This is a genomic window from Luteibacter rhizovicinus, assembly GCF_004342265.1.
Classification (GTDB): Bacteria; Pseudomonadota; Gammaproteobacteria; order Xanthomonadales; family Rhodanobacteraceae; genus Luteibacter; species Luteibacter rhizovicinus_B.
Genome location: NZ_SMCS01000001.1, coordinates 922746 through 977671 on the forward strand (window position 1 = coordinate 922746; position 54926 = coordinate 977671).

A 54926-nucleotide genomic window follows, 5' to 3' on the forward strand; every position below is an offset into this window, starting at 1 on the left:
GCGTGCGCGACCTGTTGCACGAACAGGTCAATCTGCAACAGGCGAAAACCGGCGAATCGGCCGAACGTCGTCGGCAGGAGCTTACCGCGCTCGATGCGCGCTGGGATGCGCTGATCGCCTGCGAGCACGCGCATCGCAGCGAAGAGCCCACGATGTCTCCTCCGATGGCAAGGCAGAGCATCGCCTTGACGCTGCTCTAGACCGCCATGCTGCCGCCACTGGGTCTGGTCAGGAAAGGGTTGCATCGCACCACCGAGGCGCTTGCCGAGGAACTGGCGTTCGCACGACCGGGCGCCGCCACGCCCGACTGGAACGAACTGGAGTGGCAGCTCGCATCAGCGGCCGCCGCCGCGCACGGTATCTCGCCGCTTCTGTCGCAATGCTCTACCTGGCGGCATCCCGCGTGGACACGGTTCCTTGTCGCCCAGCGCGAGCATGTCGAGCATCGTCATCGACACATCGCGTCGCTGCTGGAACGTATCGACGCCAGCGCGCGTGTTGCCGGACTGCCCATCGTTCCCCTGAAGGGCTCCGCCTTGCATGCCATCGGCCTCTACGCAGCGGGCGACCGGCCCATGGCCGATATCGACCTGCTGGTCCGCGATGCGGATGTCGACGCGGCTATCGTGTTGCTGACCGATCTTGGCTACGTCGAGTCGTTCGTGCAGTGGAAGCATCGCGTCTTCAAGCCGGCGATGGGCGAACCGATCCTTGGGCTCGGCGAGCACCGCGACACACCGGTCAACATCGAACTGCATACGCGCATCCAGGAGCGTTTGCCGATCAGCACCGTGGACATCACCGAACGCATATATCCGGCCGATCCCCGTCCCGGCCTGAATCCGTATCCTTCGAACGGCGCATTGATGAGTCACCTGCTGCTCCATGCGGCCGGCAATCTCTGCGGACGCAGCGTGCGTCTTATCCATCTGAACGATATTTCCCTGCTGGCGACGCGAATGGTCGCGCGCGACTGGGAAGTGCTTTGGGCTGGCGGTTCGCCATGGTGGGCCCTGCCGCCGCTACGTCTGGTTTCGCGCTACTACCGGTGCGCCGTCCCCTTGTTCGTGCTGGCCCGGCTGCAACGCGACTGCCCTCTCCTGTTACGGATGATCTCGCGCGGTCGCACACTCACCCAGGCATCGTGTTCGGCGCTATGGCTGCACGCATTGCCGGGCATCGAATGGGCACAGTCGCTGCGCGAAGCCGGCCGCTGCCTGCACAACCGTTTCCGGCCATCGGAGGAAAACATCAAGGAGCGTGCCGACATGGTCCGCACGCAGCTGTGGCTCAAGGGACAGAGCTGGGTCACGCTGAGCCATGGCCGGCGCATCCTGACGCGGCTCACGCGTCCGGTGCCGCGGATGGATACGCTCTACGTGGTACGCGCCGCGCTTGAATACGGCGCATCGTCGACGTAGACGTTAGCGCCCGGCGAGAAGCATCGCGTACAACGTCTCGAACGATCCGGCGGTATGATCGGCGTCCTCGGCGATCGCCCGGCGCTGCGCTTCATCGGCAAGGCGCAGCCGCAGTCCTTCATCGTCGAGCACGCGCTGTATCGCCACCGCGAGTGCGGCCCAGTCGCCGACGGGCACGGCCAGCGCCGCCGCCGGCGACCATTCGACCAGATGTCCCACGGCCGTACCCACGGTCGGTACGCCCGCCACCGCCGCCTCCAGAAGGACGAGCGGTCCGGCTTCGTGCAACGACGACATCACCAGCAGATCGGCCGCGACCATGAGCGGACGCAGTTCCCGTTGCGTGCGGAAGCCCACGAAACGGACGTGCCGTTCCAGTCCGAGCCGATGAACCAGACCATCCATCTCTCCCTGCAACGTGTCCACACCGACGATGTCGATGGTGAAAGACAGTCCCGCGTTGGCTACGGCCGCCAGGGCACGCAACAGGGTCGTCTGGTCCTTGACCCGGTTGATGCTGGCGACATGGATCAGTCTCGCCGGTCCGGCATCGCGTCGGCGTGGCGCGAGCGGTGTCCACGCGCGTAGATCGACGCCAAGCGGCACGCGCCGCGCTTCGAGACCGAGCGCACGCAGCGAATCGACAATCGGCGAGCTGGCCGCCGTGATCGCGTTCGTAGCGCGCAACACGACGGCCTCGCGCAGCCGGCCTTTCCACTTCCGCCGTCCGCCGTAGCCGATGGCGTCGAGCGCGACCAGTTCGCCACCGGCGATGTGGACGAGACTGGGTCGCCGCAGCCATCTCGCCGCAACGACGGCGATCAGGCTGCAGTCGCCCGAAAAAATGGCGTGGATAAGATCGAACGGTGCGTGGCGATGCTCGGCCCGGATCGCCGCGATCGCACGCAGGCGAGGCCATCCCTCGCCGATGTTGTGGATCTGTGCGCCAAGCAGGTCCCAGCGCGCCGCCACGGCTTCCTGATGCAGGACGAAGACATGGACGTCATGCGCGCGCGCGAGTCGTTCGATCAGCGCCAGCAAGACCGGGATCACGCGGAATTCGCCCGTACGGTCGACACCGCCAGGCATCACCAGTGCGATCTTCATGTCGCGTTCCGCCGCCGGTCGTCGAGCAGTTGTGCGTATGCGTCCGCCCATTGGCGACCCACCGCCGCGAACGACAACGTGGCGTCGAAGTGGGTTCGCACGCGTGCTGGCGACGGCCGATCAATCGCCATGCGGACCAGTATTTCGGCCAGTTCCGCCGCATCGCCACGCGTCCAGTGCTCGCCGATGGCGTCGCCGGTCAGCGCGCGGAACGCGGGAATGTCCGTCACGACGGGTGCCACACCGCAGGCAAGCGCTTCCAGCAATGCGTAGCCGCAGCTTTCGGCGAGGCTTCCGGAGACGAACAGGTCCGCGGCCTGCATGCAGGTTTCGATACGTGCATGTGTCAGCGTGCCGAGGAGATGTACGCGCCCGGCGAGTCGCGGATCCTGCGCGACCCGTCGCTGCACTTCGTCCAGCAGCGGCGCATTGCCGAAGGCGAACCACAGTTGCACGTCAGGCAGGCTTGCCGCCGCCAGGGCGACGCCCTCGATCACGGTGAGCGGGTCTTTGCCGTCGCTCAGATGCCCGACCGAAAGAATGCAGGGATCGCCACGGAGACCCGTCGCGGCGCGCGCGCTGGCCCGGTTGCCAGGCACGAAACGGCTACTGGATTCCGGTATCGCGAACAGCCGGGTCCGCGTCCCGAACAGGCTGGCGGCGACGAATGGTTGCGCCAGCGCGGGTGCGGTGAAAGCGATACCCGATGCGGCGGCGTACCAGGGCCGCCACCGCGAGCGTCGCCACCACGGCGGCGGCCGGTCGGCGTGGTCCTGGATCAGGATCGGCACATCGGGCAGGCATCGCGCCAGTTCGAACGCGTCGCGAGCGAAGCCCAGACTGTGCAAATGCAGGACGTCCGGTGCGATGTCGCGCAGAAGATCAGCGAAATGGCGGGCACGCCTGACTGCGGAAGTCATGCCGCGGGTATCGGTGAAGCGATAGTCGACGCCGCGACGCGTCAGCCGCGCATCGCATGCCGCGGCCTGGATCACGGAGATCCGGGTACCGGCGCCCGCGGCCGCCTCGGGAATGTCCGCCAGCGACGGCCAGCGTTCGAACAGGTCCGCGGGCGAGCAATCCGCTGGCGCGGGCAACACATTGATCTGCGCGACATGCACGCCTAAAGACCCGACACCTGCGGCATCCGCAAGCGAACCAACCGGTTCGCGAGATTAAGCTCCCACGGGCGGTCGTACTTGCGCTGACGGTAGCGCCACGCGGCCATCGCACTCAGGCTGCGCTTGGCCCAGGTGGGTGAGCGCAGGTCCTGCACGGTGGGGAAACGGCAGCGCAGCACGGTCACGAAATCGTGGATGTGCCGGCGAAGCTCGTCGGTCAGCCACGGCGCATCGGCGTGGCAGGCGTAATCGACCCAGCGTTTTTCCATCCATTCTTCCGGCGTTTTCGGAAAGATCACGGGCTCGCCGTTGAGGTCGAGCAGTGCCATGCCGGGATGCTTGCCGCGGTCCTTTTCGTGCTTGCTGCTTTCCGGCAGCGGCGTGTAGATGTAAACGATGATCTCGGAAGCCGGATTGATCCGCTTCAGTTCGCGGATGAACTCGAAGGTGTGCTGGGTTTCCTCCTCCGTGTTCTCCGGCGGCGCGACCATGAACGACAGCTCGGGAATCACGCCGTGCCGCCGGCATAGCTCCGCGACTTCCAGCGTCTGGTCGGGCCGTGTGCCTTTGCGGATTTCCTTGAGCATCTGCCCGCTGGGCGATTCGGCACCGATGTACGCCATGCGCAGGCGGCTCTTGCGCACCAGTTTCCACGAGCTTTCCGACAGGTTGAGCAGCGCATCGGAGCGGGCGTAGCACCACCACGGCATCTCGAGTTTCGCCATCACTTCGAGCAGCGGGATCATGTCTTCTTCGCGGTCGAAGAAGTTGTGGTCGAAGAACTGGATCGAATCCGCGCCAAGCTCGTACTTGAGATAGCTCAGGTCGCGTTCCAGCCGCGCCGCGGCCGGCAATGCCGTCGTGCCACCGAACATCGCCGCCACACCGCAGAACGTGCAACGGAAGCGGCAGCCGATCGACGCCTGGTGCGCGGCCGTACGCCGGCCGAGAAAGGTGCGGGCCAGATAGCGTCGCGGATCGCCGAGCTTGTCGTAAGGCAGGACGATGCCGCTGTCGCCAAGCGAGAAGCGTCGGTTCGGGTTGTGCACCACCGCGCCATCGTGTTTCCACGACAGGCTGCCGATCTTCGCGAAGTCCGGCTCTGCCCTGCCCAGAGCGGCTATCAGTTCGGGCAGGCTTTCTTCGCCCTGCCCGCGGATCGCGTAGTCGACATAGGGCGCGGCCAGCGCGGTATCCGCATAGAGCGTCGGGAAATAGCCGCCCCAGATGATCGGGGTTTGCGGAAAACGCTCGCGGATCGCTTTCGAGACGGCGATGGACGGCTCGATCTGCGGACCGCCCATGACGCTGATGCCGACGGCATCGAAGTGCGTGCGCTCCATGGCGCGAAGTGTTTCGCCCACCACGTCGCGATCGACGTTGCCATCGATGATGTGGCTCTCGCCCGTCCGGTCGAGGGCCGCCGCCAGGTGCAGCAACGATAGAGGGAACCGTGCGCTGGACGGTGACGTAATGGTTGGATTGACCAGCAGCGTCCGCGGGGAGTGAGGCATGGGTCGGAATGGCATGTCGTGGAAACTCATGGGAGGCGCCTGAGCTGGAATACCAGCGCGACGGGAACCTCGAGCGCCGCACTATCGAAATGCGCGGCCGGCGGAATATCGGCCGGATTGAGCATCGGTTCCACGATGCGTTCGATCGCGAGCCTCAGCGCGGCACATGCCTCATGCCAGTGGCTGTAGAGATGCTGCGTATGCCGCACCGCGTAGCGTTGCCCGCCATGCCTGAAATCCCGCTGCCAGCCGAGCGCATGGCCGATGGGATGGACATCGCTGCATAACAGACGGCCACCGGGACGCGTGACGCGGCGCAGTTCGCCCAATGCCTGTTGCAGATGGTCGAGATGGCCAACGACCAGACCGCATACCGTGAGGTCCGCGAAGCCGTCCGGTATCGGTAACGAGGTAAGGCTGCCCTGCCGCAGCGCGACGTTGGCGACAGCGGAACGTGCGGCCAGCGCCTTGCGCGCTCGTTCGAGCATCGGCGGCGACAGATCCACGCCCGTCACGTGCGTCGCACCGCGATCCAGCGCGTGCAGCACGTAGCGTCCGCTGCCGCAGCCGGCATCGAGCACGCTACGGCCGTGCAGTTGTCTGGGCATCAGGCTGAGCATCGCGCGTTCCTCGGCGAGCATGACAGGGTTGTGCGCGTGCGGCGGGTAACTGTCCGCCCAGAGGGCATAGGCATCGACGGGTTCGAGCATCGGGACACTCAGCATGGGATACGCCTCGCTGCGGTCGTGGCATCGGTGACGAACGCCAGCCCCGGTTCGAGGGCGAGCAACGCGGGATCGGCCAGGGAACGGGCCAGCAGTTTCGGCTTGCCGTCGAGCATCACCGCCACGGCATCGACGCCGGTGGCCGCAAACCAGTCGGCGAAGTCGGGATCGGCGATGCGCGGCAGGCCGTCGCGCACGACGGCGCGAAGCTGGCTGCGTCGCAGCCCGACGAGACTGTCTGCCGGATCGCCGCCACGATCCTCCACGATCGCCATGTCCGCCGGGGCACCGACAGCCAGGCTGCCGTATCCGGCAAGACGCAGGATGCGCGCCGCTCGCGTGGTGACCAACGCCAGCAACGACGTCGCATCCAGCTCATCGCGAGCGGCGGCCATGCTCAGCTCGTCGAGCAGGTCGCGGGCACCGCTCAGACGCGAGTCGCTACCCATCGTCAGCCGGCCGGCTTCGCACAGACGGCGCGGATCGAGCGTTCGTCCGAGCAGTGCGCGATTGCTTTGCGGACACCAGACGACAGCCGCGCCGCAGGCGATCACGCGATCGATATCCGTTTCGCGCAAGCCGACGCCGTGGATGAGTACGGTGTTCGCGGCCAGACAACCCAGCGCGTCCAGTTGCGCGAGTTCCGCCTGCGCCGTTTCGTCGGTGCCTTCGGCGAGATGGATCAGCCAGGGTCGGCCGGCGGGCGTGGCGGCGAAACTCTGGCGTACCGGCGGACCGTAGTCGGGACCGGCCAGCGTGTAGCTCCAGCCATAGTCGCGCAGCAAGGCGACGGGAAAGTCGGCGTCGTCGAGTGCCGGGTGCCAGGGATCGTGATGCGCGACGCAGGTCGTGCCGGCGAGCAGGTTCTTCAGCGCGCCGTGGCGAAGGCGAAGGCTTTTCGGTACGTCCAGTGCGGCGACGACGATGGGATCCTGAAAGTGCGACTGGAAAGCCGAGATCCAGGCGTAGCTGTTCGGAAAAGGCGTGGCGTGACGTAGTGGCGGCACGCCGTTGACGTGCAGGTGGTCGTGCGCGTTGATCAGGCCCGGGAAGATCAGGTGATCCCGCAGATCGACCGGGTACGCATGTGCGCCCGGCGACGCATCGATGCGGCCGGCACGAACCGGAAGCGGCGCATGCGACACGCCATCGGGCACGAGGGAAACCGCGCCGACAAGATCGGTATCCGACGAAAAATGGTGTCGAAAGATTTCCATCCGACTCAACGCCGGTGCATCACGATTAGGAAATGGTCGCCCATGTCGCGCAGCAACGGCGCGGCACCGAGGCGATCGTCCAGGCGACCGAGCCGTTCGTACCAGTCCGGACGGCGGCGGTAGCGGTCGACCATGTACGGTGGCGGCATGAACAGGCTCAGCGCGCGATAGCCGCCCAGAGAGAACGTTCCGGCGAAGGCACGATAGAACTCGCGCGGCAGGTAGTAATACGTCCAGATCGTGTGCCGGTTCATGCCGACCGCCGTCGCACCGCGCGCGGCGCGCACGGCTGCACGACGGAAACGTCCACGCAATGCGTAGTGCCCTACTTCCCACGGACAGATCCGGCCCATCACCGAAAACACCAGCGTGCCGCCCGGCTTGAGCAGGCGCGCGCATTCGCTCGCGACGGCATGCAGGTCCGGCGCGCAGTTCAACGGACCGAAGTTCGAATAGATCGCGTCGAATTCGCCGTCGAGCCGGTCCATCCGCTGGATGCCCAGATGCGTGGTCGTCACCCGCGATTCGAGCGCCGCGGCGTCGGCGCGTTCGCGCGTTCGTTCGACCATCTGCGGCGACCAGTCGGTGGCAACGACGCGGAAACCACGCCGCGCGAACTCGATCGCGTCGATGCCCGTACCACAGCCGAGGTCGAGCAGACAGCCGCCCGCCGCGACCTTGGCGTGCACGGTGTCCCACAGGGTGACCCGCATGCGCTGGATCAGTTCGTTGTTGCCGCGGGGGCCGTCGTAATCCGCCGCGACACTGTCGAAGGCGTGCTGGGTCTCCAGCAGCTGCGCTTCGTCTAGCGTGTGTTGCCCACTCATGTCGATCTCCGTACCCAGACCGGTGAGTGCCTCGGGACACGCCTTTGGTTGAATCGGATCGCAAACGATCGGATGGTGAACGGAGGTGTCACCGGCGAGTCCGTCGCATGGCATCCCTTCCCACCGCCGCCAAACCGCCGAGGAACAGTCCGGTGAGGAGGCCGATGCCCCAGATCAGCACGGGATTGGGAAACGCTTTCCGCTCCGGCACATAGATCGGCCAGGGCATCGATGTTTCGAAGGTGTAGTTGGGAACGAGCCGGGCGACCAGTTCGCTACGCGCCTGCTGCAAGGCGCGGATGTCCTCGTTCTTCGATGCGAGCAGCACGCTTGCGAGACCCGTGCCTGTGCCGGCATCGCGCGACAGGCGGTCGCGATCGGCCTGCGCGGTCCGCAGGTCGGCCTCGATCTCGTCGAGACGCTGGTTCGCCAGCCGGAGCGGCACCTCGCCGATTTGCCGATGAATGGCTTCGAGCCGCGTGACCGTCGCGGTGACCAGGTCGGCTGCCTGCCGTGGCGAGTACGCCCGAACGCGCATCTTGATGAGGTTGGCATAAGGCTCGGGATCCAGCTTCATGCTCTTCCGGTACAAAGAAGCCTCGCGCGACTCGACGGTGAGTCCGATGCTCCTCACCACCTCGTCCTGAAACGCCACGGTCTCCAGGCGTTCGATCACCCGCAGCAACGACTCGACCTTTGGGTCCTGTCCGGCAGGTGCCGGCGCGATCTGCCCTATCTGTATCCACGCCGTCGCTTCCCACTGGTCGCGCGCGACGCGTGTATAGGCGAAGGTAAGCGCCAGAACAACGATCAGCACGGCCACGAACCAACGCCACTGGCGCAGCAGAACCCGCCACATGTCGATCAAGTAGATGTCATCCTGTTCCATGGTTGCTCACTGCTGAAGTGGAGGAAAAGTCGTGGGAACGGCGATCGGGCAACCACGCCGCGATCACCTGCATGACCAGGCACAGGCCGATGAATCCCGCGTTGGTCAATGTGTATGCCTGCGGTGCGAACGGCGACATCACGCAGACGTAGGCCACGCGTAGGAAGATCAGCAACGGGAAAAGGGACGCCGCCGGGCGGAGCCGTCGGGCACTCCACAGCAGCAACGCATACAGCACGCCGATCGCGAGTACGGCACCTGCAGGCCCCATCGCCATCGCAAACGGAAAGAACTCCGTGCCCACGTTGATGTTCGGCGCATCCAGCGGAATATCCGTTCCCGCGGTGGCCACCGATCCGCTCAGGGGAACCAGCTGGTTGATGAGGAAGTCGGCATTGGCGTAATGCTTGGCCACGATGGCGCCGAAGTTGTACGGACCGGCGCTGATGTACAGCAGCAGCCATTTGATGCCCTGCGGCATCGCGCGGTACATGTCGCCGAACGGCAACGCCACGGTTTCGATCGAACCGGACCGCAGCATGCCGAGGACCGAGAACCCGCCGCCGCCGGCAAGCGCAAGCACACCGATGGTCTTCCACGGCAAGGGCCGTGCCTCGTCGCGCCTGAAGATAATCACCAGACCCAGCGCCATCAGCGACGCGAAGAGCCGGTTGCGGTCGATTACCAGGATGGGAAAAACGATGCCCGCGACGATCAGTGCATTGCGCAACCAGCGTTGCCTGGCGCAGAGCAGGCCGATCGACGGTAGCGTCCAGCACATGTCGGAGATGTGCCTGACATGCTCGCGCCCCCCTTCCATCGTGGCGTACGACGCCGGATTGTCGATCAGCGGAATGGGAAACAGCGTCAGGTCGAGCAGGCAGAACACGATGACGACACCGGCGAACGCCAGCGCGACGAAGGCATCGCGGGTGCCCGCATAACGGCGCGAACGGAAGGCCGCCAGCGGCGGCAGGCGGACACCCGAGAACGCGTCGACGAACAGGATGGCGGCGGCGCTGAGGACGAGGATCAGGATGCCGTCCAGATACCCGGTCGGCAGATCGTAGGTAAGCAAGGTGAGCCCGCAGGCGAACAGGATCGGCAGGCAGAGGTAGACCGAGGGCCATCTCAGCAGCTGTTTCATGCGCGCTCCACATGGTGATTCGCGGAGGCGAAGCGGAACTTCGATGCGACGACGAGGCAGGCATAGGCCAGCAGGTGCAGTGCGACGCGCGCGTGCCTCTTCTGCAGGAAGGCGATCTTGGCCCCGATGTAATAGGACTCCGCCCGCAGCAAGCTCCGGCACGGTTCGTCGAACAGCTCGGTCCGGCGAATTGCGACCTGCCGGGCCTCGGAAAGGTTCGCGATACGTGTCGCCGTGTGCCGGGTCTTGCTCAGGTTGGTGTCGTGAAGCCGGTACGCGCAGACGCTGACATCGATGAAGCCGAGCGCATCGCGGGCCGCCAGGCGAAGGAACATGTCCCAGTCGTCGATACGCAGACCTTCGGTCCACCGGGACACGATTTCCAGCGCACTCTTCCGGAGCAAGGTCACCGGACCGCCGATCGCCCAGCGGGTGATCACGGCGCGCCGTATGCCGTCGTCGGACCGGTACAGTCGCTTGTCGGCGCCGTGCAGGTCGCGCATGCCGCTGTCATGCAGCTTGTTGCCCTCCCCGTCCACGACGATCGAGTCGCCGATTACCGCGCCCTTGCGCGGATTCGCCAGCAGATAGCGGACCTGCGCATCGAGGCCGCCGGGCAACAGATAATCGTCGCTCGAACCGAGCCGGAGCAGTTCGCCACGCGATCGGGCGACCAGTTCGTTCAGGGTCGCGGCGATGCCCTTGTTCTCGCACCGCACATATTCGATCGGCAGGTCGCCGGCATGCAGGGACACCCACTCGGCGATGCGTTCGCCCGTGCCGTCGGTCGAGCCGTCGTCGATGATGATGAGCTCCTTGGCCGGATAGGGATCTTCCAGCACGCTGTCGAGGAAACGCTCGACGAAGCGCTCGTGATTGAACGCGGGAACCAGTACGGACACCAGTGGCATCGCCACCGCGTTCTTCGTCGGATAGGCGGGCATCGTCAGAGTTCTCCCAGGTAGCGGCGAACGACCAGGACGTTGAAGACGAAATAGGCCACGTAGTTGATCGCGAACGCGTACATCGCGCCGATCAGCCCGATGTGCGCCGTGAGCACGTAGACCAGTACGAGATAGCTGGCGGCGAAGACGCATTCGGAGATCACGAACAAGCGCGTCATGGCTTTCGCCAGCATCACGTAGGACAGGATGAACGAGGCGATCTTCACGACGTCGCCGACGAGCTGCGGCCCGTACAGTGCGTTGGCCGAAGCGAAGTCCGCACTGAACAGCACCTCGGTCACCCATCCCCTCAGCGCGTAGACCGCCGCCGCGAGCACGACGACCACGGGAAGGATGTAGCGGTACGCGTTGCGCAGCTCGAAAACCAGTGACGTGCGCGCCTTGGTCGATGCCAGCTTGGGCAGGTAGTAAATGTTGATTGCGGTCGTGAGAAACAGCAGGTAGGCATCCGAGACGCGGCTCACCGCCTGCCAGTAACCCACTTGCTCCCAGCCGAACTGTTGCGCGAGGTGGTCGCGCACCGCGATGTTGACCAGCGGCGGCAGCAGCGCGGAACTGAGCGTCATCACGGAGAACGTAGCCAGCCGTACGACCATCTCGCGATCGAAACGCAGCCGCAGCATGCCGCGCTGAAAGTACGGGCTTCGCCACCACGCCGGCAACCCGACGACGAGCCACAACACCTGGCCCAGCACGAGCGCCAGCAAGGCACCGTAAAGATGCAGCCAGCGCGACAACCAGATCGCCAGCGCGATGCCGAACGCCGAGCCGAGCACCTGGATGAACGCGAGGCGGCGCACGTCCATGAAGCCGTTGATCACGGCGATGATGTAATTGAGCAGCGCAATCCCGAGCTGGGCCACCGCGAGTATGCGGATCAGGTTCTCGTAGCGGGGATCGTCGAGTAGCCACAATGCGAGGCGGTGACTGAACAGCAACGCGGCGCAGCCCATCAGGCAGGTAGCGCAGAGCGAATACCAGAGCGCTGCCGCGAGGAAGCGCGACAGCCGCGCGGGATCGTCGCGGAACTCGGCCACGTATTTCACGATGGCGGCACTGATGCCGCCGCCGGCCAGCACGGCCAGCAACGACATCAGGCCCATGAACTGGCCCAGCTTGCCGACGCCTTCGGGACCGGCGAACCAGGCAACCAGCTTGATGACGACCAGGCCCGCGACCAGTCGCGCACCGGTGCCGAGGGCCGAATAGAAGCTGGCGCGGACGATATTCATGCGGCACCGTCGAACGTCAGGCAGGCCGCGATCACCCGGTCGACCGAAGCGGCATCGAGTGTCGGACCCATCGGCAGGCTCAGTACGTCGCCGTGCAGACGCTCCGTTACCGGCAAGCGAACGTGTCCCAGTCCGGCATAAATCGGCTGCTTGTGCGGGGGGATGGGATAGTGGATCTGGGTCTGGACGCCGTTGGCGTGCAGATGCCGCTGCAACGCGTCGCGGAACGGACTGCGCACGACGAATAGGTGCCAGACGTGCCGCTCTTCGCTCGCCACCTCGGGCAACACGATATAGGGATGGCGGATGCCGTCCCGATAGCGGGCCGCGACATGGCGGCGCCAGACCGTATCGCGATCGAGGTACGCCAGCTTCACCCGAAGCAATGCGGCCTGCATCTCGTCGAGCCGCGAGTTGAGACCCGGATGCGGGTGGCGATACTTCTCGGACGATCCGTAGTTGCGCAGGGCCGCGACGCGCTCCGCCAGTTGCGGGTCGTCGGTAACGATCGCTCCGCCATCTCCCAGTGCACCCAGGTTCTTGGTGGGAAAAAAACTGAATGCCGCGGCGTGGCCGAACGCACCTGCTTTGCGACCGCCCTCCGACGCGCCGTGTGCCTGGGCCGCGTCTTCGATCAGCAGCAGCCCATGGCGGCGGGCAAGCACGTCCAGTGCGCGCATATCCGCCAGTTGGCCATACAGATGCACGGCCATGATCGCGCGCGTGCGCGGTCCGATGGCCGCTTCGACACGTGCCGGATCGAGATTGAAGGTAGTTGCGTCCGGTTCGACGGGCACCGGCACCAGCCTGTTCTCGCTGATGGCGAGGAAACTGGCGATAAAGGTATTGCCCGGGACGATGACTTCGTCGCCGTCGGTCAGCGCACCGAGCTGCTTGTAGCCGCGCAGGATCAGGGACAAGGCATCGAGGCCGTTGCCGACACCGATCGCGTGGCCGACACCGCAGTAAGCGGCGAATTCCCGCTCGAACGCCGCCAGCTCGTCGCCGAGCACGTACCACCCCGAGTCGATCACCCGTGCCGCCGCCGCTTTCAACTCATCGGCGTAGCGCGCGTTGACCGCGCCCAGGGGGAGGAACGGAACGTCCATCAGAGCGTCCATTCGTAGAAGTCGTGCACAACCGCTCGTGCGCCGAAGGATTCCTTCTGCGCAATCAGGCCGCCATTGAGTACCGCCCCACCCTGCTCCGTCGATACGCCGAAGGTGAAATGGGCGCGGTCCGCGTAGACACCGCCGATCAGTTCGCCCAGGAGAAGACTGAGCGCGCCCAGTCGCAACCCTTCCTCCGACGCTGCCATGTATTGCGTATGCACCACCCGGCCGAAGTCATAAACGACGACGCCAGCCAGCAAGACATCGTCGCGACGGGCTTCGTGCAACACGATGTGATGCGGGAACCGGGAATGCAGAAGAATCAGTTCGTCCGCGCTGTGCGTCGGGCCGACCTCATGCTTGCGCAATGTGTCCGTCAGCACGGCATGGAACCCCGCGAGATCGTCGCTCACGCGCATCTGGATGCCCGCTTTCCGCGCCTTGCCTATGGAGTGCTTCCGCCCCTGCGAGAAGTGGAATGTTTCCCGCAGCGAGATGGCCGAAGACACGTCGCGCCGCATCAGCCGGGCGCCCAGTCGATGCAGGACGTAGAGATCTTCCTCCGCGTGATAGGCGTGGTACACGTGCGGTACGGCTTTGTAGACGATGCGCTTCACGCCCTGCGACCGGTAATGGCCGCCCACTTGCCCGAAGACATCGAGCGTGGTTTCGGTACGCATCGCCGGACTCACGATCAGGCCGGCATAAGTGAGGCCACCGTGACTCACGATGCCATCGTCATGGAGGCTGGCCGGCAGCACCGCCACGACTTCGCCGTGCCGCTCGACGATAAGCGAGCGGTCGACGAAACGGTGTGCGTGGTAATCCATGTAACCGCGCCGATGCAGCAGATTGCCGTTACGCGAACGAGCCACCAGATCGTCCCACGCTTCCGCGTCGGCCGGCACATAAGGCCTAACCGTGAACATGATGGATGCCTCCGTTCGGGCTGACATCGCGCGCTTCGGCCACGCCGAAGCCGTCCACGCCCATGTCGTTGCCGTTGTAGAACATCAGCAGCGTGTCGCGTTGACGGATCAGTGCGGGATAGCAGATGACGCGCGAATCCCAGCCGTCGGCGGAAAGCGCCAGACCCAGCGTTTCGTCGCGGCGGTCCCAGTGGATGCCATCGTCGCTATAGGCCACGCCGGGGAAATATTCGCCATTCCGGTTGCCGCGCGTGAAGTACATGACGTACCGGCCGCCGATCCGGTACACGCGCGGCCGGCCGATCCGGTACTCATCGTCCCGCGGCATCAGACAGACGTGGTCCTCGCGCGGCAAGCGGGCAAGATCGTCCGTCTCCAGGTAACGGATGTGGTATCGGGGAAAGGGGTGCCCGGCGATGGACTCCCAGTCGTTGCCCACCGCGTACCACAGGCGCCAGCGTCCGTTCTCGTGGATCGCCGAATGCACCGCGCCGATCGTGCCGCGGCCGGGCGCACGATCGAGGATGGGGGTTTCCTGTACACGCCGGAAGCGATGGCCCCCGTCGTTGGAAATCGCCAGACCCGTGAAGGCAAGGAACTTGGCTTTGGCAACCCACTGGAAACCGACGTAGAACAGATGCAGACCATCGGCCGTGTCGACGACATCGCCCAGGATCACGCCGTTGTCGTCGAAACAGCCGTCGCGACCGATGTCGAGCGCCGGCTCGGCACTGACGTTCACGACGATCGTGGGATCTTCCGCAAATACGTCTACATAACCGATCCGGCTGACACCGTCCGCGTCGCGGAATCCGGCGTAGACGCGGATCAGGTCGTCGTCGAGTCGATACGGCGTCGGCGTGAGCGCCGAATGCCGCATCCATCCGCCCACGCCCTGGCGCGCGGTGTCGAACACCAGGCCTTTCTTGGTCCACTCGACCATGGGCGCCTCAGAGCTTCACGTCGAAGCTTGATTTACCGGGCACCGCACGCGCCGGCGAACCGATGTAGATCCGGCCCGGTTCCGTATCGCGCGTCACCAGCGATCCCGCGCCGATGAGATTGTCGGCGGCGACCTTGACGTGATCGTTGAAGGTGCTGTTCACGCCGATGAAGCTGCTTTCGCCGATGTCGCAGTAACCCGAGATCACGGCGTGCGAAGAGACGAAGACGTGGTCGCGCACGACGGTGCGATGCCCCACGTGGTTGCCGCTCCAGAGGATGCAGTTCGCACCGATACGGACGAAGGGCTGGATGACGTTGCCCTCGAAGATAAAGGTGTTCTCGCCGATTTCAGCCCCGCGCCAGACGAACGCCCGCGAGCTGACATACGTGGCGAAGCGGTAACCGCGCCGTTTCGCATCGAGGTAAAGACGCGTGCGCAGGCGATTGAGCTGGCTGGCCGGAATGGCGACGAATACGTCGACGTCGCCGGGTGGGTATTCGGCCTCGAGCGTCTCGTAGGCGACGACGGGTCGACCGGCGAGTACCGGCTGCACGATGTAATCGCGTTCGACGCTGAAGGCGACGACGTCGAGATCGCTGTCGTGCTCGAAGTATTCGCAGGCGATCATGGCGAACTCCCCCGCGCCTATCAGGACTAGCGGGCGTGCCATGCCACACCGCCCTCCGCGTACGCGACGCCGTTGACCTCGCGCAGGAACTCGTCGTAGTCGGTGATGTAGTCGGTCGCGTCGTAGTACTGGTCGGCGAGCACCATCAGCACGCAGTCGTCGCTGAAGTCGTACAGTTCGCGCCAGACCATGCTGCCGAGCAGGAGTCCTTGCGAGGGATCGTCGAGTACGACCTCTACCGGTCCGGTGCCGTCGTCGAGCAGGAAAGTGACGGAACCGCGCACGGTGACCGCCAGCTGGTTGAGATGGCGATGCGCGTGGCGTCCGCGATGCACGCCCTCTTTCGTGGCGAACAGGTAATACACCCGGCGGATCTCGAACGGAACATTCCGCTCCTCTTCCAGGGCAACGAGCATGCCGCGGTGATCGCCGTGCGGCTGCAACGGTATGCGTTCGATTTCCATGCTCGGGACCAGGCAGGTGATTGAGGGCGTCTCACGAGGTTGAGTGCCACTGGTCCTGCAAAAGGTTGCGTGGTTGCACCGGAGTCAATCGATGCAACCTTTTGCCGCCAGTCCGGCACTCAATGCGCATTGGGTCGCTTCACCGTCGCAGGACCTGCGTCGGGCGGGCACGGGGATTGGCAGCGCGCAAGGGCAATCGGTATGACGCTGGAGAAAACGACTTCGCCGGAAGACGCTACAGCGAGGCATCCGCGCCGGCTGGTGGCGTTGCACTGGCTTACCGTCCTCGCCGTGGTCGCGGCGGCCACGTTCATCCTGACCCGCGACGAGGTCTCCGGTCGCGCGCTGCGCACGTGGCTGCTCGAAGGCCATCGCCACGCGGGCCTGATCGTACTGATCCTGTTCGTTGTCCGCGTCGCGGTGCGTTTTCGTCTCGGCAAGCTCCCCCACGATGGCAGTACGTCACGGCTCATCCGCGTGCTCGCTGCCTCGACTCACGTGGCCTTGTACGCGCTGCTTCTCGGCATGCCCCTGCTCGGCTGGGCGCTGAGCGGTGCGCAGGGCAACACGGTCCATTTCTTCGGCATCGCGCTGCCGGCGCTGGTGGGCGAGGACGAAGATCTCGCCGACAGGTTGCAGGCCTGGCACCTGGATGCCGCCTGGGTGCTGCTCGGTCTGGTCTGCCTGCATATCGCGGCCGCGCTCTGGCATCACTTCGTCCTGCGCGACGGCGTGCTCCGCAGGATGTTGCCGGGACCTCGCCCATGAAAGGTGCGCCTTCTTCATCCATCGCCGCGCCCCATCTATCACAAGGAGTTTTCATGCCGTCTTTCCTGCTCCGGTTCGCGATGTGCCGGCCAACGCACAGGTCGCTGTGGAGCGGCATCGCCCTGCTCCTGCTGATGGCCAGCAACGCCGCCCACGCCATCCCTGCCTATGCCCGGCAGACCGGGTCCGCGTGCGCGGATTGCCATGCCGGTGCCTATGGTCCGCAGCTGACTCCTTACGGCATGCGCTTCAAGCTCAACGGTTACACCGATACGGACGGCAAGGGTTTCAAGGTGCCGGTATCCGGGCAGCTCACCGAAACGCATACGGCGCCCGCGCGCGGCAATAGCACCACCAACCTGACCGAAGGCGATCTGTATCTGGCCGGACGCCTCACCGACAACCTCGGCGGTTACGTCAAGATCGAGGCCGACCACACCGGGCACAATACGTACAACACCAAGCTGAGCAACGTCGACCTGCGCTTCGTCGCCAAGGAACTGAAGATGCGCGGCAAGGACCTCACGCTGGGCGTGAGCGTCAACAACAGCCCCGGTTTCCAGGACCCCATCGCGGCCCTGCCGAACGCGGCGCTGATCGGTCCGCCCGGCGTCACGGGCACGCTGCTCAATCCGTCCAGCCCCAATACGCTGACTGATCGCGTCATCGGTGCCAGCGTTTACGGTCTTTACGATTCGGTCTGGTATGGCGAGGTCGGTACGTACAAATCGCTGCCGACATCGCAGCAGGACCGTCTCGGTTACAACATCAACGGCGACCCCGGAAAGCTCGGGGATACGGGGTATTTCCGCTTCGCGTACATGAAGGACCTGAAGCGGCAGTTCTTCTCGGCGGGCGTTGTCGCGCTGACGACAAAACGACAGCTACCCCGATCCGGACCCAGCGACGACCTGACCGATCTCGGCTACGACCTGACCTACCAGTACCTGGGCAACCGGGAACACATCGTCCAGGCGAGCTACGTCAACATTATGGAACGGCGTCATTACGGTACCCGGCTCCTCGGACCGGATGGCTTCGTCGCACCGGGCCGCGCGACCGTGCACGACCAGACCGCGACCCTGACCTACACTTTCAGGCAAACCTACGGCGTGGTGCTGACGCACATGCTCAGTACGGGGCCACGCGACGCGGTGCGCTACACGCCGTACGGCGATCCCAACGCCACCAGCAACCTCATCACGGTGTTCTGGGCGCCCTTCGGCAAGGACGATTCGTACACGACCATCGCCAACCTGAAGATCGCGGCGACATGGTTCCGCTTCACCCGGTTCAACGGTCGCTACACGAACATCTTCGGTGCCCCGCCCGGTGCGCTTCCCACCAGCGCGGGCGACCTCAATGCGTTCTCCGTCTCCGCCAGCCTGGCGTTCTGAAACCCTACGGGAGTCCATGTGTGAGTAAGTTATTCCTGGGCCCATCCATGCGGCGCATTGCCGCCGCCGGCCTCTTCGCCGGCTGGATGATGGCCTCCCCCCTCGCCGCGGCCGGCGATCCCGCCGCGGGAGCGGATGTCTACAAGTCGGAATGTGCCGAATGCCACGCCGTCAAAGAAGGGCGCAACAAAAAAGGCCCCAGCCTGTTCGGCATCGTGGGACGCAAGGCGGGCAGCGTGACGGACTACAACTACTCCGATGCCTTGCGCAAAACCACCTGGGTATGGACCGCGGAGCAGTTGCACACCTACCTCTCGCAACCGGCGAAGCAGGCCAATCCCGGCACCAAGATGAAATACGATGGCCTGTCGGATGCCAAGGACCTGGACGATCTGCTGTCGTACCTGAGCACTCTTCACTGAAGCACCATTCATCACCGACCTTTCGAATGACGACGTGATATTGCGCAATCGCCCCGGGTTTCCGCACAGGGGAAACGCCTCGCCGTGGTGGCACGCCACGACGAGGCGTTCGCGCGTCCGCCGTCTCGGACTCGGATGGCTCGCGTTGACCTTCGGTTTCGTGGCGCCGTTGCACGCCCAGTCGGTCGGCACGACCGGCACGGTGGCGATCAGTTCGCAGCTGGTCGATCGCGGCGTGGCGATCACGCCGTCCACGCCCATCCTGCAGGGTGCCGTGTCCTGGAGCACTCCCTCGGGGTGGTCGCTGGGCCTGTCCGGCAGTACCCGGATCCGCTCGCCAGGACGCATCGTCGAGACGCTGGCCCAGGCGGCGCATTCCTGGACGGTGTCCAGCGACTGGCAAATGCAGGCCGCCCTGATCTACTACCGCTATCCGTCCAGCGGGCCGTGGCACGTCTACGACCGCACGGAACTGGCGGTCTACTGGATCTATCGCGACATCCTGACCGTCGGCCTGTCGGGCTCTCAGCTGTTCCACGGCGCGGATCACGGCCCGCGCGGCGCGGCCGACATCGGCTTCCGCTGGCCCCTGGCACCGCACCTGACCCTGTCCGCTGGGGCGGGTATCGCCCAAACGCTGGTCCGGCCCCGTTATCCCTACTATGCGGAGTCCGCCCACTACGCGTACGGTCAGTTGGGACTGATATGGGACAATGGCCCCTGGCGGGTAGAACTGGCGCATATCGCAAGCGATCAGGAAAAACGGCACGGGCAACCGGGTGTCTCACCATGGACGGCGACGATCGCACGGTCCTTTTGATTCCACAGGCAACCTTTTTGCCCCGTTAGGGTACTTACGTGCTCCATCCCATGGTTTCCGCGAGCCCATGAACGACGCCGAGAACGACGCCGACGCCACCGATCGGTTGCTCCTGCAGCGCATGTCGGCGGGCGACCGCGTCGCCCTGTCCGTCCTGTATCGCAGTTACCACGGCCGGTTGTGCCGCTTCCTGTCCCGCCTGACCCGGCGGGCCGACATCATCGAGGAAGTCATCAACGACTGCTTCTGGATCGCCTGGCAGAAGTCCGCTACGTTCCATGGCGACTCGCGCGTGTCGACCTGGATCATGGGCATCGCCTATCGCTGCGGCCTGAAGGCCTTGCGTCAGCACGGCAGCGAACCGGTCGACGAGGACAGCCTGCCGGAGGATCGCATTCCCTCGCACGATCCCGACGACGATCGTGTACTGCGCGACTGGCTGGGCAAAGGACTCGATCGCCTCTCGGTCGACCAGCGGGTCGTGATCGAACTGGTTTACGGCGTGGGACATTCGCTCGACGACGTCGCCGTCATCATGCAGTGCCCGGTCGGCACGGTGAAGGCCCGGCTATTCCATGCGCGGGTGAAACTACGCAACGTCCTCCCCGGCCTTGCCGGAGAGGTGTCCACCACAAAGGAGAGCGTGCCATGACGTTCCCAACGGATAACGGCAGGGATTGCAGCCGTGCCTGGGAAGCGATGCCCTGGGTGCTGCTCGACAGCGCCCCGCAAGAACAGAACGAAGAGTTGATGGCCCACCTGTCGACCTGCGAATCGTGCCGCGCGGAATTCGCGCAACAGGATCGTTTGCGCCGTGCCGTGTCGTTGCCTTCGGATATCCCGCTCGACGCCAACGTCGGACTGAAACGTCTGCTCGCCCGTCTGGACGCACCGCAGGAAGAACCTGTCCGCGCTCGCCAGGGAGGCTGGTTCACGCGCGCGCTGGTTGCCGCCGTCCTGCTCCAGGCCGTGGGCCTCGGCGCGCTCGGTATCCGGCTCTGGTCCGAAGAGGCCAATCCGGCGTATCGCACCCTGAGCCAGACCGCCGCGCCGGTCGCGGCGGGCGCGATCCACGTCGTACCCGACACGAACATGAAAGTGGCCGACTGGGATGCCGTGCTGCGCAACCTGCACCTTCAGGTCGTTGGCGGCCCCAACGATGTCGGCGCGTATACGGTCGTCGCGACGGACCCGGCATCGACGCCGGAACAGACGTTGCGGCAGCTGCGCGGCACGCATGGCATCCGCTTCGCGGAGCCTGTCGCCGGTACGCCATGACGCGACGTTTCCTCACCCTCGCCGCCTGCCTGATCGCTCTTGCCGCCTGCACACCCACGCGCCCCGACGACCGGATCGCGATGGCACATCCCGCAGGCAACCGGGTGGCATCCATGGATAGTCAGCGCGACATCGTATTGGCGGTTTCCAACCCGCTGGAGCCCGCTGCGACGCATGCCGGTTCCAGCGTGCTGGGCTATACGCCGACCGGTCACTACGGTGCCGGCCAGCGCGCCGTCACCGTGCTGGCCGACCTGAAACAACACTATGGACTGCACGAGGTCGTCGGATGGCCCATCAAGGCCCTCGACCTCTACTGCGTCGTGGTGAAGCCGGCTCCCGGTGTGGATCGCGACGAACTGATCGCCACGCTCGCGAAAGACGAGCGCGTACAGCTCGCCCAACCGTTGCAGGACTATGCCGTCTACACGGAAGAAAAAACGCCTGCGGCGCACCACTACAACGACCCCTACGCCGACCTGCAACGCGGCTTCGTGGCAACCAGTGCCGCGCTCGCGCACAACGTCAGTCAGGGCGATGGCGTGCATATCGCGATCGTCGACACCGGCGCGGACCTGACCCATCCGGATCTGCAAGCGCGCATCCACGATACGCACGACATCGTCGACGTCGACACGGCCGCGTTCAATCGCGACGCACACGGTACCGAGATCGCGGGCGTCATCGCCGCCGTCGGCGATAACCATCAGGGCATGGTAGGCATCGCGCCCAAGGCGACGCTCAGTCTCTACAAAGCGTGCTGGTATCCGGCCGACGGTCACGGTGCCGCGCGCTGCAATTCCTTCACACTGGCCAAGGCGCTCGCGGCGGTCAACGACACGGACGCACGGATCGTCAACCTAAGCCTCGGCGGTCCGGCGGATCCGTTGCTCGGCAAACTGCTCACGCACCTGTTGAACCAGGGCCGCATCGTGGTCGCCGCACTGCCACCCGATGGCAACGTTCGCGGATTCCCCGATAGCGCGGCGGGCGTCATCGTCGTGCGCTCCGGCGCGGCGACGACGGCGCCGCCGGGTGTCCTCAGCGCGCCTGGCAACGACATCCTGACGACACAACCTGGCGGCAGTTACGACTTCACCTCCGGATCGTCGCTCGCTGCCGCCCACGTGAGCGGCATCCTCGCGCTTATGCTGTCGCTTGCGCCCGATATGGATGCCCAAACGGCGCGCGACCTGCTCCTGCGCAGCAGCAAGGTGTCCGATGGCGTACTCGAGGTCAACGCGGCCTCCGCGCTGGACGCCCTGATTCGCGAACGGAAAGCCGCCCACCGTCCTGGATGAATCCAACCGTGTCGATTTTTTATATCGCGGCGGCGGCGATGATCGCTGTTGCGTTGTGTCTGATCGTCTATCCGCTGCTCCGCCGTAGACCTTCGCGGAGCATGCTCGCGGTCGCCATTGGCACCGTCGCGGTCCTTCCCGTGGCTGCGATCTACCTGTATTCGCTGATCGGTACACCGTCCGCGCTCGACCGGAAAATGCGTGTCGCGCAGGTCGAGTCCGCTACGCCGGTGGATGCGTCCGCCGAAGCGAAACAGCGCGAGGTTGCGGCGTGGATGGACAAAGCGCACGCCGCCGAAACAGCGCGACACCCGACAGAGATCGCGGACGCCTACCGTCACGTACTGGCGATCGACCCGGAGCAAACCGCGGCCATGGTCGGCCTGGTCGAAGCAGGCATGTCGCAACACGCCGACTACGCCATCGACGGCCCCTCGCGCCAGTTGCTTCAGGAGGCCGTGGCGCTGGAGCCGGACAACCAGCGCGCCCTCTGGCTGCTGGGCATCGTCGCCTTCCAGCAGAACGACTATCCCCGTGCCTCGCAAACCTGGCGACACCTGCTCTCGCTGTTGGACGCCGACTCGTCGCTGGCGCGCACCGTCGCCGAAAAGATCGCCGTCGCGGATGCGAGGACGAACGTGCGCGCCAATATCGAAGCGCGAGCACGCTGATGGAATAACCGGGTATCCGCTACGATTGTGACCCGTTCGTTGTTTACCGCCGGATAGCCGCGGTGTCAGGAGAGTCTCGTCGTGTCCCATTATTCCGGTCCCCTGCTCACGCGCCCGATCGCCGAGGCACTGCTGACCGCACGCGATGCCAGTGCGAGCGAATGGACCGGGTCGCTGGACCTTGGCCGCTCGAATGACCATGTTGCGCTGCAGCCGGACGCCTGGCTGTGGCGGGACCGGAGCTATCCGTACCCACCCGCGCTGAAAGATCGCACGATCTACTACTGGGATGGCGACACCTACGAGCCGGTGTCGCGTTTTTCCGGATCGCTGATCAAGCTGGTGCCCACGCCTTGGGGTGCGCCCACCTTCGAGATCGACGGCATCAAGATGCTGCCTACTTCGAAGGAATCGCCGGTAGAGGACGCGCGCCGCAAGGTGGCACTCGTAGAGCCACGCGGCAAGGCGATACTCGATACCTGTGGCGGCCTGGGCTACTTCGCCGCTTGCTGTCTGGAAGCAGGTGTAGGGAGTATTCAATCCTTCGAGAAGAATGCGGATGTCCTGTGGTTGCGGACGCTTAACCCGTGGTCCCCGGACCCACAGGCACCCGACACCGGCGGTCGTCTGCGCCTCACCCATGGCGATGTGTCGGAGGCGATCGTGCAGATTGCGGACGTTTCGGTGGATGCGCTGCTGCACGACCCGCCGCGCTTCGGCATTGCTGGCGAGCTCTATTCCCTGGCGTTCTACGAGCAGCTCGCACGCGTACTACGTCGCGGCGGCCGCCTGTTCCACTACACCGGCAGCCCGAACAAGCTCACCAGCGGTCGCGATGTTCCGCGCGAGGTCGCGAAACGACTGGAGAAGGCAGGCTTCAAAGCGCAGCTGGCGTTGGACGGTGTACTCGCAACCCGTCGTTGACTGCGCGGTCGCTCCCCCCGAATTGACCAAATTCCGTGGATTGCACTACTCGCCGGCTATTTCTTGGGTGGAAACCACACATTGAGGATTTTGCCATCGCGTACTTCGTAAACCGCGACAGCCTCCGGTGTGCCCTTGTCCGCGGGCAGGCCCAGGATGCGCTCGTGGTCGACGACGATGGGACCGTTGACGATACGCGTGACAATGTCCGCACGAAACGCGGCGGGCACCGTTTTCAGGAATGCGTAGGTCTTCTTCAGCTCGGCGATGCCGTGATGAACGGGATTTTTCCCGGTGAGATCGTAAATGCTGACATCGGGTGCATAGCAGGCAGCGAAAGCATCGACATCGTGGGCGTTATAGGCCGCTAGCTGCGCATCTACCACCTGAGCCGGGTCCGTGGAGGTGCCGCACGTCGCGGACGCGGGGGCGCCGCCGGTCTGTGCCGAAGCGGACGCGCAGGCGAGAAACAACCCGAGCATGCCGCATGCGATCGCGATGGATGGCGTAAGCGGCGAGCCGATCGTGGAACGTGACAGGTCTACCATCGGAGGCCGCCTTTATGAGGTTATGTTGCCCGCCCGATGCTTTCAGAGTTTACGGTCAACTTCAAGCGTCCCGAAGCTGTCATGCATAAACATCGGGAGCCTTCGATACATCGTTCATGCGCCATCTGCCGAACAGATCGTCGATGAGGGCTTCCCGGTGTTCGGCAAGGTAGAAGTGATCGCCGTCGAACCTTTGACAGACCAGATCGTGCGTTGCCCACCGGTCCCAGGCCAGAATTCTGTCCGGATGGACATGGACATCGCGGGACCCGGCATACGCCGTTATCGGGAAGCGAACGTCGCAGCCGTTCGGTACAACATAGTCGTCGATAAGGTTGAAATCCGCGCGAAGTATCGACAGCACCATGTCGAGATACTCGCGGTGCCCGAGAATTTCCTTCGGCGTGCCACCGAATCCTTCCAGTAGCCGCAACAGCTCGGCATCGCTCAGGTGGGCGCGCGATGTGTCCCTGCGGCACAGTTGCGGTGCGGGACATGCGGAGACAAAAAGATGCTGTGGAACGGCCAGTCGGCGCTCGTGCAACTGCCGGGCCAGCTCGAAGCCGACCACGGCACCCAGGCTGTGGCCGAAGAATGCAAAAGGCAGGTCCAGAGGCAGCGCCTCCACCAGCATGTTCGCCAGTGCCTGCATCTGGTCTACCGGTTTCTCGGCTATGCGCGCTTCCCGTCCCGGCATCGCTACGGCCCATACCTCGGTATCCGGAGGACAGTACTTGTGCCACTCCCGAAACAGGGATGGGCCTCCGCCGGCATGATGGAAACATATCAGGCGGCGGCGAGCGGCCGGACTCGCTCCAAAGCACCTGAACCAGCGGCCGGGATGATTCACTTCCGTTCGCATAACGGTTGCCTCCTCAACTCTCGGCGTGCGCCAGTACGATGTCGTTCTGACGGTGCTTCACCGCCAGCCATATCCGCCAGAAATACAGTGCGCCGATGATGGCCTCGAATACCGATCCGATGACCCAGCACGTTGGCAGGAAGTTCGCGTCTCCGACATGTCCGGTAGTCACGACGTATATCGTCGGAATGCTGATGGTCCACATCAGAATAAACCGGGTGAAAAACAGAAACCTCGTCAGTCCAAAGCTTTCCATGACCGCCGCTCCGGTCATGGAGAAGGTGAACGCCAGCGAATAGGTCCACAGCACCTGTGAGGTCGCGATCGATGCCCTTTTGATTTCCTCCGGCTTGCCCATCAGTCCGAATGGACTCAGCAATATCTCGGGTGTCGCTATCTGGAAAAACGAAATCACGACGACGTAGATCAACTCGATCGTCAGCGTTACAAAGAGAATCCTCGGTATCTGCGGATAGTCGCCTTCGCCGATAGCCTTCCCGCACAACACGCTACACCCGATACCCAGGCCGATAAGGGGAATGATTCCGATGTAATTCACGGTCAGGTTGATGTTGTTGGCCGCAAGCGCAATCGATCCCAGTCCGGCAATTATCCAGATAAACGCGGCATTCCCGAGGTTATCGATGCCGGCGGAGACGCCTATGGTGAAACCTTTTTTAACGCGCGCGAGAACCTGGCCCAGTATATGGTCGCCTCGTTTGACGATAAGTTTCTTCACGTTTACCCATACGTCGCTGGGCATGAAAGACAGGTAACAGGCCAGAATCGCCAGCGTGCCGAATAGTGTCCCGATAGCCGAGCCCCGCATGCCAAGCTCGGGCAATCCGAACTTGCCGAACACCAGTCCGATGGTCATGACGATGTCCACGGCCTGTCCGATCAATCCGGCGATCAGGGTGATACGGGTTTTTCCAATGCCGTTGAAGTACGACGAAAGCGACATGTTGAATGTCATGACGCTACCGAAGTAACACGACCAATACAGGAACTGCGACTCCAGGTGGGTAATGGCCGGAGGACGGTTGCTCAGGAATGGAATCGTCTCGATCAGCGGTGCCAACAGCAGCAGGATGACGGCGAGTGCGGCGCCGACGAATATCCCGATGGCCGCCTGATAAGCCGCTTCGCCGTGTCCGGATCGCCCGTATGCCTGCGCCACGCACGACCTTGAGAATCCCACCGCCGAGGTAAAGAAAGCGACGATCGCCATCGCGGTATAAATCGCCGGTCCGGAAGCTGCCAGGGTGTCGTTCGAATACCTCGCCAGGCAGATTCGATCGACGAGCAGCATGAGCAGGTTCCCGACCATCGAGCCCATTAATGGAATCGAGACGTTCAGGATTTTCCTGGCTATTCGAAAATCAAAGCCAACCCTATTCTGATTCAATGCGATGCCCCTCGGGATGCGACTTCACGGATGCGGAGCGATGGTCAGACACGAAGCTTGAGTCGCACGGGTACCGCACTGGGACCCATGAAGAAGTTCATGAGCTGCTCGACCGGCGGCGCGTCGGTATCCAGTTCCAGTTCGAAGTTATGCATGATCATCGACACCACTACCTTGATTTCCGTCAGGGCAAGGAAGCGACCGGGACACAGGCGTGCACCGCCACCGAACGGGAAAATCTTGCGTGAAGGATCGTCGTCCCTTTGCGGTTTTTGCTCGAAGATCCAGCGCTCCGGAAGGAACTGCTCGTTCTGTGGGAACTGCGCCTCGTCCAGTCCCTCGCCGATGGTCGATACGATGATGGCCGTATCCTTCGGGATAAAGGTATCCGCGACCACACAGTCGGCATTGCTGCCGAGACCGATAAAGGGTGCGACGGACCTTAACCGCTGGGTCTCGTTATGCGCCGCCTCGAGGTACGGGAATTGCTTCATCAGTTCCCAGTCGCGCACGAGCGGTTCGGCACCAAGCACCGCATCGGTTTCGTTGGTCAGGGTGGCAGCGGCGGCAGGATTCCGTGCCAGAAGATTGATCATCCACGCGATGGAGTTGGCCGTCGTATCTTCGCCGCCAATGACGCTGAGCGTGGCGTTTTCGATGAGATCCTGATCGGTGAAGTTCGACTCGGGGTTGTCGCTTGCGGCGATCATCGCCTGCAGCATATTGGCTGGCTTTTGCTGCAGGTGCGGCTGCTGCTTCATAAGCTCGCGCGTGTTCCTGACGAATTCAATGACGGCCTGTTCGACCTCGACCGCGGATTTATCGGCAGCACGGTCCACCGGTAGCTTGAGATAGCGCCAGTAAGGAATCAGCGCGGCGTTGCGACTGCCCAGGCGCCGGAACAGGTTGTCGATATTGCGTTGCAACTGATTGTCGTCGTCGTTGACCGCATCGATGTCGTGCCCCATCGCGATACCCACGACGATATCGAGTGCCAGGGCTTTCAGGTCGCGACGCAGGTCGACGGGCTTGCCGTCCGCCACCGCGGCCTTCCAGCGCGTGAGCATCCGTTCGGTCATGAAGGTCATCGTAGGAAAGAAGTTGCGCACCACTTCGGCATTCAGTCCTCCCATGACCAGCTTGCGCTGCTTTCGCCAGTCGTCGCCTTCCGCGGTAATGACGCCCTTGATGTTCAGTTCGCCCATGATCGTCTTGAGGTTTCTGGTTCGCCTGAAACCATCGGGACGTTCTTTCAGCAGGCTGCCGACAGCGGTGCGATCGGAGACGATCACGAGCGGGCGGCCCAGGATATTCAGACGATAGATCGGTCCGAACTCACGAATCCATTTCGCGAGTGTCAGGTGCAACTGATGTCCACCCACCTGCAGCAGGTTGCCGAAAAACGGTTGACCCTTGGGACCGGGCAGGTCCGCAATCGTACGCGAGTACTTGAGCTCGTCTATGTTTTCCACATCCGATTCAGGGGCTAACGTGTTTGAATCCATGATGGTATTCCCGGGTGCATTGTGTCTTTCCTGACTATCTCGTTGCATCTGCTTGTCAGGTACCGTGTGTTTGGGCTGCTGTCAGTTGGCAAACGACAACTCGGCGCTAGGGGAATGGCGCTTGATCCTGGCCGAAATTTCGCGCGCCAGTTTCTCGATGTATGGCGGTTTCACTATCGACAGGTGGCTGCCTCCGATCTTCGTCACTTCAAGGCGTTCCCCTAGCAGATCGCCCCAGCCCAGCGTCATGTCTTCGCCCTCGTTGCGGTCCGTGGCAAAGAACGTCACGTTCGTCGCTGCAGGACGCGTCTGGTATGTTTCCGCTGCTTTGGCGCTGGCCTGATAGAGCGCCAGTATTCGCTTCATCAGCGGCATATCGATGTGTGCCGGAAGAAGTGCTTCGCGTTGGCACACGGCGATCATGGCGTCGATGTCTTTGCTGTCGGCCAGCGCGATCAACTCGTCGTAGGCAGGATGCTGTCGAACGTCGATTACATCCGGATGTTGATCGACGATCCAGTTCAGCAATGCCCTGCATTCGTCGAATTCGACGGCATTTTCCGACTGCCAATGCGCCTGCAGGAATCGACTGCTGCCCGTATCGATCATCCCCACGAAGTTGACGGTCTCGCCGGCCGCGAGCAACTGGTGGGCGATTTCATACGCGATCATTCCACCCAGCGACCAGCCCGCGACCATATAGGGGCCAGAGAGCTGGACCTGCCGCATCGCATCGACATAGGCGGCTGCCATATCGACGATGCTTGCGTGCGGCGTCTCGCCGACGGCGAAGCCGCTCGCCGCCAATGCATAGACCGGCTGATCCGCCTCCAGATGCCGCGCCAGGTCGAACGCATACTGGACTTCTCCGCCGATGGGGTGAATCAGGAACAGCGGCGTCGAATGGCCGTGGGATCGAATCGGAACAAGATTCGGATGGCGGGTTGCCGTCCTGCTCGAATCGACGAAGGCAGCCAGTGCACTCAGGGTGGGATGGGAAAACATGTCGCGCAATTCGGTATCGATGTCGCCGCGCTTGCGCAACTGCGAAACCAGTTGGACCGCCAGCAAGGAGTGACCGCCCCGCGCAAAGAAATCATCATGTATGCCCACCTTTTCGACTTGCAGCAGGTCGGCCCAGATGTCGGCGATGATCTGTTCGGTAGGCGTGCGTGGCGCCACATGTACCGCGTCGTTCCGCACCATGTCCGGTGCCGGTAGCGCGGCGCGGTCGACCTTGCCGTTGCTGGTCAACGGCATGGCGTCGAGCGCGATGAAGTACTCGGGCACCATGTAATCGGGCAGCGTTTGCAGCAAGGCCGTACGTAGGGCGGCCGCTTCGGGCAATACCTGTCCGTCGTGTGCCACCAGATAGGCCACCAGTCGGGGGATATGCCGCTCGTCCGGCCGGGCCAGCACGACGACATCGCGTACTGCGTCCAGCGTACCCAGCGTCGATTCGATTTCGCCCAGCTCGATACGCAGGCCGCGGATCTTGACCTGATGGTCGCTGCGACCCAGGTACTCGATCTGCCCGTCCGGCAGGTACCGGGCCAGATCGCCCGAGCGATACATCCGCGCCCCGGGTGTGGCACTGAACGGGTTCGGGATAAAGCTCTGCGCGGTCAGGTCGGGACGATTGATGTAACCCCGGGCCAGACCGACGCCGGCGATATACAGATGCCCGATCACGCCCACCGGTACCGGGTTGAGCACTTCATCCAGGATATGGATCTGGATGTTCGCGATAGGCTGGCCAATCGGTACGCAGGTCAGCGCACTGTCGTTCCGGCACGGCCAGTAGGTAACGTCGACCGAGGCTTCGGTCGGGCCGTACAGGTTATGCAGTGCGACGTGATCCCAGGTGGCGAAGAAGCGCTGCTGCAATTCCAGAGGCAGTGCCTGCCCGCTGCACATGACCTGCCGCAAGGACTGGCCGCCGCCGGCCGCCGCTTCGTTGAGGAACACCTCCAGCATCGGCGGCACGAAATGCAGGGTGGTGATGCGCTGGGCGTCGATCAGCCCGGCCAGATAGGCCACGTCCTGATGCCCGCCGGGTCGGGCGACCACCAGCGTCGCCCCTTCGATCAGCGGCCAGAAGAACTCCCAGACCGACACGTCGAAGCTGAAGGGCGTCTTCTGCAAGACCCGGTCGGCGGCGGTCAGCGGATAGACTTCCTGCATCCATTGCAGGCGGTTGACGATGCCTTGCTGGTCGATGCCCACGCCCTTGGGCTTGCCGGTCGAGCCGGAGGTGTAGATCACGTACGCCAGGTGGTCCGGCTGGGTCTGATGGTCGAGATTGTCTTCGGCGTAGGCATGCAGCACATCGGCGTCGCTGTCCAGACAAAACACGGGCAGGTCCGGTGTCGCCGATAGCGCATCGTGTAAATGCCGCTGGGTGAGGACCACGACGGGTTTGGCATCGGCGACGATCGTCGCCAGCCGCTCCGGCGGATAGGCCGGATCGAGCGGCACGTAAGCGCCACCGGCCTTCAGGATGCCGTACAGTCCGACGATCATCTCCAGCGAGCGCTCGACGCACAGGCCGACCAGCGTGTCCGGTCCGACGCCCAGACCGCGCAGATGCCGGGCCAGACGATTGGCTTGCGCATTGAGTTCGGCGTAGCTCAGCGATGCGCCTTCGAAGACCACGGCGGAATGGTCCGGGCTGCGCTGTACTTGTGCCTCGAACAGCTGGTGCAGTGTCTGCGTGCCGTTCGGATACACCGTGGCGGTGTCGTTGAACGTGTGCAGCAGCTGATGGCGTTCGTCGTCAGAGAGCATGGCCAACTCGCCGACAGGAACGCCCGGATCGGCGACGATCGCCTGCAACAGTGCGGTGAAGTGCCCGGCCAGCCGCTCGATCGTGCGCGCCTCGAACAGCTCGGTGCTGTATTCGAAACCGCCCTGCAGCCCTTCCCTGCCCTCGGTCAAGGTCAGCGTGAGATCGAACTTGGCCGTGACGCTCTCGCCATCCAGTACGTTCATCGACAAGCCCGGCAAGGCCAGCTCGTCCATCGGCATGTTCTGCAGGACCAGCATCACCTGGAACAGCGGCGTGTAACTGGTGTGCCGCTCCGGTTGCAGCGCTTCGACCAGTTGCTCGAACGGGACATCCTGATGGGCGTACGCATCGAGCGTGTGCTGCCGGACCTGTTGCAGCAGATGGTGGAAATCGCGCTGCGGATCGACCGTCGTGCGCAGTACCAAGGTGTTGACGAAGAAGCCGATCAGATGCTCGATTTCGGTACGGTTGCGATTGGCGATCGGGGTGCCGATGCAGATATCGGTCTGTCCGGCATAGCGGGCCAGCAAGACATTGAAGGCGGCGCACAGCGTCATGAACAAGGTGCTTTGCGTCTGGTGACCGAGTGCTTGCAGGCGCGATACGAGCGTCGCCGGCAGGGCGAACGGCAACGAGGCCCCGCTGTGATCGGACAGCGCCGGCCGCGGCCGGTCCGTGGGCAGCGTCAACAGGGTCGGGCTATCGGCCAGTTGCTGCGTCCAGTAGCTCAGCTGTCGCTCCAGTACCTCACCGCTGAGCCACTGCCGCTGCCAATGCGCGAAGTCCGCGTACTGAATCGGCAGTTCCGGCAAGGGCGACGGCTGGCCTTGCGTATAAGCGGCGTAGATTGCCGCGATCTCGCGCACCAGGATGGAAAGCGACCATCCATCGAAGACGATATGGTGCATCGTCAGGAGCAGCAGGTGTTCCCGATCGTCGAGCCGCAACAGCGCCCCTCGAATCAGAAGATCCGTTTCCAGATCGAATGGCGTTCTCGCTTCTTCCGCCGACAACCATTGCGCTTTGGCTTCTCTCTCCTTCAACGGCAGATCGGACAGGTCATTGACCGCGAGTGGCAATGCCATGCAAGGCATGATGACCTGCACGGGCGCCCCGTCGCGACCTGCGAAACAGGTGCGCAGTGCTTCATGGCGGCGCACGATCTCGGTGAGCGCACGGGTCAGCGCGTCTACATCGAGATGTCCCGTCAGGCGCACGGCGGCCGGGATGTTGTAAAGCGCGTTCTGCCGTTCCAGCTGATCCAGGAACCAGAGGCGCGTCTGCGTAAATGACAACGGCAACGGTATATCGCGGTTTACGGGCAATAACAGCGGAGCGCCGATGCCGCTATCGGCTTCCGCCACCATCAGCATCAACGCTGCAATGGTCGGTGCTTCGAACAAGGCACGCAAAGGCAATTCGACTTGCAGCGAGATCTTTATCCGCGACATCAGCTGTGTCGCCAGTAGCGAATGCCCGCCCAGCGCGAAGAAATCGTCGTGTATGCCGACCTTGTCCAGCTTCAGGATGCCGGCCCAGATGTCGGCCATGATCTCTTCGGTTGGCGTACGCGGCGCGACATAGCCCTCGTCGCTGCGCGTCATGTCCGGCGCCGGCAAGGCGTTTCGGTTGATCTTGCCGTTTGGCGTCAGGGGCATATGATCGAGCGCGATGAAGTAGCTCGGCACCATGTACTCGGGCAGCGTCTTCGACAGGATCGAGCGCAGTTGCGCTTCATCCGGCACCGCTTGTCCCTCGTGCGCCACCAGATAGGCGACGAGCCGCTTGTCGCCCGCGTCGTCCTCCCGTGCCAGTACCACCACCTCGCTGGCCAGTGCCTGCAACGCTGACTCGATTTCGCCCAGCTCGATGCGGAAGCCGCGAATCTTTACCTGATGATCGATACGTCCCAGGTATTCGATATGGCCATCCGTACGGTAACGAACCAGGTCGCCGGTGCGATACATGCGTGCGCCCGGCGTGGCACTGAACGGGTTGGGTACGAATTTCTCCGCGGTCAGGTCGGGCCGCTTCAGATAGCCTCGTGCGAGTCCATCGCCGGCGATGAAGAGTTCGCCGGCTACCCCGATCGGAACCGGATTCCACCGGGCGTCGAGAATATAGGTCTGCGTACCGGCAATCGGCCGGCCAATGGACACCGGCGCGGCGGAGCCATTCTCTACCAGCGTGAACGTGGAATACGTCGTGTCTTCCGACGGGCCATACAGATTGAAAACCCGTTCGACCGATTCCCGCCGGTAGAGCGATTGCGCAAGCGAATTGGCGAGCGCCTCACCGGCCAGGTTGACGACCTTGACCGATGCCGGAAGCCCCTTGCTGCGATGTACTTCCGCCATGGCCGAGGGCACGGTATTGACCAAGGTAACCGGAAGCGCGGCTGAATTTTCCGAGAAGTCCAGGATGTTGTCGACCAGCCAGCTCGAACCGCCCTGACTCAACGGAACGAAGATCTCGAAGATGGAAAGATCGAAGCACATCGAGGTCGACGCCAGCACTTTGTCGAGACTGTCCCGGTCGAAGGTGGCCAGGGCCCAGTGAATGAACGCCGTGGCGTTCCTGTGCTGGATGGCTACGCCCTTCGGTTTTCCGGTCGACCCGGACGTATAGATCACATACGCCAGATGATCGCCGTGGGTGGCATGTGCGGGATTGTCGTCGCTGCAGCTTTCAAGTAATGCGTTCCCGGCGTCGATGCAGAACACCGACGTTCCCGCCACCGCCGGGAGGCTCGATTGCAGATGCCGTTGCGTCAACAGCACCCTCGGCTGGGCATCCACCAGCATCGTCGCAATCCGCTCCGACGGATAGGCGGGGTCGAGCGGCACATACGCACCGCCCGCCTTCAATACCCCAAGCATGCCGACGACCATATCGGGCGTGCGTGTCATGCATATCCCAACCAGCACGTCCGGGCCAACGCCCAGCTTTCTCAGGTGATGCGCCACCTGATTGGCCCGACTGTTCAGTTCGGCATAGTTGAGCGCGGTTCCTTCGTGCATGACCGCCACGTTGTCCGGCGTGCGCACTACTTGTGCTTCGAACAACCCCTGGATGGTTGTTGCCTCGTGCGGCAACATGGCAGCGGTATCGTTCCATTCGGCCAGAATGCGGTGGCGCTCGTCGTCGCCAAGCATGACCAGGTCCCCCATGGGGCACGTCGGGTCCGCCACGATGGCGCGCAGCAGGCGTGTGAAGTGGCCAGACAGGCGCTCGATGGTTCCGGCATCGAACAGGTCGGTGTTGTATTCGAAGTTCCCGTACAGACCGTCCTTGCCTTCGGTCAGCATCAGGGTCAGGTCGAATTTGGCGGTAACGCTTTCGCTCGGCACGAGTTCCAGTTGCAGGCCCGGCAATGCCAGCCGGGTCATCGGGGCGTTCTGCAACACCAGCATGACCTGGAACAGCGGCGTATAGCTGGCATGGCGCTCCGGTTGCAGCGCTTCCACCAATTGTTCGAACTGCACATCCTGATGCGTATAGGCATCGAGCGTGTTCGTCCGTACCTGCTTCAACAGCGCCGTGAATCCGAGACTCAGATCCACTTGCGTGCGCAGTACCAGCGTATTGACGAAGAAGCCGATCAGCCCCTCGATTTCGGCGCGGTTGCGATTGGCAATCGGCGTGCCGATGCAGATGTCGCTTTGCCCGGAGTAACGTGCCAGAAGGACATTGAACGCCGCGCACAGCGTCATGAACAAAGTGCCCTGCGTTTTTCTGCTCAACGCCTGCAGTTGAGCACTAAGCTCCACCGGAATGACATATGGCAGCGACGCGCCTCGTTGACTCTGCGTCGACGGGCGCGGCCGGTCGGTAGGCAAGGTCAGGAAATTCGGGCTACCCGTCAGTTGCTGCTTCCAATAGTTCAGCTGCCGGTCCAGGACATCGCCGCTCAGCCATTGCCGTTGCCAGTTGGCAAAATCGACATAGCGCATCGGCAGCTCTGGCAGCGACGAGGGCAGACCCAGCGCATGACTCGCGTACAGCGCGCTGACTTCCTTTACCAGAACGCCCATCGACCAGCCATCGGAGACGATGTGATGCATGGTCAGCAACAGCAGATGGTCCTGGTCTTCGAGTTGCAGCAGGCTGCCCCGGATCAGCGGCCCGGTTTGCAGGTCGAAGGGAATGCGCGCTTCGTCGAGCATCAGCCACTGCACCCTGGCATCGCGCTCCTTGCTTGCCGATTGGCGCAAATCGTTATGTGCGAGCACCAGGTCCAGTCGCGGCATGATTCTCTGCACCGGCGTTCCTTCGATGCTTTCGAAGTACGCGCGCAGTGCATCGTGGCGGTGCATCACATCGTTGAGAGCGCCTTGCAGCGCTTCGCGATCGAGCTTGCCTTTCAACCGCACCGCCAGCGGGATGTTGTACGCCAGGCTCTGGCCTTCCAGTTGATCCAGGAACCACAGGCGCTGCTGTGCAAACGACAGCTGAAACGCTTCAGCCGGTTCGACCGGTGTTGGCGGCACATCCACGCTTTCGACGCCCTCCGGCACGATCTGGCCGACCATGTCGGCCAGCGTCGGTGCCTCGAAAATCGTACGCAGCGATATATCGACCTGGAAGGTCCCGGCAATCCGCGACATAAGCTGCGTGGCCAGTAACGAATGGCCGCCAAGCTCGAAGAAATTGTCGTGGACGCTGACCTGCTCGAGGTTCAGTACGTCCATCCAGATGTCGGCCATCTTCCGTTCGTCCACCGTGCGCGGTGCTACGTAGCCTTCGTCGCTGCGCGTCGTGTCGGGTGCCGGTAGCGCCTTGCGATCGATCTTGCCGTTCGACGTCAAGGGCAAGCGATCGAGCGCGACGAAGTAGAGCGGCACCATATATTCCGGCAGGCTCTGCCGCAAAATGGCGCGCAACTGCGTCGCGTCAGGCACGCCCTGCCCTTCGTGCGGTACCAGGTAGGCCACCAGGCACTTGTCGCCCGGATTGTCTTCCCACGCCAGGACCACGGTCTCGCGAATTTCCGCTATCGATTGCAGTTCGGCTTCGATTTCGCCCAGTTCGATGCGGAAGCCTCGAATCTTGACCTGGAAGTCGTTGCGGCTCAAAAACTCGATGTTGCCGTCGGGGAGGTAACGACCGAGGTCGCCGGTTTTGTACAGACGGTTATCGGGCTGACCTGCGGGGACGAACGGATCGGCGATGAATCGTTCCTGTGTCAGGGCGGGCAGATTGAGGTAACCAAGGGCGACACCGGCACCGCCGATATAGAGTTCGCCTGCGACACCGACCGGGACGGGCTGCAGATTGCCGTTCAACAAGTAGATGCGGGTGTTGCCAATGGGGCGGCCAATCGGGATGCTGCGGCCCGGGACGACCTGCGTAATGTCGTACGTCGCCGCGAACGTCGTGGTTTCGGTCGGTCCATAGCCGTTGATCAGCCGCTTCGGCGGATGGCTCTGCAAGACCTTTCCGATGATGTGCGGATCGAGTGCATCGCCGCCCACGATCAATGCGCGCAGTTGCGAAATCGCGCTGCCCAGGGCTTGAGCGTACTGATTGAACAGTCCCACCGTCATCCACATGCAACTGATCTGCTGCTCCTGGATGAGCGTGGCCAGCCTGGCCGGCAGCATCAGGTCGTCGTGACCGACGATGACGATGGCTGCGCCGGTTTGCAGGGGAACCCAGATTTCCAGCGTGCTGGCATCGAATGCCGGGTTCGCTGCGCAGGCGAACCGGTCTCCAACCTGTAAGTCGAGATAGCCATTGTCGATCGCGAGACGCTCGATGGCACGATGCGGTATTTGCACACCCTTGGATTGGCCGGTCGAACCCGAGGTGTACATGATGTAGGCACACGCAGAACCGTCGATGGCCGTCGGCAGGTTGCGCTCGGACTGTCGTGCCAGCTCGCTCCGGGTATCGGCCAGATCGAGTTCCACTCTACGGACGGTATCCGGCGTGGCTATGCCGCTACGCGTAACGATGCAGCGTGCGGCGCAGTCGTTGAGCATGTGCGCCTGGCGGTCGATGGGAAGCACGGCGTCAAGGGGAACGTAGGTCGAACCGGCTTTGACGACGGCCAGCTCCGCGACGATGAGATCGACGCTTCTCGGCAACGCGATCGCGACAGCGTCGCCGTCCCGGACACCTTGCGCGCGTAGCAGATGCGCCAACTGGTTGGCATGCCGGTTGAGCTGGTCGTAGCTGTATCGCTTCTCGCCATCGATGACGGCCAGAGCGTCGGGCGTTTGCCGCGCCAGTTGCTCGAAGCGCTGATGGATGCACAGTGCGCCCGGCCGGATGTCGCGATGAACCGGGACGGTATCGTTGAATACATGGAGCAACTGGTTGCGCTCGGCCAGCGGCATCACTTCCAGGCTGTCGATACGCGCATCCGGGTGGTTCTCCAACGCGTCGGTCAGGTGCTCCAGTACCGAGTGCACGTACTGGCATAGCCGCTGCGCCCGCTGGGCATCCTGTATCTGGACGGCCAGGCCAAAGTTATCGCCAGCATCGTCGACTGAAAGCACGCAGGGATAATTGGTGCGTTCCTTCATGCCGATCAGCTGCATGCCCGCAAGATCGTCGGCGCTGACCGCATCCGCGCTGACGTTGTGACGATAATTGAGCAGTGCCGAAAACAGCGGCGTGGGCGCCACTACGCCGCTTGCACGCTGGGCCAGTGCCAGCGATGCGTGCTCATGACGCAGCAACTTCGTCAGGAGCACGTGCGTATCGCGCACTCCATCGATCACACGCTTTGCGCCCGTCGATATGCAGACAGGGAGTGTGTTGATGAACAGACCAAGCACTTGATCCGCACCCTCGCCGCTTTGCATGCGGCCAAACAGCACGGTGCCAAACACCACGTCTTGCCGCCCGGAAAGCAGCGACAATACCCGCGCCCACGCCAGATGCATCAGGCTGGCGGTGCTCACGCCGAGCTTTCGTGCCTGCTGTCGCAAACGGCGTGACAGTACCGGCTCCACCTGAAGTCGCGCTTCGGCGATATCCGCACCGTCTCCCTGTACGTCCAGCAGTCCAAAGGGAGCGGTAGGTTCGTCGACGTGTGCCAGAATCGAACGGAAGAACGTCTCGTGTTCCGCCTGGCTGACGCCCGAGCGGGCCTGGGCCACGAAATTGCGGTAAGGCAACGGCGTGGACAGCATGTTGCCGTGCCCGTCGAGAATGGCCCTGAGTTCCCCGGCCATCAATTTGAGCGAGGTATTGTCGTCGATCAGGTGATGCAGCATGACTTGCATCAGCCACCGGCCACGCGTCTGGTCCTCGGCGACGAAGCCTTTGATCAGGGGCGCGTTGCGCACATCCAGGCGATAGTTCAGAGGGTTGTAACGTGCACCCAGTTGCGTGGCTACGTCGTCGTCCCCGGCCAGCGATACTTCTTCGATCTTCAGCGACGCATGTCGCCACACCACCTGCACAGGCTCGGCCAGTTCCTCCCACAGGACGGCGGTACGCAACACGTCGTGCCGGGCGATGACCGTCTGGAGCGCCGACACGAAGTTGTCGAGGTGGCTGCGCGTTTCGAACGCCAGGAGCATTTCCATCACATAGGCGTCGCGTTCTTCCGCCATCAGGTGATGGAACAGAATGCCTTCCTGCGCCGGCGACAACGGATAGATGTCCTGAATATTGGCCGCGCCGCCCGGCACGCTGCCGACGATCCTGGCAATGTCCGCACCGCTCAGCGTTGCCAGCGTGACCATGTCCGGCGTGATATGCGCACTTCCTTCCGGAATGCCGTTGGCGGGTACGACGATATTGCCGCCACCCGTTTCCGTAGCCAGAGCCAGCGCCGCCACGGTCGGTTCGACGAAGAACGTCTTGATATCGACCGATAGCTCCACGCGGCGCATCCGTTCGATAAGAGCGATGGCGAGCAGCGAATGCCCACCCAGCCTGAAGAAATCGTCGAACACACTGACCTTATCCAGTTTCAGAACATCGGCCCAGATGTCGGCGATGATCTGTTCGGTAGGCGTGCGTGGCGCCACATGTACCGCGTCGTTCTGCACCATGTCCGGTGCCGGCAGTGCGGCGCGGTCGACCTTGCCGTTGCTGGTCAACGGCATGGCGTCCAGCGCGATGAAGTACTCGGGCACCATGTAATCGGGCAGCGTTTGCAGCAAGGCCGTACGTAGGGCGGCCGTTTCGGGCAATACCCGTCCGTCGTGTGCCACCAGATAGGCCACCAGTCGCGGGATATGCCGCTCGTCCGGCCGGGCCAGCACGACGACATCGCGTACTGCGCCCAGCGTACCCAGCGTCGATTCGATTTCGCCCAGCTCGATACGCAGGCCGCGGATCTTGACCTGATGGTCGCTGCGACCCAGGTACTCGATCTGTCCGTCCGGCAGGTACCGGGCCAGATCGCCCGAGCGATACATCCGCGCCCCGGGTGTGGCACTGAACGGGTTCGGGATAAAGCTCTGCGCGGTCAGGTCGGGACGATTGATGTAACCCCGGGCCAGACCGACGCCGGCGATATACAGATGCCCGATCACGCCCACCGGTACCGGGTTGAGCACTTCATCCAGGATATGGATCTGGATGTTCGCGATAGGCTGGCCAATCGGTACGCAGGTCAGCGCACTGTCGTTCCGGCACGGCCAGTAGGTAACGTCGACCGAGGCTTCGGTCGGGCCGTACAGGTTATGCAGTGCGACGTGATCCCAGGTGGCGAAGAAGCGCTGCTGCAATTCCAGAGGCAGTGCCTGCCCGCTGCACATGACCTGCCGCAAGGACTGGCCGCCGCCGGCCGCCGCTTCGTTGAGGAACACCTCCAGCATCGGCGGCACGAAATGCAGGGTGGTGATGCGCTGGGCGTCGATCAGCCCGGCCAGATAGGCCACGTCCTGATGCCCGCCGGGTCGGGCGACCACCAGCGTCGCCCCTTCGATCAGCGGCCAGAAGAACTCCCAGACCGACACGTCGAAGCTGAAGGGCGTCTTCTGCAAGACCCGGTCGGCGGCGGTCAGCGGATAGACTTCCTGCATCCATTGCAGGCGGTTGACGATGCCTTGCTGGTCGATGCCCACGCCCTTGGGCTTGCCGGTCGAGCCGGAGGTGTAGATCACGTACGCCAGGTGGTCCGGCTGGGTCTGATGGTCGAGATTGTCTTCGGCGTAGGCATGCAGCACATCGGCGTCGCTGTCCAGACAAAACACGGGCAGGTCCGGTGTCGCCGATAGCGCATCGTGTAAATGCCGCTGGGTGAGGACCACGACGGGTTTGGCATCGGCGACGATCGTCGCCAGCCGCTCCGGCGGATAGGCCGGATCGAGCGGCACGTAAGCGCCACCGGCCTTCAGGATGCCGTACAGTCCGACGATCATCTCCAGCGAGCGCTCGACGCACAGGCCGACCAGCGTGTCCGGTCCGACGCCCAGACCGCGCAGATGCCGGGCCAGACGATTGGCTTGCGCATTGAGTTCGGCGTAGCTCAGCGATGCGCCTTCGAAGACCACGGCGGAATGGTCCGGGCTGCGCTGTACTTGTGCCTCGAACAGCTGGTGCAGTGTCTGCGTGCCGTTCGGATACACCGTGGCGGTGTCGTTGAACGTGTGCAGCAGCTGATGGCGTTCGTCGTCAGAGAGCATGGCCAACTCGCCGACAGGAACGCCCGGATCGGCGACGATCGCCTGCAACAGTGCGGTGAAGTGCCCGGCCAGCCGCTCGATCGTGCGCGCCTCGAACAGCTCGGTGCTGTATTCGAAACCGCCCTGCAGCCCTTCCCTGCCCTCGGTCAAGGTCAGCGTGAGATCGAACTTGGCCGTGACGCTCTCGCCATCCAGTACGTTCATCGACAAGCCCGGCAAGGCCAGCTCGTCCATCGGCATGTTCTGCAGGACCAGCATCACCTGGAACAGCGGCGTGTAACTGGTGTGCCGCTCCGGTTGCAGCGCTTCGACCAGTTGCTCGAACGGGACATCCTGATGGGCGTACGCATCGAGCGTGTGCTGCCGGACCTGTTGCAGCAGATGGTGGAAATCGCGCTGCGGATCGACCGTCGTGCGCAGTACCAAGGTGTTGACGAAGAAGCCGATCAGATGCTCGATTTCGGTACGGTTGCGATTGGCGATCGGGGTGCCGATGCAGATATCGGTCTGTCCGGCATAGCGGGCCAGCAAGACATTGAAGGCGGCGCACAGCGTCATGAACAAGGTGCTTTGCGTCTGGTGACCGAGTGCTTGCAGGCGCGATACGAGCGTCGCCGGTAAGGCGAACGGCAACGAGGCCCCGCTGTGATCGGACAACGCCGGCCGCGGCCGGTCCGTGGGCAGCGTCAACAGAGTCGGGCTATTGGCCAGTTGCTGCTTCCAGTAGCTCAGCTGTCGATCCAGTACCTCACCGCTGAGCCACTGCCGCTGCCAATGCGCGAAATCCGCGTACTGAATCGGCAGTTCGGGTAGAAGCGACGGCTGGCCTTGCAAGAAAGACCGGTACAACGCGGCCACTTCCCGCACCACGATTCCCATGGACCAGCCATCCGAGACGATATGGTGGATCGTCAGGAGTAGAACGTGCTCGTCGCCGGTGAGCCGGATCAGACTGAAACGGATCAGGGGACCCACTGCAAGATCGAAGGGTTTGCTCGCTTCGTCCTGCTGAAGAAGGCGTGCCTGTGCCTCACGTGCCGCGGACGGCAAGCCGCTCAGGTCGGTGACTTCCAGCGGCAGCGTCCATTCCGGCGCGACGATTTGCACGGGCTCATCGCCAACGATCGCAAACGAAGTGCGCAGGACGTCGTGACGGCGAACGATCTCGTTGAGCGTGCGGGTCAGCGCATCCACGTCGAGATGTCCGGTCAGGCGCACAGCGGCCGGGATGTTATATACCTCGCGCCTCGACTCGTACTGATCGAGAAACCACAGACGCTGCTGGGCAAACGACAACGACAGCGACGCATCCTGCGGGATGGGTTGTATCGCCGACACCGTCTCCTGCTCGCCCGGTGTTCCCGATACCGGAGCGATCAGCTTCATTCTCTGGACGAGCGACGCCACGGTCGGTGCTTCGAAGATGGTACCCACCGGCACTTCGATTCCGAATTCGGCGCGAATTCGGGACGCCAACTGCGTCGCCAGCAAGGAATGTCCGCCCAGCTCGAAGAAGTCATCGTCGACATCAACCGACGGACGGCCGAACAATTCCTGCCAGATACGGGTCATCACTTGTTCGTGACTGGCCGCCTTAATAGTCGACGATGCGTCGGCCGCCAGCGCAACCGGCGCCATGGCGTCACGTCGCGTGACCGGCGTCCCCTGGCCTGCGGTTGCGAACGCTTCCGGACTATCCGGATAACGGACATCGGTCCAGTAGCGTTCCCGCGCGAATGGATAGGTGGGCAGACTGATGCGACGGGGATGGCCGCTGGCTGTACCGTACAAAACGTTCCAGTCGAAGGTGAAACCCCTGACCCACAGATCGAGCAGCTTGCCGAACTTGCCTTTGGCGACCCATGCCTGGATCGTCACGTTCATGTCCTCGTCGTCCGAAAGCATCGACAAGGCATTGCGTTTGACCTGACCGCGATACACACCCTCGACGTCGAAGGTGCCAGCGGCGCAAGCCGACAACTTCAGCCGCAAGTCGTCGAGCGAATCGACCAGCAGGGCCAGCCGCTCCTCCATTGCTTCGCGGCCAACCTGCAGGGTGTAAGCCACATTGGCCAGCGTCAGATCGGCGGCGACGCGTGCCGGTGCGATCGCGGCCAGCAGCCGTTGCACTTGCTCCTGCAGCCGCTCCGGATTGCGTGCCGACAGCACGACCATGACCGGGCCATCGATCGCCTGTATTGACGCCTGATCCGCGATGGGCGGCGCGATGTATTCCTCGATCACCACATGAGCATTCGCACCGCCCGCACCAAACGAGGAAACCCCGGCGATTCTCGGAATTTCGCGCCGTTGACCGCCAAGTTCCAGCAGCGGACGCGGCCAGTGTGCCAATGTCTGCTGCACGACAAAGGGCGTGTCGGCGAATTTGATGTTCGGGTTGAGCGTGCCCGCATGCAGACTTGGCACCAGGATATGGTGCTTCATCTGCATCAATACCTTGCTGATCCCCACGAACCCGCTCGCACTCTCGCTATGCCCGACATTGGACTTGGCCGATCCGATGGCGCAGTACTGCTTGTCCTGCGTCCAGTTCCGGAAGGCCCTGGACAGCCCGGCGATCTCGATCGGGTCGCCCAGGTTACTGCCGGTACCCTGCGCTTCCACATAGCTGACGGCGCGCGCATCGACACCGGCGCGTTGCAGGGCATCGTTCACCAACTGCGCCTGCATATTCGGGTTGGGCACCATATAGCTATGGGTTTTGCCGCCCGAGTTGATCGCGCTGCCCTTGATCACGCCATAGATATGGTCGCCGTCGGCAACCGCGCGATGAAGCGGCTTGAGCACGAGCGCACCCACGGCTTCGCTATCCACAAACCCATCGCCGTCGGCGGCAAACGACTTGCACTTGTCGCCGCTGGACAGCATTCCCATCGAGGACAGATCGATCAGGTGGGCCGGTGCGACGATCAGATTCACGCCGCCGGCAACGGCCACTTCACTATCGCCGCTACGCAGGCTTTCGATGGCCAGATGCACCGCCGTCAGCGAGGACGAGCACGCGGTATCGACCGCCATGCTGGGGCCCTGGAAATTGAACGCATAGGACACGCGATTGGCGATCGACCAGAAGCGCACGCCAGTCGCGTAATTCTCGTTCATGACGCCGACAAACAGGCCAACCTTTCTGCTCCGGCACACATTTTCCGGCGTGTAGCCGGCATCTTCGATGCTTGCGTGTACTTCCTGCATGAACAACCGTTCCTGCGGGCCGATCAGCTGTGCTTCGCGCGGCGTGATATTGAAGAACAGGCGATCGAAGCAATCCACGTCGTCCAGCAGACCTGCCCAGCGGGTATAGGTCTTTCCGGGTTGATGCTTAGCCGCGTCGAAGAACCTGCTGTTGTCCCAGCGCTCTGACGGAACCTCCGAAATGCAGTTGCGTCCCGCGGCCAGGTTGTCCCAGAACTGATTGATATCGGCAGCACCGGGGTAGCGCCCGGACAGGCCGACAATCGCCACGTCGAAACGCGGCGCGATCGCCGGTACGCTCGCCACCGTGGGGGCCACCCTGTGCACGCCTTCGTTCGCGCGGATGCGATTTGCCTCGCCCATCGAGGGAGGGAGTGTCGATATCGGGCTCGTCGTGCGCGTCCCGCTGGCTGTGGCAGCGACGGCAACATCCAGCCCCGTCCAGCGCATCAAGGCCTCGGCGTCGGTCTGGATGAAATGCTCGACGAGGCTCTCGATGTTCTGATGTTCGAAGAGCAACGTCGTACCGACGCTGTCGGCACCGAATACATCGCGCAAGGCATTCGTCAGTTCCATGACGAGGATCGAATCGATGCCGTATTTCTCGAAGTTGACGTTCGCCTCAATGGCATCGACGGGCAACTTGATGCCTTTTCCTATCAGCTTCTTGAACTGCACGATGCTCTTTTCACGCAACAGCGTATTCACGGCGAGGCCTGCTTGTACCTCGTCGGCCGTCCGGTTGCTGGAAGGGGTAACGCCCGTCAAATCGGCCATGTCAGAAGTGATCCGGTCAATGTTTGTGTCGCGTGTGGGCTTGGGATCGAAAATGCGCAAACTGAATTGCCTGATGCGGACGCAGACAAGGCCTGTCTGGTCGCACAAGTCGATATCGATTTTCTGGACCGCATCGCCGGCGAAAGTGCCTTCGCTGTAGCGCACGATCGCCCACATGTGGCTCGTGCAAGGCGCCAGGACGTCCAGCGCCTCGAGCGCGAACGGCAATGCAAGCAACGGTGCACTTGCTCCCGCTGTCGCTATCTGAAGACCCAGCGATGCTTGCAACGCAGCATCGAGCAGGCTCGGATGCAGGACGTACTGGTCCAGCGACGACGCTACGGATACAGGTAACGTTATTTGCGCCAGGACCTGCCCCTGACCGACGAACACGTCGTTCAGACCGCGGAAGCCCGGTCCGTAACGCAGGCCTTTCTGTTCGAGCACGGCATAACATTGCGCGGAACTGAGATGCGCCATGACGCATTGCTCGCGCAGTGCGTCCAGATCGTGGCTGGCTCCGATGTCGGCGGCATTCGCCACCGTCAGCACGGTGCCCTGGCCGTATACGGTGGCCGTCTCCCCGGCGTCGCTGTAGATTTCGTACCGGATCGCTCCGCCCTGTTCCGGATGAAGCGCCAGATGCAGGTCGAGTCCCGTCGCTCCCGCGACCACCGGCCGTGCCCACACCACCTTGCTCAGCGACAAGCCGCTGTCCAGATGCGTCGCTTCGCGTGCGGCGACTAGCGCCATTTCGAGTTGGGCTACGCCCGGCAGCACGCGCATATCTTCCACACGGTGATCGGCGAAGAAGAATTCCTCGCCATGGAAGCGGCTGCTGAAGCGCTGGACCGACAGGTCCGAGGTATTGCGATGCAGTAAGGGATGCAGCACGCGATGCATATCGCCGGAAGCCGGTACGTTCGAGCTCGAAGCCATGCCAGCGGAAACCCAGTATTTCTCGCGCGCGAATGGATAGACCGGCAGAGAGATTCGGCTGGGCTTGTGGTTGCCATAAAGGCTGGTCCAGTCGAGACCGTATCCCTTCACCCACAGATCGAGCAGCTCGCCGAACTGGCCGTTCTCGACCCAGTTGCGAACGGTCTGGGCCATGCTTTCATCGGCCGAGAATGTAGCCATCGCGTCTTTGTTGCGCCTGACCTGCCCGCGATAGAACTCGTCCATGCTGTCGCCCGCGAGGAAGCGTGTCAGCTTGTCGCGCAGTTCGGCGAGGGAGCCGACCACGAGACCCAGCCGCTCCTCCATCGCTTCGCGTCCGACCTGAAGCGTATAAGCGAGATTGGCCAGTCGGACTTCTTCCGGCGAAGAGACAAATGCCAATAGCTGTCGTGCCTGTTCGCGCAGCTGCTCGTCATTGCGCGCCGATAGCACGACAGCGGCGGGGCCGCTTGCGACAGAAGTCGTCGCGGCCGATGGAATGTATTCCTCCAGCACGACATGCGCATTCACTCCGCCGAAACCGAACGAGCTCACTCCGGCGCGGCGCGGCACAGCCTGTCCGCGTGCATCGCGTACTGCCGTCCATTCGCGTGCTTCCTGCACCACATAGAACGGACTACCGCTCAAATCGATGTACGGATTGAGGGTGTCGCTATGCAGACTCTTCACCAGCGTCTTGTGCTTCATCTGCAGCAAGACCTTGATGACACCCGCCACACCGGCCGCCAGTTCGAGATGGCCGATATTGGTCTTGACCGAGCCCAGCCCGCAGTGCGGCGCCGTGACGTCGCTCTCGCCCGTCGCGGCGTACAGCTCCTTGAACGCGGCCTTCAGGCCATTGATCTCCACCGGATCCCCCAGCGGCGTACCGGTGCCGTGAGCCTCGATATAAGTCACGGTGCGCGGATCGATACCCGCCTGCTGGTGGGCTTTCCGGACCACCGCGGCCTGCGCCTTCGGATTGGGCGCGGTCAGGGAGTTGGCGCGGCCACCATGATTCTCCGCCGTACCACGCACCAGACCGTAGATATGGTCGCCGTCGCGCTCGGCGGCGGACAACGTCTTCAACACCAGCATCGCGACGCCTTCGCCGCGTACATAGCCGTTGGCCTCGCTCGAGAAGGTCTTGCAGCGACCGTCCTCGCTCAGCATCCCGGCCTTGTTGAAGCTGATATGTGCTTCCGGTGTCACGATGGTGTTCACTCCGCCAACGATGGCGATGGACGATTCGCCATTCTGGATGGCCGCCACGCCGCGGCGCAGCGCGATCAGCGAACTGGAACAAGCGGTTTCCACCGGCTCGCTCGGGCCGTGCCAATTGAGCAGATAGCTGATGCGGTTGGGACCCACCGAAGGCACCCCGCCCGTCGAGGAATAGGCTTCACCTCCTAGGTTGGCGCGATTGAGCAGCGTGCCGTAGCCGGTTGCTCCGGTGCCGACATAGATAGCCGTATCGCTGCCGGACAGCGCCGGTCCTGCATAACCGGCATCTTCCAGCGCCTTCCAGACATGGGTCATCATCAGGCGTTGCTGCGGGTCCATCAGCTCCGCTTCCTTGGGCGAGATGCCGAAGAACATCGGGTCGAATTCGTCCACTCCGTCGATGAAGCCGCCCCATCTGATATTGGTCTTGTTCTCTTCGCGTACCGGGTCGCCGTGCCATGCTCGCCAATCCCAGCGCTCGGGCGGAATCTCGCCGATGCAATCCTTGCCGTCGCGCAGGTTGCGCCAGAAGGCATCGATGTCCCGCGCCTGCGGGAACTGACCGCTCATGCCGATGATCGCGACCGGTTCGTCGATCGTCTGACTCCGGCTTGCCGTTACCGTACTGAAACGGCTCCGTCCCCGAACACGGGAGCGCTCGGGCGTCGGTGCCATGGCGGTTGGTGCGGCACCGGTTGCCGTTACAAACTGCGGTGCCAGCGCGGTCGGGTACTCACGCACCAGATAACCGGCCAGACCGTCAAGCGTCGGGTACTCGAAGAAGATCGTCGGTTTCAGTTCGATACGGTACTGCTGGTTCAACGCATTGCCGAATTCGGTCAGCGATACCGAATCGAAACCGTATTCGCTCAGGGTCGTTTCGCCGTCGATATCCTCCGGCTTCACCTTGATCAGCGACGACACCATCCCTACCAGCGCCTGTTTCACGCGATCTTGCAAGATGTGTCCGGGTAACGTCCGGTCGTCGTGAGTTGTGGGCACTACCGCTATCGTTTCAGGTGGCTTGCCCAGCAGTACCTGCCGGATGCGGGCCGCGTCGCCCGCCACGACCAGCAGCTGATTCAGCCCACTCGCCAGCGCCTGTCGCAGAGCCAGTACACCGCTATCGGTGGCCAGCGCATGCATGCCCAGTTGCTGGATCAGCATCGTGCGCGTCGCGGCATCCGCCTGCATGCCGCCTTCGTCCCACAACGGCCAGTTCACCGACAGCGTGTGCCCGCGGCGCTGTCCTTGTGCCACGCGTTCGGCGCGATGGTGCGCGAAGGCATCCATGAACGCATTGGCCGCCGCATAGTCGGCCTGTCCCACATTTCCCACCGCGCCGGCGATGGACGAGAAGCAGATGAAGCAGTCGAGCGTCATGTCGCGGCTGGCTTCGTCGAGATTCAGCGTACCGGCCACCTTGGCGCTGAGGACGTCGTGCAGTTGTTGCCGGGTCTTCTTGGCGATGAAGCTGTCGCGTACCACGCCGGCGCTATGGATGATGCCGTCGAGACTTTCGAACTCTTCCGGAATGCTGTGCACCAGTTGCGTCAGGGCAACGGCATCGGTGACGTCGACCGCGTGGTAGCGCACCACGGCACCGAGGGTTTCCAGGTGGCGGATGTTGGCCTGAATGCCTTCGTTCGGTGCCGATCGGCCAGTCAGGATCAGCACGGCGTTCCGGGCCTGACTCGCGATTTCGCGCGCGAAGATCAAACCGAGTCCGCCTGCCCCACCGGTGATCAGGTACACACCATGCGCTTTCCACGGCGAGGCGGCTTCAGGTGTCGACGGGCGTTCGGCCCAGCCGCCGATCTGGCGTTCGCCGTCGACGTAGCGCACTTGCTGCGCGTTTCCATCGCGATTTTCCAGCAACGCCTGCACGATGTCCTGACCGCTTTCGACGCGGATGACCTGACCGACGATGCGCGGATTTTCCAGTTGCGCCGTGCGCAGCATGCCGCCCAGTCCGACCATGGTCTGGCCCATGCCGTGACTGGGCACGACCACCTGGATCAGATGCCTACCGCTCTGACTGCCCAGCGACTGGATCTGTTCCAGAAGCATGCCAGCGGCGGATTCATAGCACTGCGCCAGATCCCGATTCGCGGGAATGGCCACGCAGACCACGCCCGGCAAGTGCGCCTGAATGCGATCCGCATCTACTGCGTCGAATCCGCATACCAGCAGCAGGTGCTTTGCGAACACGCGGTCCGCGGAGCTATCGATCGCGGCAGGCTGCGCTGTCCATTCCGGGCGTAGCAGCAGCGTCTGGATACGTCCGTCAGGCACGGCCATCGGTACCGTCGGTTCGGATTCGCTGTGCGTGGCGCTCGCCGTCGACGGTCTCAGACTGAACTGCCTGAAGCGCACGCATACCGAACCGCGCTCATCGCACAGATCGATATCGAGCCGCTGTACCGCGTCATCCGTCCGACTGCCAGCGCTGTGCCGGACGACCGCCCACATGGCGGTCGTGCATGGCCTCAATACTTCCAGGGCACCCAACGCAAAGGGCAGCATCAGCGTTACGTCCGCCGCCGTACCCAGTTGCAGACCCAGTGTCGCTTGCAACGCCGCATCCAGCAGACTGGGATGCAGCACGTAGCCATCCATCCGCACAGACGCAGGTAGCGTGATACGCGCCAGAACTTGCTGCGACCCCAAGAACAGTTCGCTCAGGCCCTGGAAACCCGGTCCATAGTGCAAGCCCATCCGTTCAAATCGGGCATAGCACGCTTGCGCATCATAGTTTGCCTGCATGCATTGCTCGCGCAATGTCGCCAGATCGTGGGTTGCGGATGCGTCCGGAGCTTCCATCGCAACGGTCAGGGCCACGCCCTGGCTATGCACCACGGCTATGCCGTCTTCGCCTTCGCTGTAAATTTCGAAGCCTACGTCGCCGGCTTCTTCGGGGGAAAGCGCGATATGCAGTGTCAGCCCATTGGCAGCAACCACGACCGGACGCACCCACACCACATCGTTCAATGCGATATGACCTGTTTCGCCGATCACTTCACCGACCGCGCGGCGTGCCATCTCCAGTTGTGCGACGCCCGGCAATACACGAGCCCCTTGCACCACATGATCGGTCAGGAAGAATTCTTCCCCGCTGAAGTGCGTGCTGAAGCACAGTCCATCGACGTCCGAAGTATTGCGATGTAGCAGCGGATGTAGCGCCTCGCCGTTGCCGGACGAGACGACCGCCTGTCCTTGGCCGCTCTGTATCCAATAGCGCTCGCGGGCAAACGGATAAGTCGGCAGGCTGATGCGCCGCGGCCGATCGGTGCCATACAGACGCTGCCAGTCGAAGGCGAGGCCCTTCACCCACAGGTCGAGCAGCTTGCCGAACTTACCCTTGGCGATCCACGCCTCGACGATGGTATCCATGTCGTCGTCGCCAGACAGGGCGGCCAATGTGTCTTTATTGCGTTTGACCTGACCGCGATACAGCTCGTCGATCGCGGTCTCACCCGCAGCATAAGCGCTCAGCTTTTCATGCAATTCGGGTAATGAGTTCACCACCAGCGCGAGCCGTTCCTCCATGGCATCGCGCCCGACCTGCAGCGTGTACGCCAGATCGGCCAGTGCGATATCCGCATTCGATGCGATAGCTGCCAGCAACAACTGCACCTGTTCGCGAAGCCGGTCCTCATGGCGTGCCGACAACACGATCAATGCGTGGCCGCTCGCTGCATACGAAACGACCGGCGCAACGTATTCCTCGATCACCACATGTGCATTCGCACCGCCCGCACCGAACGACGAAATTCCCGCGATTCTCGGCAATTCACGCCGGTCCAGCATCGGACGCGGCCACGGCGCGAGTTCCTGCTGCACGACAAACGGCGTGCCGGCAAAGTCGATGTTCGGGTTCAGTACGCTCGAATGCAGGCTCGGCACCAGTTGCTGGTGTTTCATCTGCAGCAGTACCTTGGTCACGCCGGCGATGCCCGCCGCGCTCTCGCAATGACCGATGTTCGATTTGGCCGAACCGATGGCGCAGAACTGGGTGTCCTGCGTCCAGCCACGGAATGCCTTGGACAGCCCCGCAATCTCGATCGGATCGCCCAGACTGGTGCCGGTGCCGTGCGCTTCCACATAGCTCACCGCGCGGGCATCGATGCCGCCCTCACGTAGTGCTCTTTCGATCACCTTGGCCTGTGCGTTGGGGTTCGGCACCGTATAGCCGTTGGTCTTGCCGCCATGGTTGATCGCGGTGGCCTTGATCACGCCATAGATGTGATCGCCATCCGCTTTCGCCTGCGCGAGCGGCTTCAGCAGTACCGCACCGACGCCCTCACCCGGCACGTAGCCTTCGCCACCCTCGCCGAAACTCTCGCAGCGGCCCTTGCCGGAAATGAACTTGCCTTGGGCCAGCATCAGGTACTTGTTCGGGTGCACCGATACATTCACGCCGCCCGCGACCGCAACGGCGCAGCCGCCGCGTTGCAGGCTCTGGCAAGCCAGGTGGATCGCCGTCAGCGACGACGAACACATGGTGTCCAGCGCCATGCTCGGACCGTTGAAATTGCAGAAATACGAAATCCGGTTCGCGATCGAGGCCGGGCTGCCAGGTATGGCGAGGGGGCGTCCCCGCGCCTGCTCTTGCGCGCCGTACAACTGATACTCCTCGTACATCACGCCGACGAACACACCGACGTTGCTGTCCTCGGCCACGTTGTCGCGTGTGTAGCCCGCGTCTTCCAGCGTGCCATGCACGCATTCGAGGAACAGCCGTTCCTGCGGGTCCATCAACTCCGCTTCGCGTGGCGAGATGTTGAAGAACAGCGGATCGAACAGGTCGACGCCATCGATGAAACCGCCCCATTTCCCATAGGTCTTGCCGGGCTTGTTGCGGTCTTCGTCGTAGTAAAGCGTGTGATCCCAACGTTCCGATGGAATCTCGGTGATGCTGTCCTTGCCCTGGCTCAGATTGGCCCAGAACTGTTCGAGGTTGCCTGCCTGCGGATAGCGTCCGGCCACACCGATGATCGCGATTTCACTGATGCCGGGATCGGTCCCGCGCAACTCAAAACGCGAACGGCGGTGTATGGCCGGTACGGCCTTCCGGTTGCCATGAGGTCTTACCACGGCTGCCGGCGCCGAGACGATGGTTCTTTCACCGAACAGCTCAATCAGCTCGGCGCGCCAGGATTGCAGAAAATAGTCGGCCAGCGCCGCGATGGTCTGGTATTCGAAGAATAGTGTCTTTGGCAATGAACCGAAGGATTTTTCCAGCTTGAGGGTCAGGTCCATGATCAGGACGGAATCGATGCCATAGGCTTCCAGTGGCGCGTTCGCATCGATTTTGTGCGGCGGCAATTTGAGCGTGGCCGATAGCAGCCGGACCAGATGGCGTACCGTCTTTTCGCGCAAGTCTTCAGCCATCGGCTCGGCACGATCCATCTCGGCCGCCACGACGGCCGACTTCACCGGCATATCTTTCAATAAGGTTGCTTTCAGCCGGTCTATTACGCCTTCGGCCACCAGCACCTGAGGCAGCCCGCTCGACACGGCCTGTACCAATGCCGCACAACCGCTGGCACTACGCAGAGGCGTCATGCCGGTTTCCTGGAGCAGGTATCGGCGCGTGGCGGCATCGACCTGCATGCCGCCTTCGTCCCACAGTGGCCAGTTCACCGACAGCGTGCGTCCGTGACGCTCTCCGCGCTCTACCAGTTCGGCGCGGTGGTGTGCGAAAGCGTCCATGAAGGCATTCGCTGCCGCGTAGTCGGCCTGCCCCACGTTACCGAGCGCACCTGAAACAGACGAGAAGCAGATAAAGGAGTCGAGCGCCAGGTCGCGGCTGGCGTCGTCGAGATGGAGAGTGCCGGCCACTTTGGCGCGCAGTACCTCGTGCAATTCCTCCCGGGTCTTCCTGATGATGAAGCTGTCGCGCAGGACTCCGGCACTGTGGACGATGCCGTGCAGACCGCCGAAGGTTTCTGCAACGCCGTGTACCAACTGCGTCACGGCGTCGCGATCGCCCACGTCCAGCTGACGGTATTGCGCCGTCGCGCCCAGCGCTTCGAGTTCGGCGAGTGCGGCCTGCGTTGCATCCGTCAGCGGTGAACGCCCGGTCAGGATCAACGTGACGCCCCTGGCCTGACGCGCGATGTCGCGAGCGAAGATCAGGCCCAGACCACCCGCGCCTCCGGTGATCAGGTACACACCTTGCGCCTTCCACGGCGACACGGCATCCGGCGTCGACAGACGTTCGGCCCAACCGCCGATCTGGCGTTCGCCGTCGACGTAACGCACTTGTTGCGCGTTGCCGTCACGGTTTTCCAGCAACGCCTGCACGATGTCCTGACCGCTTTCGATGCTGATGACCTGACCGACGATGCGCGGATTTTCCAGCTGCGCCGTGCGCAGCATGCCGCCCAGACCCGCCATGGTCTGGCCGATCCCCTGCGCCGGTACGACCACCTGAATCAGATGCTGCCCCGACTGGCTTCCCAGCGACTGGATATGCTCCAGCAAGGCGCCGGCGGCGGATTCGTAGGCATGTGCCAGATCCCGATCCGCGGCGAAGGCCACGCAGACGACGCCAGGCATTTTCGCCTGCACGCGATCCGCGTCTGGCGCATCGAGTCCGCACAACATCACCAGGTGTCGAGCGAACACGGGGTTCGCGACGCTATCGGTTGCGGCAGGCCGGACTTCCCATACAGGGGTCGTCAGCAAGGTCTGCAACGCCATACCGGATTCGGCGATAACCGTCGATGCCCGTAACTCAAGCTGGCGGAAGCGAACGCATACCGCGCCTGTTTCGTCGCAGAGATCGATATCGATCGTCTGCGATGCATCGACCGCCGTGCTTCCGGTGCTGTGACGCACGAAAGCCCACATGGCGGCGGTGCAAGGTGCAAACACGTCCAGCGAACCCAGATTGACGGGCAACAACAGCACCTGCTCGCCCATATCGACAGTTGCGTGAACCAGCCCAAGGGCGGCTTGCAACGCTGCGTCCAGAAGACCGGGATGCAATGCGTAGCCATCCAGCTTCGTCGAAGCGGGTAAGGTGATCCGCGCCAGAACTTGCTGCGACCCCAAGAATAGTTCGCTCAGTCCCTGGAATCCCGGACCGTAATGCAAGCCCATCTGTTCGAATCGGGCATAGCATTGCGCCGCACTCAAATAGGACGCCGTGCACTGCTGACGCAAAGCCGAAAGGTCGTGCACTACCGTTTCGCCAGACTCCGCATCCGCGACAACGATCGCCGAGCCCTGGCTATACGTCACGGTGTCGCCGTCATCGGCGTCGCGGTAAATCTCGAAGCCGATTTCGCCATTCTCTTGCGGAACCAGTGCGATTTTCAGGTCGACTCCATCCACGCCGACAGCTACCGGTCGCATCCATGCGATGTTCTTCAACTGCAGTTGACAATCGTCTTCAATCGCTTCGCTGGCGGCGTGTCGCGCCATTTCCAGTTGGGCGACACCCGGAAGAATACGTATGCCTCGCACCACGTGATCGGCGAGGAAGAACTCTTCGCCGCTGAAATGGGAGCTGAAACGCTGCACCGAAAAACTGGAGGTATTGCGATGCAGTAGTGGATGCAATATCCCTCCCGTCGTCGACGAGGCGATCGGCTGCGGGGCGGAAAGTTCTATCCAGTAGCGCTCGCGGGCAAACGGATACGTGGGCAGGCTGATGCGATGTGGCCGGTTGGCGCCGTACAGGCGCTGCCAGTCGAAGGCGAGGCCCTTCACCCACAGATCGAGCAACTTGCCGAACTTGCCCTTGGCGATCCACGACTCGACGGCAGCGGCGATATCGTCGTCGCCGGACAGAGCGGCCAGTGTGGCTTTATTGCGTTTGACCTGACCACGGTACAGCTCATCGATCGCGGTCTCACCGGCCGCATAGACGCTCAGTTTCTCGCGTAGCTCGGATAGGGAGCTCACCACCAGCGCGAGCCGCTCTTCCATCGCTTCGCGTCCGACCTGCAGCGTATACGCCAGATCGGCCAGCCGGATATCCGGCTCCGTTTCCGGCGTAGCGAGGATCGCCAGTAGCGATTGAACCTGCTCGCGCAGCCGCTCATCGTCGCGCGCCGACAGCAGCACCATGGCCGGACCGGTCGGAACTGCAGACGTCGCCGCCGGCCGGATGTACTCCTCGATCAATACATGTGCGTTCGCACCGCCCGCACCGAACGACGAAATGCCCGCGATTCTCGGCAATTCCCGCCGGTCCAGCATCGGACGCGGCCACGGTGCGAGTTCCTGCTG

The 54926-nt window shown here is 63.1% G+C and carries 31 protein-coding genes (1 of these 31 only partly in view); 11 read left to right on the forward strand and 20 right to left on the reverse strand.

Annotated elements, in window-relative coordinates; genetic code table 11:
- Both EC912_RS04065 and EC912_RS04070 read left to right on the forward strand, forming a co-directional pair.
- Positions 1 to 200, forward strand: the 3' end of a protein-coding gene (locus EC912_RS04065) for a B12-binding domain-containing radical SAM protein (protein ID WP_132141821.1). Its footprint begins 1291 nt before the window's first position; only the last 200 of its 1491 coding nucleotides appear in the window; the start codon falls outside the window, past its left edge; the stop codon is at positions 198 to 200.
- A 6-nt stretch (positions 201 to 206) separates the two neighbouring features.
- On the forward strand, positions 207 to 1421 hold the full coding sequence (locus EC912_RS04070) for a nucleotidyltransferase family protein (RefSeq protein WP_132141822.1): 1215 nt from the start codon (positions 207 to 209) through the stop codon (positions 1419 to 1421).
- A gap of 3 nt (positions 1422 to 1424) precedes the next feature.
- Here the strand turns inward: EC912_RS04070 and EC912_RS04075 are convergent, their stop codons facing one another.
- The 15 genes from EC912_RS04075 to EC912_RS04145 all read right to left on the reverse strand — a co-directional run bounded on the left by EC912_RS04075 (position 1425) and on the right by EC912_RS04145 (position 16244).
- Complete coding sequence (locus tag EC912_RS04075) at positions 1425 to 2528, reverse strand: glycosyltransferase family 4 protein (RefSeq protein WP_132141823.1); 1104 nt, start codon at positions 2526 to 2528, stop codon at positions 1425 to 1427.
- Positions 2525 to 3649: a glycosyltransferase family 4 protein gene (locus EC912_RS04080; RefSeq protein WP_132141824.1), complete on the reverse strand. Its 1125-nt coding sequence runs from the start codon at positions 3647 to 3649 to the stop codon at positions 2525 to 2527. Before EC912_RS04080 ends, EC912_RS04075 begins: the two co-directional genes overlap by 4 nt.
- A gap of 2 nt (positions 3650 to 3651) precedes the next feature.
- Positions 3652 to 5163, reverse strand: coding sequence for a B12-binding domain-containing radical SAM protein (locus EC912_RS04085; protein WP_132141904.1), 1512 nt, complete (start codon positions 5161 to 5163; stop codon positions 3652 to 3654).
- Between the two features lie 26 nt (positions 5164 to 5189).
- The gene (locus EC912_RS04090; protein ID WP_132141825.1) at positions 5190 to 5888 is read right to left on the reverse strand and encodes a class I SAM-dependent methyltransferase; all 699 of its coding nucleotides are present in this window, start codon (positions 5886 to 5888) and stop codon (positions 5190 to 5192) included.
- Positions 5882 to 7105 carry an amidohydrolase family protein gene (locus EC912_RS04095; protein WP_132141826.1) on the reverse strand — a complete coding sequence of 408 codons (1224 nt, stop codon included), beginning with the start codon at positions 7103 to 7105 and terminating at the stop codon, positions 5882 to 5884. Before EC912_RS04095 ends, EC912_RS04090 begins: the two co-directional genes overlap by 7 nt.
- 5 nt (positions 7106 to 7110) lie before the next feature.
- Positions 7111 to 7932: a class I SAM-dependent methyltransferase gene (locus EC912_RS04100; RefSeq protein ID WP_132141827.1), complete on the reverse strand. Its 822-nt coding sequence runs from the start codon at positions 7930 to 7932 to the stop codon at positions 7111 to 7113.
- An 88-nt stretch (positions 7933 to 8020) separates the two neighbouring features.
- A complete protein-coding gene (locus tag EC912_RS04105; protein WP_132141828.1) occupies positions 8021 to 8821 on the reverse strand; it encodes a Wzz/FepE/Etk N-terminal domain-containing protein in 801 nt (266 codons plus the stop codon).
- Complete coding sequence (locus EC912_RS04110) at positions 8808 to 9968, reverse strand: hypothetical protein (RefSeq protein ID WP_132141829.1); 1161 nt, start codon at positions 9966 to 9968, stop codon at positions 8808 to 8810. Before EC912_RS04110 ends, EC912_RS04105 begins: the two co-directional genes overlap by 14 nt.
- Positions 9965 to 10912 carry a glycosyltransferase family 2 protein gene (locus EC912_RS04115; RefSeq protein WP_243649129.1) on the reverse strand — a complete coding sequence of 316 codons (948 nt, stop codon included), beginning with the start codon at positions 10910 to 10912 and terminating at the stop codon, positions 9965 to 9967. The genes EC912_RS04110 and EC912_RS04115 overlap by 4 nt, the downstream gene beginning before the upstream one ends.
- Before the next feature lie 2 nt (positions 10913 to 10914).
- A complete protein-coding gene (locus EC912_RS04120) occupies positions 10915 to 12165 on the reverse strand; it encodes an O-antigen translocase (protein WP_132141830.1) in 1251 nt (416 codons plus the stop codon).
- On the reverse strand, positions 12162 to 13274 hold the full coding sequence (locus tag EC912_RS04125; protein WP_132141831.1) for a DegT/DnrJ/EryC1/StrS family aminotransferase: 1113 nt from the start codon (positions 13272 to 13274) through the stop codon (positions 12162 to 12164). Before EC912_RS04125 ends, EC912_RS04120 begins: the two co-directional genes overlap by 4 nt.
- A complete protein-coding gene (locus EC912_RS04130; protein ID WP_132141832.1) occupies positions 13274 to 14206 on the reverse strand; it encodes a GNAT family N-acetyltransferase in 933 nt (310 codons plus the stop codon). Before EC912_RS04130 ends, EC912_RS04125 begins: the two co-directional genes overlap by 1 nt.
- A complete protein-coding gene (locus tag EC912_RS04135) occupies positions 14193 to 15149 on the reverse strand; it encodes a hypothetical protein (protein ID WP_132141833.1) in 957 nt (318 codons plus the stop codon). Before EC912_RS04135 ends, EC912_RS04130 begins: the two co-directional genes overlap by 14 nt.
- Positions 15150 to 15156: 7 nt before the next feature.
- On the reverse strand, positions 15157 to 15822 hold the full coding sequence (locus EC912_RS04140) for an acetyltransferase (protein ID WP_132141834.1): 666 nt from the start codon (positions 15820 to 15822) through the stop codon (positions 15157 to 15159).
- A complete protein-coding gene (locus tag EC912_RS04145) occupies positions 15807 to 16244 on the reverse strand; it encodes a sugar 3,4-ketoisomerase (RefSeq protein WP_132141835.1) in 438 nt (145 codons plus the stop codon). Before EC912_RS04145 ends, EC912_RS04140 begins: the two co-directional genes overlap by 16 nt.
- Positions 16245 to 16445: 201 nt before the next feature.
- On the opposite strand from EC912_RS04145, the gene EC912_RS04150 reads away from it, so the two are divergent.
- The 9 genes from EC912_RS04150 to EC912_RS04190 all read left to right on the forward strand — a co-directional run bounded on the left by EC912_RS04150 (position 16446) and on the right by EC912_RS04190 (position 23825).
- The gene (locus tag EC912_RS04150; protein WP_132141836.1) at positions 16446 to 17012 is read left to right on the forward strand and encodes a cytochrome b; all 567 of its coding nucleotides are present in this window, start codon (positions 16446 to 16448) and stop codon (positions 17010 to 17012) included.
- Positions 17013 to 17092: 80 nt separating this feature from the next.
- Positions 17093 to 18409, forward strand: a complete 1317-nt coding sequence (locus EC912_RS04155; RefSeq protein WP_132141906.1) for a cytochrome C — start codon at positions 17093 to 17095, stop codon at positions 18407 to 18409.
- A gap of 47 nt (positions 18410 to 18456) precedes the next feature.
- Positions 18457 to 18831 (forward strand): c-type cytochrome, encoded by a 375-nt coding sequence (locus tag EC912_RS04160; protein WP_132141907.1) that lies wholly within the window; start codon positions 18457 to 18459, stop codon positions 18829 to 18831.
- 145 nt (positions 18832 to 18976) lie between these two features.
- The gene (locus EC912_RS04165; RefSeq protein ID WP_132141837.1) at positions 18977 to 19651 is read left to right on the forward strand and encodes a hypothetical protein; all 675 of its coding nucleotides are present in this window, start codon (positions 18977 to 18979) and stop codon (positions 19649 to 19651) included.
- 67 nt (positions 19652 to 19718) lie between these two features.
- Positions 19719 to 20303 (forward strand): RNA polymerase sigma factor, encoded by a 585-nt coding sequence (locus EC912_RS04170; protein WP_132141838.1) that lies wholly within the window; start codon positions 19719 to 19721, stop codon positions 20301 to 20303.
- A complete protein-coding gene (locus tag EC912_RS04175; RefSeq protein ID WP_132141839.1) occupies positions 20300 to 20929 on the forward strand; it encodes an anti-sigma factor family protein in 630 nt (209 codons plus the stop codon). The genes EC912_RS04170 and EC912_RS04175 overlap by 4 nt, the downstream gene beginning before the upstream one ends.
- On the forward strand, positions 20926 to 22230 hold the full coding sequence (locus EC912_RS04180) for a S8 family serine peptidase (RefSeq protein WP_132141840.1): 1305 nt from the start codon (positions 20926 to 20928) through the stop codon (positions 22228 to 22230). Before EC912_RS04175 ends, EC912_RS04180 begins: the two co-directional genes overlap by 4 nt.
- 8 nt (positions 22231 to 22238) lie before the next feature.
- Positions 22239 to 22901 carry a tetratricopeptide repeat protein gene (locus tag EC912_RS04185; RefSeq protein ID WP_132141841.1) on the forward strand — a complete coding sequence of 221 codons (663 nt, stop codon included), beginning with the start codon at positions 22239 to 22241 and terminating at the stop codon, positions 22899 to 22901.
- 81 nt (positions 22902 to 22982) lie between these two features.
- Positions 22983 to 23825, forward strand: coding sequence for a class I SAM-dependent methyltransferase (locus EC912_RS04190; protein WP_132141842.1), 843 nt, complete (start codon positions 22983 to 22985; stop codon positions 23823 to 23825).
- 56 nt (positions 23826 to 23881) lie between these two features.
- Here the strand turns inward: EC912_RS04190 and EC912_RS04195 are convergent, their stop codons facing one another.
- The 5 genes from EC912_RS04195 to EC912_RS04215 all read right to left on the reverse strand — a co-directional run bounded on the left by EC912_RS04195 (position 23882) and on the right by EC912_RS04215 (position 54896).
- Positions 23882 to 24373 carry a nuclear transport factor 2 family protein gene (locus EC912_RS04195; protein ID WP_132141843.1) on the reverse strand — a complete coding sequence of 164 codons (492 nt, stop codon included), beginning with the start codon at positions 24371 to 24373 and terminating at the stop codon, positions 23882 to 23884.
- A gap of 79 nt (positions 24374 to 24452) precedes the next feature.
- Positions 24453 to 25235, reverse strand: coding sequence for a thioesterase II family protein (locus tag EC912_RS04200; protein ID WP_132141844.1), 783 nt, complete (start codon positions 25233 to 25235; stop codon positions 24453 to 24455).
- Between the two features lie 13 nt (positions 25236 to 25248).
- Positions 25249 to 26574, reverse strand: coding sequence for an MATE family efflux transporter (locus EC912_RS04205; protein WP_132141845.1), 1326 nt, complete (start codon positions 26572 to 26574; stop codon positions 25249 to 25251).
- A 113-nt stretch (positions 26575 to 26687) separates the two neighbouring features.
- Entirely contained in the window at positions 26688 to 28148 is a 1461-nt protein-coding gene (locus EC912_RS04210) for a cytochrome P450 (protein ID WP_165973499.1), read from the reverse strand.
- An 81-nt stretch (positions 28149 to 28229) separates the two neighbouring features.
- On the reverse strand, positions 28230 to 54896 hold the full coding sequence (locus EC912_RS04215) for a non-ribosomal peptide synthetase (RefSeq protein ID WP_243649130.1): 26667 nt from the start codon (positions 54894 to 54896) through the stop codon (positions 28230 to 28232).
- Positions 54897 to 54926: the final 30 nt, after the last annotated feature.

What these genes read in the sequence shown, in the direction of transcription:
- EC912_RS04130 (WP_132141832.1), bottom strand. Translation starts at nt 14,206, where the DNA reads ATGTTCACGGTTAGGCCTTATGTGCCGGCCGACGCGGAAGCGTGGGAC.
- EC912_RS04200 (WP_132141844.1), bottom strand. Translation starts at nt 25,235, where the DNA reads ATGCGAACGGAAGTGAATCATCCCGGCCGCTGGTTCAGGTGCTTTGGA.
- EC912_RS04100 (WP_132141827.1), bottom strand. Translation starts at nt 7,932, where the DNA reads ATGAGTGGGCAACACACGCTAGACGAAGCGCAGCTGCTGGAGACCCAG.
- EC912_RS04210 (WP_165973499.1), bottom strand. Translation starts at nt 28,148, where the DNA reads ATGGATTCAAACACGTTAGCCCCTGAATCGGATGTGGAAAACATAGAC.
- EC912_RS04105 (WP_132141828.1), bottom strand. Translation starts at nt 8,821, where the DNA reads ATGGAACAGGATGACATCTACTTGATCGACATGTGGCGGGTTCTGCTG.
- EC912_RS04120 (WP_132141830.1), bottom strand. Translation starts at nt 12,165, where the DNA reads ATGAATATCGTCCGCGCCAGCTTCTATTCGGCCCTCGGCACCGGTGCG.
- EC912_RS04170 (WP_132141838.1), top strand. Translation starts at nt 19,719, where the DNA reads ATGAACGACGCCGAGAACGACGCCGACGCCACCGATCGGTTGCTCCTG.
- EC912_RS04085 (WP_132141904.1), bottom strand. Translation starts at nt 5,163, where the DNA reads ATGCCTCACTCCCCGCGGACGCTGCTGGTCAATCCAACCATTACGTCA.
- EC912_RS04135 (WP_132141833.1), bottom strand. Translation starts at nt 15,149, where the DNA reads ATGGTCGAGTGGACCAAGAAAGGCCTGGTGTTCGACACCGCGCGCCAG.
- EC912_RS04155 (WP_132141906.1), top strand. Translation starts at nt 17,093, where the DNA reads ATGTGCCGGCCAACGCACAGGTCGCTGTGGAGCGGCATCGCCCTGCTC.
- EC912_RS04150 (WP_132141836.1), top strand. Translation starts at nt 16,446, where the DNA reads ATGACGCTGGAGAAAACGACTTCGCCGGAAGACGCTACAGCGAGGCAT.
- EC912_RS04095 (WP_132141826.1), bottom strand. Translation starts at nt 7,105, where the DNA reads ATGGAAATCTTTCGACACCATTTTTCGTCGGATACCGATCTTGTCGGC.
- EC912_RS04195 (WP_132141843.1), bottom strand. Translation starts at nt 24,373, where the DNA reads ATGGTAGACCTGTCACGTTCCACGATCGGCTCGCCGCTTACGCCATCC.
- EC912_RS04070 (WP_132141822.1), top strand. Translation starts at nt 207, where the DNA reads ATGCTGCCGCCACTGGGTCTGGTCAGGAAAGGGTTGCATCGCACCACC.
- EC912_RS04075 (WP_132141823.1), bottom strand. Translation starts at nt 2,528, where the DNA reads ATGAAGATCGCACTGGTGATGCCTGGCGGTGTCGACCGTACGGGCGAA.
- EC912_RS04090 (WP_132141825.1), bottom strand. Translation starts at nt 5,888, where the DNA reads ATGCTGAGTGTCCCGATGCTCGAACCCGTCGATGCCTATGCCCTCTGG.
- EC912_RS04205 (WP_132141845.1), bottom strand. Translation starts at nt 26,574, where the DNA reads ATGGGCTCGATGGTCGGGAACCTGCTCATGCTGCTCGTCGATCGAATC.
- EC912_RS04145 (WP_132141835.1), bottom strand. Translation starts at nt 16,244, where the DNA reads ATGGAAATCGAACGCATACCGTTGCAGCCGCACGGCGATCACCGCGGC.
- EC912_RS04140 (WP_132141834.1), bottom strand. Translation starts at nt 15,822, where the DNA reads ATGGCACGCCCGCTAGTCCTGATAGGCGCGGGGGAGTTCGCCATGATC.
- EC912_RS04175 (WP_132141839.1), top strand. Translation starts at nt 20,300, where the DNA reads ATGACGTTCCCAACGGATAACGGCAGGGATTGCAGCCGTGCCTGGGAA.
- EC912_RS04125 (WP_132141831.1), bottom strand. Translation starts at nt 13,274, where the DNA reads ATGGACGTTCCGTTCCTCCCCCTGGGCGCGGTCAACGCGCGCTACGCC.
- EC912_RS04160 (WP_132141907.1), top strand. Translation starts at nt 18,457, where the DNA reads ATGCGGCGCATTGCCGCCGCCGGCCTCTTCGCCGGCTGGATGATGGCC.
- EC912_RS04215 (WP_243649130.1), bottom strand. Translation starts at nt 54,896, where the DNA reads ATGCTGGACCGGCGGGAATTGCCGAGAATCGCGGGCATTTCGTCGTTC.
- EC912_RS04115 (WP_243649129.1), bottom strand. Translation starts at nt 10,912, where the DNA reads ATGCCCGCCTATCCGACGAAGAACGCGGTGGCGATGCCACTGGTGTCC.
- EC912_RS04180 (WP_132141840.1), top strand. Translation starts at nt 20,926, where the DNA reads ATGACGCGACGTTTCCTCACCCTCGCCGCCTGCCTGATCGCTCTTGCC.
- EC912_RS04110 (WP_132141829.1), bottom strand. Translation starts at nt 9,968, where the DNA reads ATGAAACAGCTGCTGAGATGGCCCTCGGTCTACCTCTGCCTGCCGATC.